The sequence below is a fragment of the Parabacteroides sp. AM17-47 genome, from assembly GCF_003434625.1.
Classification (GTDB): domain Bacteria; phylum Bacteroidota; class Bacteroidia; order Bacteroidales; family Tannerellaceae; genus Parabacteroides; species Parabacteroides distasonis.
Genome location: NZ_QTLI01000006.1, coordinates 1 through 57,671, shown reverse-complemented (window position 1 = coordinate 57,671; position 57,671 = coordinate 1). Strand labels below are relative to the sequence as shown.

The following is a 57,671-nucleotide window of genomic DNA, read 5'->3' as shown; positions in this document are numbered from 1 at the left end:
TCACATCCATATATATAACGTTTTATTCTTTTAATCAAAATCAAATAAACTCTGATGAAGCAAAGATAAAACAAATATTAGAAAGTAGACATAAAATTCAAGGAGATATGAGTATTCGGGGAAGTTCTTTTTCCACCCATGCTAGAAAGTTACGTCTATACCTCCCATAAATATCGCCTTCGGCATCGGGAATCCTTCGTTGATGGAATAACGGGTAGCCGTTAAATTCTCTCCTTTGACAAATAGATTCAAGCCTTTATCACGTGTACCGAAACGGTAGGCTGCCTTCGCATTCAAGGTTGTAAAATCTTCCTTCTCTGTACAACCTTCATTGGTATATAGATCAAAGATAGATTGTACATTTACATTTAAAGTAAAACGTCCCGGTTTATAAACAGCCCCTACATAAAATTTTTGACCGGGGGCACCAGGAATAGGCTTACTCATATGCAGATAACTGTAATTTAAGTTCATACTTAAATTCTCACAAATTTGATAACGAGTTTCAAACTCAATACCTTTATTTGTAAAGGTACCCGTATTTAGATTCTTGAAAGGAGGCCTATTATCCCCATTTACGCTCACCGAATAAATTATATCTTTCCCATCAATAAAAAATGCGGTTAACTCAGCATATAAATCACCACCCAAAAAAGATTGTCCGACAGCCACCTCATAATTCAACATACTCTCCGGTTTCAAATCTGGATTTGCAGCTCCCCACATATACATTTCACGAATATTGGGGCTACGAAAACCTTTAGAAACAGAAGCCCGAATCATATTTCCCTCAAAAGGACGAACAGTCACTCCCCCTTGAGGGACCCATTCTCCACCATAAGTACTGCTGTGCTCATAACGAACGCCGGCATTCAAACTTAACATATCAAACAAATCCTGTTGCATAATGACATATCCAGCCGTTTCATTCACAGTTTTGTCAACCAATTCTTTTTCAGAGCCATCGTTATTATCATTCCAAGCATGTCCACCCCAGTTTTTATAATCAATACCTACGGTAAAGTTATTCCCTTTAAACAAACGAAAAGACTCATATAATAAGACACCGACGTTGTGGTCATCAGATCGGAATAAATAAGTCAATGGTTTCTCTCCCGGATCGTAGCCATCATTAATCTTATGATTTCCCCAATTATAAAACAAACGTAAAGCCCCGCTCATTTTCCCATAATTATTTACCAAAGCCATAGATGCCGTACCACGCAGGATATCCATCTTATTATCTAATACAGGAGCCGAGGTCTTCCCTGGATTTTGAAATTTAGATTTAGCTAAGCTAACATCTCCTGTTATCTTATAATGTTCATTGAATGTATATCCCAAATTAGCAAAACCATTAGTAATATTAAAATCCGAATTCGGACGATGTCCGTCAGTACGATCATGGTTAATTGAGACAAAACTACTGAACTTCCCAACGTTAAAACCATTATTCACCATATATTTTTGTGTGTTATAGGAACCATACATCACACGGGCCTGCGTACGCCTTCCTTCTTGTTTATGATGACGAGTGATAATATTAACAACTCCTCCCATAGCGTTTGAGCCATATAATAAAGAACCCGGTCCACGGATAACTTCTACCCGCTCAACATCCGAAGCAACATATGTATCAGGTAATGCATGTCCGAACACACCTGCCCATTGCGGTTGTCCATCAAACAACATCAAAACCTTATTTCCACTCCCTACGCCACGAATATTTACGGTTCCAGCCGCTCCTTCCGAAACACCAAATCCTGTGATTCCTTTTTGTGTCACAAATAATCCCGGCACATACTCCGATAATACAGGAAGCAACGCCGATTCACTGCTAGCCTCAATCTCCTCCCGTTCGATGACCGAGATAGATAACGGCACACTGTTCCGGTTCACATGGATCTTGTTGGCGGAAACCACCACCCCTTTCAAATTGATCAGACTGTCAATCTCTGCCGGATCTATCGCAAATGCCATGGAGCCTATCAACAGTCCGAAAACCAGTAAAAGTTCTTTTCTCATATACTACTACATCTATAATATTTATCATTTTAAACATCCCTTAGTAGCACGTCTACTAAAAAACGTGTTACCAAACCCGCAAAAAAAAGCATTAATCCGCCCGGCTCATCACCAACTTACCATGCTTAATGCCTTTGATTGTCGTCAACTTATCCGACAATTCCGTCAAGCGGTGGGCCGTTCCCATCACCGTCACTATATGCAAGCAAAAATTCTGATTGATATAATACTGGGAAGACGACAAGATCACATCCTTATAATTTTGTTGGATACCCGTGATTTTCAAGGAGATCTCTTTCTTGACTTGGTCATACATGATCACGATCGTCCCGGCTACGATATGGTTGCATTGCCATTTACGTTCGGCTACATTCTTCTCTATCAGAAAACGAATCGCTTGCGAACGATTGGCGAAGCCATTCTCATTCACATATTGATCCAATGATTCCAACAGATTGTCTTCCAAAGAGACACCAAAACGTTTTAAAGACATAAACCCTTTTTTTATAATTTTCGATGTCAAAGGTAGTATTTTTTCAAGAATCTCGGTATTCTATCGGCAGGAAGAGGAAAAATTAGTCGTTAATCACGAAAATTCACTCCGGTATCCCACCATAAACGAGTACCTCCGGCATCCGGACCTCCCAGATACTCACACAAGGCGGAATACTGAGCCGGGTTACCAGAAATAATGCTAACCGGGAAATTCAAGCGACGAATCATCGTTCGCGTATCGATCTTTCCATTGCTTTTATTCACCAAAACCGGGAACAAACGGGGATAACCGGTACGTCTCTGCTCCGCCCAAGCCTCACAGCCCTCGGGGTAACAAGCGATCCATTTTTGGGTAATGATCTTCTCCAGCTTGGTCTCCCTAGAGGCTTCTTCATCCCATGCCGGAGACACCAAGCAAAGCGCCTTCGCCGAATAGTCGGGAGTAAACGTATCCACGAAATCGGCGGCTACATGATCACTTTGTAAATAAGCGTTCGCCTCTCCTACCCTCCATTGATTGAACGATGATCGTACGCCTTGCTCATAGCAAGTCCCGGCATCCTCCCCGGACCAGCCCCGCAAGGCTGCCTCCGCACGTAAGAACCAAACTTCCGCAGGCGTCATTAAGATAGCGTCCGTTTTCTGGGTAATCGTGCTTCTCGAATGCTCACTATAGCGGGAATGATTAAATCCTGTCCCTTGCCGGATTCCCCGGTACTCCCCGGAATATCCCTGTCCGGTAGCAGGCTCAAAATAACGGGATAATCGAGGGTCTTTATATCCTTTAAGGATCGATTCCATATTAGCGTTCATAAAAACCTCTCCCCACGCCTTATTGATCTCCCCCAGCGGATTCGAGTAGCCGGTTCCGGCGGTAGAAACCGCGACGACCTCATAAGCCTCCTCCAGCAAACCGGCTGGATGTGTCAGCGACTTATGCGCCTCATCCCTTGCCTTATCAGGGTCGGCCATAGCGATACGAATCGCCAAGCGCAAACGTAATGAGTTGGCGAAACGCATCCATTCCCCAAACGTCCTGTAATTCTCCGGCATAATCATATCGAAACGAGAAAAGGTTTCCTCTCCATCATATTCAGACAGCAGGTGAATAGCCTCCCCCAAATCTTGGAAAAAAGCATAATAAGCGTCTTTCTGGGAATCCGGCATTACCCCGGCATCCGACTCCCCAAACTTTGTATACACGATCGGGCCATAATAATCCGAGATCCGATGCATGATCTCAACTTTCAGTATTTTAGCGATCGCATAGAAAGCCGGATATTTATCACGGGAATGATCTTCCGTCTGCTTTATCTCCGTCATGATATATCCATACGTATTATCCCACATCGTACCATTCCAGCCATCCTGCAAATTATAGACCGTATTCCCCAATCCTGCGTTGAAAGGTTTAAAATCATGCATATAACCGGAAAACATATCCGCATTCAGATTTTGCATCGTCTGGAAATGCCAGTTCTTGCCACTCCCCCAATCATAATTAAAATAAATCCCCATCTGGACTACTTTTAGCCAGACACCGAACGTATTATAATCATACGTTTTCTGCTCATCGGTAAAACCCGTATTATCGGTATTATACTCCTCGAATTTACCCGTACAGGAAAAAAGGAGTAATACGGCCAACAGACCTGCCATCTTATTCAGAAATCTCGTCTTCATACGCTTAGAATGAAAGTTTCACATTAAAGCCGACACTTCTCGTAGTCGGTATCCCGAATATATCGATCCCTTGATTGCTATTGCTCGCCGAAAGCACGGCATCCGGATCAAATGGAGCCTTTTTATAAATAAAGAATAGATTCCGGGCGACAAAAGACAGTTCCGCCTTTTTAACAAATTGTTTCCTTCCCAACAATCTCTTCGGTAGCGTATATCCTAAAGATAACTCCCGCAAACGGATATTGGTAGCATCGTACATATAATATTCAGTCACACCGTTTCGTCCTCCCACCTGCTCATAAAATCCTTTTATGTTATAAATATGATGTCCTTCCAAATCCACATACCCCATCGTACGGGCCTCTCCGGAAACTTTACTCACTCCCGTTTGGTCAAGCACAGCCTGAGTCTGGGCCAGCACATCTCCCCCAAAATGCCCGTCAATCAAGAAATAGAACGAGAAATCCTTATACGTGAAACTATTTCCCCAACCCAATAAGAACGCCGGATTGCAATTCCCCACCTTAGCCGTATTCCCGCTGCCGATCTCTTGGGGCAAGCCGTCCCGACCATACACGATCGCACCATATTTATCCCGCTCAAAAGCTTTCCCATAGATATCACCAAACGAGCCACCTTCCACCAAACGCATCGTATAGCTAGAGGAGAATCCTTCATCTCCTTGAATAAAGCTAGCCAAATCATCATGTAGTTTCTTTACTTCATTTTTATTCCGGGAAAAGTTGAGTGTCGTATTCCATTTAAACTGATTCGTTAAGATAGGAACCGCACCGAACGTCAATTCCACTCCCATATTCTGTATATTTCCCGCATTCACAAAATAATACTTGTATGCGGCTCCAGCGGAAGAAGGTAAAGAGAAGAGTTGATTTTTCGTATTGGTCTTATAGAACGTAAAATCCACGTCCATACGATAATCAAAGAATTTCCATTCGGTACCTATTTCAAAAGAACTGCTCATCTCCGGCTTTAAGGTACCGAACGGAGCCGTATCATTCGGCTGGGGAATCCCGCCCGCAGCGATATGGCCTACCGTATTGCTAACGAATAAGGGTATATCATTACCCACCTTACTCCAAGAAGCCCGTACTTTCCCAAAAGATATCAAGGAAGGCATCGAGAAGGATTTAGGGATAATCCAAGAAAGACCGACTAAAGGATAGAAAAAACCTCTTGATTTACGTTCCGTAAACGCAAGGGTAGATGACCAGTCATTACGTGCGGTCACATCTAAGTAAAGGCTTTCCTTATATCCCAACTGCGCCATAGCAAAAAAGGATTGCATTTGCCGGCGTGCGTCATCCGACTCCTCGATGTAGGCACTGGACGACATGTTAATATTAGCGATCGTAAAGACATTCGGATAATACAAGGAAGCCGTTTTCGAATCCAGCCTCAACGCACTGGTGCGTGTGTCCGTTATGCTCGTACCGATAGCGGCGTTCAAGGAGAAATCATCCCAGCTCTTATTCAATTTAGCCATCAAATCCCCATAGAGCAACGTAGTCTGGTAGGTGTAATAAATGTAACGCCCGTTCTCACCGGCGATACCCGGAGAGGTAGAAGCGTATATTTCCTGCTGATACTTATCATTCACATAATCGATATTTCCACGGCCCTGTAATGTAAGCCAATCTGTCACCTTGAAACTAGCGGAAGCCAACGCCAACACACGGGCACGCTTGTCCTCGTTTTCCGTACGGTTGACCAACCAATAAGGATTTTGCTCAAAATCAGTAATCGTAGTATACCAGTTCTGGACGTTCATATTCCGTTTCTCGTTATATACCTCAAAGTTCTCCTTATAAGGCGCCATATCCATCCCTCTAGGAAACGTGTATAAACCTTGTAACGGGTTCATATAAAATCCCCCGGCCGTAGGTTTTCCTTTGATTGTTTGGAGTATCAAGTTTACCTGCCCCTCCAAGATCAAACGATCATCAAAGAAAGAAGAACTTTCACGGAGATTAAAATTATGCTTGCTTAAATTATTCTTAGGAACGATGCCCCGTGCGGTCGTATTGGCATACGAAAAATAATTTTGCACATGGCTATTCCCTGCCGTAAATATCAATGAGTTAATAGCGGTAATACCCGTCCGGAAGAAATCGCCGACAGGGTCATAGACCGGAAGAGAAGCCCGGTCTCCCCAACAAGTTTCCGCCCCTTCCATCCGTCCGAACTCATTCTGAAACTTGGGGAGACTGATCGCTTGATCAACAGTCAGCGACGAGGAGAAATGAATATTCCGTACCCCGGCCTTACCTTTTTTCGTTTTGATCAAGATCACACCGTTCGCCGCTTGTCCCCCATACAACGCAGAGGCCGAAGCCCCTTTCAAGACACTCAAACTCTCTATATCATCTGGATTTAGATTAGAGATACCATCGCCCGCATCCCGGTTACCGGCATCGGCCGTACCACCGATCGTTGTCAAGGCTTGCTCACTGCTAATGCTCAAGATCGGGACACCGTCTATCACATACAAAGGCTGGTTATTTCCGGATGCGGAACGACTACCTCGAATAATCACCCGGGACGAGCTACCCAGACCGGCGGAAGTCCGGTTAATCTGGAGTCCAGCCATCTTTCCGGAAAGCGTACTCATAAAATTAAAATCCTTGGCCCTTACCAATTCCCCACCTGTGATTAACTGGGTGGCATAAGGCAAGGAAGATTCTTTCTTCTCGATACCAAGAGCCGTAACAACTACCTCGTCCAAAATCTGGGCGTCATCATCCAACTGCACATTCAATGACAATTGCCCCTCATACTCAATTTCCCGTGAACGATAACCGATATAAGAAAAAACCAAAGTAGCCTCCTCGGGAAGCTCCAATACAAAGCTGCCATCCATATCCGTAATCGTACCGTTTCTCGTTCCTTTTTCCACCACATTCACGCAGGCAATAGGCTCTCCTTTGTGATCGGTCACGATGCCTTTTACCTTACCATCCAGCTTTTGTTGCATTTGGATTATCGCCTCTTTCTTATTCAAGATGATCTGGTCATTCATGACCGTATAGACGATCTCCGTGTTCTTAAATAATAAATTTAAAATCTCGAAAACCGTACGTCCGGATAAAGATTTACGCACTTTCTCAGATAAATTGATCACCTGAGCGTCATAAATAAAAGAATAATTGGTTTGACTCTCAATCTCATCCAGAGCGCCCGCCAAGCTAACCGGAGCGGAGATACGAATATAGGATTCCGAACGTTCCTGTTGGGCGCCCAGCGGGAATATACATAATAATAGTAGAATGAAGATATAAATATATAATCTCATAATTTACACACGCACAATTTATCATGGGTAAATGTAAGAATTATTATCTAATACTATTCAATTATAACAAAAAATTCTCGCTTGGAGTACTGTTCTTCACAGATAAGTATCTCCAAACGAGAATAACCATCAGCTTCTGTTAAAGCTCAATATAATCAATCTGTCTGTTTATTTATTTTGAAGATGTGCAATAGTTGGAATTCTTATCCCACCAAATCGGGGTCGAAACCACATCACCTTTCCCACCTAACATGGATTTGCCTTTCTCATATTCAGCAGCATTTACCAATTGCTCTTTCATCGGGTATTTCATACGTTTGATGAAATTTTGAGGATTCAAGATATTTGTATCACTATTATTATATACAGCTTGATCTCGATAAACAGCCACATCCAAACGAGGCAAGTTCAAACGACGCTTGTCATTCCAAGCTTCCTGCGCCAAATCTGGAAGTCCGGCGATATATTTCTGCGTGATGATCTTCTCTAAAGCCGTATTGCCTGCGCCTTGTTGATCGTCATATTTCGCGCTGGTACCAGCCTCATTCTTTTCCGTGGAAGCCAAATACTCCTCAACATCACCCGATACACCCCAAGTCTCGAAGGAAGCACGTACCCCTGCCTCATAAGCAGCTTTAGCATCACCGGCGACCAAATTACGGGCGAACAACTCAGCTTTCAAGAAATCAACTTCCTCAGAAAGGAACATATCATAAGGACGAGATTTATACGGAGCGCCATCTTTAATAATAAAGCCCATCTCTGCACATTGCTTAGACTGATAAATACCAGTATTCGCCTCCTCTGCTTTCGCACCGTATACCAAACCTTTCCAATCACCATTCTCAATACCCGGCTGGAACATCTTCGGGGCACGAGGGTCTACCTTAGCGGGATGTACATTCGATACGGCAACTCCGGATGTCTGGTTTACCACGCCGGCAGGCCAATCGATATTACCGATATTAGTCACTAATTTCTCAAATGACTTAGACATACAGATCGGACCGCTCCAAGTAATCTGGAACATCGTATAGTTATAGTCCTGTCCCCAAGAACCATCCGCTTTTGGAGGCATATAAGCATTATCAGCCTTGCTTGAGATCAAACCACAAGGAGATGTCAAAGCGGCATTTGCCTCAGCGACACATTTCTCTCGATCCACCTCAGATAGACGAACAGCGAAACGAAGACGCAAGGAGTTTCCAAATTTTTTCCAAAGAGAAACGTCATTCTTATAGACCAAGTCGATACCTGCATCCGAGAATATAGGCTCAGCGCTATCGCTAAAGCTATTCAACGCCTCATCCAATTCCGTGAAATATTCATAATAGATATCCTTCACTGATTTATAAGGAGGATTATCTTCTACGGTAGCATAGGCCGGGAAAGGCATCGGACCAAACTTATCCGCAGCCAGGCTATGGATATACACACGCCAGATACGAGCGAAAGCGATCGTATTAGCGTATAAGTCCTTATCTTTTTCCATCAAACTACGGATCACTATATTGATAGAAGAAATCTGTGTCAGATACGCTTGCCATGTTAAATTGTTCCACTCGTCATTTTGGATATAATTCTTAGTTGCCCAACCACCACCATCGACCAACATTTGAGAGTAAAAATCAATTTGCAAAGGTTTCAAGCGTTGTTCCACATCACCATCGATAATCATCCCACCACGTAGCGTAGAGGCCAATCGAGGTTCGCTCATATTGTAATTTACATCATCCGTCGGCTTATCCGGGTTATCATTTATACCTGTCAGGTCGCAACTGGCCATACTCGCCATCATAAACGAACAAGCTGCTAATATCTTTATATTACTTTTCATAATAATTCCATTTTTAGATTTATGTTTCATTAAAATGCCAGATTAATATTGAAACCTAAGCTTCTCATAGTAGGCATAGAACCGTACTCGATACCTTGGGCGTTACCAGATGTATAAGCAGCCTCCGGGTCGAATCCCTTTGTCTTACTATAAATCATGAACAAGTTACGAGCCACGAAACTCAAGCGAGCGGAAGTAAATGGAGTCTTCGCCAACATCGTTCTCGGGAAATTATAACCCAAACTCAACTCACGTAAACGGATGTTTGTCGCATCGTACATATAAGCCTCTGTCACATTATTGCTAGAAAGACCATTCCAATAAGCTTGAGCCGTAATACTCTTCGTATTGGGAGTACCATCGGCCAATACCCCCGGAACAACCATACCATCACGACCATCCAACGTCATCTCTAAATTACCGGATGAAGCACCCGCACGGATAGATCCCATATACACATCACCGCCATAACGCATATCGAACATGAAGTTCAACACGAAATTCTTATATGACAAGGTATTGCTCCAACCCATCATCCATTTCGGCTGGTTGTTACCCAACAATACCATATCGTCCGTTCTCAAAGGAACACCATCGGCACCGATAATAATGTTGCCGTTATCATCCCGTTGATAAGCGTAACCGTAAATATCTCCATAGGCTCCACCCTCGTGAGCGACGATCTTCAAGAAACTTACTGATGCATCACTAAGGATCTGCTCTTTCGTATCATCTGTCAATGAAATTACCTTGTTGATATTCTTTGACCAGTTCAACTGAGTATCCCATTGGAAACCACTCTCGGAGATATAAGGAGTAGCGTTAAACGCAACCTCTACACCTTTATTCTCAATATTACCGGCGTTGATCATCTTTTTCTTGAACCCTGTAGCGGAAGGAACATCGATCTTTAAGATCTGGTCTTTGGCGTTCTTCTTATAATACGCTACGTCGACACCAACCCTATTCTCAAACGCCTTCAACTCAAGGCCTAACTCCCAAGAGTTGATCGTCTCATTCTTTAAATTTGGATTTGCCATCCAATCCTCGTTGCTGGCATTAAAAATACCCCCTTTAATATCATAACTGATATTATAATAGTCACGCAACATATAAGCGTCCGTATCATTACCTACCTGAGCCCAAGACGCACGGATCTTACCGAAAGAAAGAATACCCGTGTTATGCCCCATCTTATTCAACATTTGGGTGAAAATCCAGCTAACACCTACCGACGGGTAGAAATAAGAGTCATTGTCTTTCGGAAGTGTTGAAGACCAGTCGTTACGAGCGGTTAAGTCCAAATACAAATAGTCGTCCCAAGACAATGATGCCGTAGCATATAGCGAGTTGATTTGTTTACGGTTGCGAGTATACTCACCACCATGTGTCTTACCGTTGGCGATCGCATGGAAATCGGGAATCACAAACTCACCGGATGATTCCTTGTACCATGTAGAATTACGGTACATCATATTACCACCTACCGTACCTACGATACCAAATCGATCCCAGTTGCCTTTAGCAGTCAATAAGAAATCAGAGTTGATCTCGGTGAATTTCTCCATATTGGCAGTCATGCTACCGTTGTTCTCCCAATACGGGTTACCTGTCGCACGAATCGTCTCATACTGGATGGTGTAATTATCCATACCAGAGCGAAGCTTCAAGCTCAACCAATCCGTAAACGTGAAATCCAAGGCCGCAAATCCGATAAAGCGGTCTTTCTTATCCTTGTTCGTATTGCGGTAAGCGGACCAATACGGGTTATTGGCGTTGGCTCCCGTGTCGATCAGATAACCAGCGGGCTTTCCGTCCGCACGTTTCCAATCATTATCTTTATAGGCGTCATAGTCAGAGAAGCCCACACTTCGGGGCATACTTAAATAGTTAAGGAAGATATTATCCGGGTCGCCCGCTAATTTCACACGGTTGTTCGTATGCTGGCTTACATAATTAACCTTCACGTCGGCCGATAACCATTTAGACAGTTTAGCCGTAGAACGCAAGTTGATAGACGTACGATCCATTCCGCTATTCGGAACAACACCCTTATTATCCAAGCGTGTCACGCCGGCACGGAAAGTGATATCCTCGGAACTCTTGCTCAAATCCACGCTGTTTGTCCAAGTGGTACCAGTGCGCAAGAAGTCCTTATATAAATCATTGTCTCTCGCCGCATACTGGTAAGAACCCATCGCCATATCCTTAGAAGAACCGTCCATAGCGGCACCCCAGCTCGTCGCTTTATTATTATCGAAAGCGCCGTCGATACCTTGTCCGTATACATCTTGGAACTTCGGGGTTTGCATCGGGTTCTCAGCCGTGAAATTCGAGTTGATACTTACGCCCCAACCTTTATTCTGGCTACCTTTCTTAGTCGTGATCATCACGACACCGTTACCTGCACGGCTACCATACAACGCTGCGGCTGCCGGGCCTTTCAATACGGACATACTCTCGATATCATCCGGGGAGATATCAGAGATACCGGAACCTTTATCCACGTTACCGTTACCCCAATAGTCATCCGTACCACCGCTAAAGTTATCGATAGGTACACCGTCCACAACGATCAACGGCTGGTTATTACCAGTAATAGAGTTATTACCACGAATCACGATACGAGAGGAACCACCGACACCGGTACCATTTTGCTTGATCTGCAAACCTGCTACCTTACCAGCCAAAGCGTTGGCCACGTTAGCATCACGGGTTTGCGTCAGGGACTCACCTTTCAATTCAGACATAGAATATCCCAAAGCCTTTTTCTCACGCTTGATACCCAAAGCGGTTACCACGACTTCATCCAAGGCTTGCGTATCATCGACCAATTGAACCTCGATAGAAGGTTGTCCGGTAAAGACGATCTCTTGCGTATTAAAACCGATATAGGAAACTTGTAAAGTCGCATTGTTAGGAACATCCAACTCGAAACGGCCATCCATATCCGTGATGGTACCGTTGGTAGTTCCTTTGACAATTACGTTAGCACCGATAATAGCCTCGCCCGTTTTGTCCGTAACGACACCGACTGCTTTTCGTGTCTGTTGTTGAGCGTTTAAGACTGTGACTTCATGCGTGTTCTCTGCGAAAACCATGGCCGGTACCAAACAGAATGCACATACCCCCATGTTAATCATTAACGGAATTTTTCGAAAAAGAGAATAACTATTCCCCCTTAAAGCATTTAAGGTTACAATTTTATTCATATTTTTGTAGTGTTACTATTTATAATAAAGTTATTTGTAGCTGCGCCAACAGCTCTTCTTGACTTTTCGTACGGGAGAATACGCCAATATTCTTCCGTATGTTTTTAATCCTTGTTTATTCTTTCTTCATGGGCAGACGTATTTTAGAAGGTTACACATTATTTCTCATTTTGATATTTCCACGACTGAGGTTCCCGATCCACTGTCCTTAACGGTAGGTTTATGTATCGCATACTGGATTCCCGACGCCAATTTCAGGTATTCCAATACTTGAGGCAATTGCTCGTCCTTGAAACGGGCTGTTATTATGGACTTGAGTATCTCGTTATCTTTTACCTCGAATACTACATGATAATGACGTTCCAGCGTTTTCAATACTTTATCCATCGGATGGTTCCTGAAGATAATCTCCCCGTTCTTCCAAGCCGTGTCATATTCGGTATTCACGCCGAACACCTTGATCTTGCCAGCGCCCTTTTGATACTCGGCTTTCTCGTTTGGCTTCAACATCTGTGTCATTCGCTTTCCTCCGGACACGACGTTCAGCTTTACCGATCCCTCTACCAAGGTGGTCTCTATCATACTCTCGTCTTTGTAAGCGGATACATTGAAAGAAGTTCCCAACACTTCTACCGAGTAATCTTTATCCGCTTTCACAATAAAAGGCTTATGGGCATTCTTCGTCACCTCGAAATATCCTTGTCCGGTTAATTCCACCGTACGGGTATCCGCATTGAAGTCCGAAGGATATCTCAATTCGCTATTGGCATTCAGCCAAACCTTAGAACCGTCAGGTAAATCGAACGCCGAAACCACCCCAGGATTCGTGCGTACGGCTAGCGTACGCACGTTCCCTTGACCCTGCTGTATGAACAAATAAGCGGATAAAAGAAAGACTGGAATGAATAACACGGCCGCAGCCCGTTGAATAACACCTAACACTTGTCTTAAAGCTAATCTTTTCTCTTTCTTATGGATTCTTGATTTAAAACGAGACAACGCCTCGTCCGGGTTCACGGTCCGCATGACTTTTAGGCGACTTGCCACTTGAGTCGTAAAATAGACCTGCTCCAACAGTTTCTCGTTTTCTAGAGAGGCAGCCCGCCAGTTTTTCACCTCCGCAGCTTCCTCCTCGGTCAACATCCCATCGATGTATCGGATCAATATGTCTTCGTTTATTTCCATTTTTTCTTGTTTCTATAATTAATACAGTTGAGACAAAAGATGTACTAAACAAAAAAACGATTTTTTTCAAGAAAATTGAATAATGACAAAAATACCGTTCCTAAAGAAAGGCTCAACAATATCCCTCTTTCTACTGTTTTACCACAAAATGAGACTTCTTATGGTAAAGATTCTTTTAAAACGGATTTATGAGGAGCCAAGTGAGGCGGATGGTTATCGCATTCTTCTCGACAGGCTATGGCCCAGAGGACTGAAGAAAGAGGATGCGAAGTTTGACGAATGGAGAAAAGACATCACTCCATCTAAGGAGTTACGCCAATGGTTCCACGAGGATAAAGACAGGCATTGGGAAGTATTCCAAGGTCGCTACGGGATGGAGATCAAGCAGAACCCGGATTTCATTCCTTTCTTACGAGAGATCGAGAAGCATCCGGTTGTCACATTCCTCACGGCAGCGAAGGATGTACAACATAGTCATCTACCTATATTAAAAGAAGTCATCGAGGATTTCGAGAAAAACAAATCATAAAAATAAAAAGACCTATGAAAAGTATCGTATTGCTTCGCCACGGCGAAAGTGTATGGAATAAAGAGAACCGGTTCACCGGTTGGACCGATGTGGATTTGACAGAAAAAGGCGTGGCCGAAGCTTATAGGGCCGGCAACCTATTGAAAGAAAAAGGATATGTGTTCAATAAAGCCTATACCTCTTATTTAAAACGGGCCGTCAAAACCTTGAATTGTGTATTGGATCGCATGGACCAAGACTGGATCCCGGTGGAGAAGAGCTGGAGGCTGAACGAGAAACATTACGGATCGCTACAAGGGTTGAACAAGAGCGAGACCGCCCAAAAGTATGGAGACGAGCAGGTCTTGATCTGGCGTCGCAGTTACGATATAGCCCCGCTTCCCCTATCGGAAGACGACCCTCGTAACCCTCGCTTCGATATCCGCTACAAAGACGTGCCGGATAAAGAGTTGCCCCGTACGGAATCCTTAAAAGATACGGTTGAGCGGATTCTCCCTTATTGGAAAGAGGTTATCTTCCCGACGCTCCGGACCGCCGACCAGATCCTTGTCGCCGCTCACGGAAACAGCTTGCGGGGAATCATCAAATATTTAAAAAACATCTCCGATGAAGAGATCGTTCATCTGAATCTCCCGACAGCCGTTCCATACGTGTTCGAGTTCGATGATGACTTAAAACTCGTGAATGATTATTTCCTTGGCGACCCGGAGGAAATCAAGAAACTCATGGAAGCCGTAGCCAACCAAGGAAAGAAAAAGTAGCGGGATTCATGCCTCTTATCCGGAATTATTCATTAAGTTTGCAACCAAACAAACTTAAACACTATTGTGGACGAGAACGCAGAACGAATTTCACTAGAACTTATCGCAGGAGACGAACAAGCGTTCGACACCGTGTACAAACAATATTACCGGGGATTGTGCGCCTTCGCCTCCCAATATGTAACAGTACCAGAATCAGAGGAGATCGTACAAGACGTGATGATGTGGCTGTGGGAAAACCGAAAATCCCTAGTAGCGGACATGTCCCTGAAATCACTCCTTTTCACGATTGTCCGCAATAAATGCCTCAATACGATCAGCCACATACAGGTTAAGCAACAAGTGCACGAGAGATTGTACGCCAAGTTCCAAGAGCAATTCGAGAATCCTGATTTTTATATAGGAGAACTGATGGCCTTGGCCTCCAAGGCCATCCGGGAGCTCCCGGATGAATACCGTAAGGCATTCGAGATGAACCGTTTCGAGGAAATGACTTACAACGAGATCGCCGAGCGGACAGGCGTATCCCCCAAAACAATCGCATACCGCATCTCTCAAGCGCTCAAGATATTACGGACGGAATTAAAGGACTATATCCCTTTATTGGTATGGCTGCTTTACGAACAAACACGCTCATAACGGAGGAAGCATCCTACCGCCATGAGCGTTTTTTTAATGAGTCAAAAGACTTATTTCACGAACGGTGCTTTCAATAAATAATCCACGCAGCCTTTCACGCCCTCAAACTGGGAACGTCCGTCAGGCATACCCTCCAACTCCACGAAATAATCCTTGATTCCATTCGCGTAAGCTTGCCGGAATATATTCTCGAAATTCATCATCCCGGACTCGCCTAGAATAGCACGGTCCTTGATATGCAATACCTTGATACGGTTCGGATATTTCTTCAACCACTCTATCGGATCTTGTTGTCCCATCACGGCCCAATAAACATCCATCTCGAAAAATACAAGCGAAGGATCAGTATTCTTCAAGAACAACTCATAGATGCAATCTCCTTTCACACGCCTTCCCAGCTTGGCCTCCGTACTGCCCGGATTTACCTTGGCGAACTCCATCTCATGGTTGTGATAGCCGAAAGGAATACCGGCCGCTTTCACGATCTTACCCGCCTCGTTAAAAATCTCGCAGACGAAAGCGGTTTCCTCGGTGCTACGGGTACTCGGTTGCCCGGGCTGGATCAAGTACTTCACGCCTAGTTTGGCATGGTCATCAGCCGTCTTCTTCCAATACTCGGAGATCTGGGAGCGATTGGCCTTCGTGTACTCACGTACCGGAGGATTCACGTGGGAACTGGTGATCTTCAATCCGGCATCATCCACCATCTTCTTGAATTCCATCATGTCTACACCGCCGATCTTGCCTTCCTTGTAACCGGCCAATTCCAGATTCGTGTACCCCATTTGCTTGATCTTTTTCAATCCACCGGGTACATCCGCATAAAGTTCCTTGCCTAAAGAATAGATTTGTAAACCAACTGTCTTAGCGGCCATCGTTTCAGAAGTGACAGGTTTAGCCGCATCTGCGCTCCCGACCTTTCCGGCCATCAGGCCACCCAAGGTGAAAAGGGACGCATTCTTTAAAAAATCTCGTCTATTTATCATGATTATTAGAATTAAGTCAGTCCAAAGATAGAGATTATAATCTAAAAAAAGACCGCATAGGATGGAAAAATCCACCTATACGGTCCACAAATGGTATACATTATATAATAGGACTCGATTAACGGCGAGGCTTGATATCCAACTTCACCGGCTTGATCATATTCTCCGGGCTTAAGATCGTATCCAATTCCTCCTTGGTCAAGATACCATGATCCAGTACCAATTGATAAACGCTAACGCCGGTCTCCAACGCCTCCTTCGCGATCTTGGTCGAGTTCTTATAGCCGATTACCGGATTCAAGGCCGTCACCACGCCGATGCTATGATGTACCTCCTCACGGCAACGATCCTCGTTAGCGATAATACCGTCCACGCAACGGGTACGCAAGGTATCGAAACCATTGATCAGCAAATCCACGGACTCGAAGCAGCATTGTGCCATCACCGGCTCCATGGCGTTCAGCTCCATCTGGGCGGCTTCCCCGGCCATGGTCACACATAATTCATTACCCATTACCTTATAAGCGATCTGGTTCATCACCTCCGGAATCACAGGATTCACCTTACCCGGCATGATAGAAGAACCCGGCTGCATAGCAGGCAAGTTAAACTCACCCAAACCGCAACGAGGGCCGCTTGCCAACAAGCGAAGGTCATTACATATCTTATTCATCTTCACGCAAACCCGCTTCATGGCGGAAGCATAGCCTACCAAGCAAGAAGTATCCGAGGTAGCTCCTACCAAATCGGAGGAGAGACGGATATCCCATCCGGTTATCTCACGTAAAGCCGCGATACATTTCTCCGCATATCCCGGCTCGGCACAAATACCCGTACCGATAGCGGTAGCTCCCATATTAACCACCAAGAAATCGGCGGCGGCCTCATTCAAGTGAGCGATCTCATCCTGCAAGATGCTGGCGAAGCCATTAAAGGTCTGCCCCAACGTCATAGGTACGGCATCCTCCAACTGCGTACGTCCCATCTTGATAATTTGCGAGAACTCCTCTCCTTTCTTACGGAAAGAGGCGATCAATTCCTCCAAATGGGGAAGCAATTGAAGATGCTTAAAATACATACCGATATGGATAGCGGTCGGATATGCGTCGTTCGTGGATTGCGAGCAGTTCACATGGTCGTTCGGTGAGCAGTATTGGTATTCACCCCGCTCATGCCCCATCAATTCCAAGGCACGGTTGGCGATCACCTCATTCGCGTTCATATTTGTAGTCGTACCCGCTCCGCCTTGGATCATATCCACCGGGAACTGGTCGTGATGTTTACCATCGAGAATCTCCCCGCAAGCGGCGATGATAGCGTCCTTTTGCTCTACGGTAAGCAAGCCTAGTTCAAAGTTAGCCATGGCAGCCGCCATTTTTGTTATAGCTAATCCTTTAATGAATAAAGGATATTCACTCAAACGGAATTTACTGATTGAGAAATTCTCGATTCCTCTCAAGGTTTGAACTCCGTATAATGCTTCGGCGGGGATTTCACGAGCGCCGATCAAATCGCTCTCTATGCGAGTTTTTCCAGTTAATTTAGTATCCATATTAGAAATATTAATCGTTTTTTATTGTTTCCGCAAAGGTAGAAACTATTATTTTGAAAGCAAATTATTCTTCGAAATAATAAAAACAAATACCAAAAACGTCAATACACGTCCATACAAGGCTCAATGAATTACAATTTGTCAATAGAGCAGTTTTAATAGACCTTCTGATCTTTTTTATCTCATTCATAAAAAAAGTACGATTTTATTTGCTGTTTGTCAAAGATTCCATATATTTGCTGCCGTAATAACAAAACAGAGTCATGAGAACATTCGTAGTAAATACATATTGGTGGTGGCGCTCCGTACAACTCAAAAGGTCGTAAGGAACGAAGACTCGTATGTATATATAAACACTACATAAAGATATAAAGAGGTCTGTCGCACTTGCGGCAGGCCTCTTTTCTTTTTATGGCAAATTCAAAAGGAAAATAACTAAAATAGATAAAAGATGAAAACGTATCAAGTTGACAAGAATGGTTACTATGGTGAGTTCGGCGGGGCTTATGTTCCCGAGATCCTTCATCAATGCGTGGAAAATTTACAGAATACCTATCTGCAAGTGTTGGAGAGCGATAGCTTCAAGGAAGAGTTCGATCAGTTATTGCGTGATTATGTAGGCCGCCCCTCCCCTCTTTACTTGGCCAAACGGTTGAGCGAGAAATACGGATGTAAGATCTATTTAAAACGGGAAGACTTGAACCATACCGGAGCACATAAGATCAACAATACGATCGGCCAGATCCTCCTAGCCCGCCGCATGGGGAAGACCCGTATCATCGCCGAGACGGGTGCCGGACAGCATGGAGTGGCTACGGCTACGGTATGTGCCTTGATGAATATGGAATGTATCGTTTATATGGGGAAGACAGACGTGGAACGCCAACATGCCAACGTACAGAAGATGGAAATGCTGGGAGCTACCGTCGTGCCCGTGACCTCGGGAAACATGACCTTGAAAGACGCCACGAACGAGGCGATCCGTGACTGGTGCTGTCATCCTTCGGATACGTATTATATTATCGGTTCTACGGTAGGCCCCCATCCTTATCCGGATATGGTAGCCCGGCTGCAATCCGTTATCAGCGAGGAGATCAAGAAGCAACTGCTGGAGAAGGAAGGAAGGGATCACCCGGATTACCTGATCGCCTGCGTAGGCGGGGGAAGTAACGCCGCCGGTACGATCTATCATTTCGTGGACGACGAGCGGGTGAAGATCGTCTTGGCCGAGGCCGGCGGCAAGGGCATCCACTCCGGCATGAGCGCCGCCACGATCCAATTGGGTAAAGAGGGCATCATCCACGGGGCACGTACCTTGGTCATGCAGAACGAGGACGGACAGATCGAGGAACCTTATTCTGTTTCCGCCGGCTTGGATTACCCGGGCATCGGCCCGATCCACGCGAACCTCTCCGTAAAGCACCGTGCGCAAATCCTAGCGGTAGATGATGACGAGGCGTTGGAGGCCGCTTTCGAGTTGACCCGTCTGGAAGGAATCATCCCGGCCTTGGAAAGCGCCCATGCCTTGGGGGCCTTGGCCAAGGTAAACTTCAAGCCGGAAGAGGTGGTGGTACTGACTGTCTCGGGCCGTGGCGATAAAGATATGGACACTTACATTAATTATAAATTGAGAATTGAAAATTGAAAATTATATGATGGATTATACCTTTAGGACAATAAGCAAGAAGGTGATGGGCGACCTTCACACTCCCGTAAGCATCTATCTGAAAGTGCGGGATATCTACCCGGAATCGGCCCTGTTGGAAAGCTCGGACTTCCACGGAAACGAGAATAGCCTTTCCTTTATAGCGCTCCGCCCCTTGGCGAGCATCGGTATCAACAACGGGGAATGCACGGCTACCTTCCCGGACGAGACCCGTGAGGTTACCCCGCTCACCGAAGACTATAACGTACCCGAGGCGATGAACGCTTTTCTCGGCCGCTTCAAGGTGGAGGGAGCGGACAAGAAGGTCTGCGGATTATTCGGCTACACGGCTTTCGATGCCGTCCGTTATTTCGAGAACATCCCGGTCATGGAAGTTCATCACGAGGAGAACGACGCCCCCGATATGCTATACATATTATATAAGTATATCCTTGTCTTCAATCATTTCAAGAATGAGCTTACTCTGGTGGAGATGGTTCAAGACGGCGAGGATAGCGGGTTGGAAGAGATCCTTACGCTGATCGAGAACCGTAACTTCGCCTCCTACAACTTCCAGACAGCGGGTCCCGAGACCTCCCCGATCACCGGCGAGGAATACAAGGCGATGGTCCGCCAAGGCATCAAGCACTGCCTCAGGGGGGATGTCTTCCAGATCGTATTGAGCCGTCGCTTCGAGCAACCGTTCAAGGGAGACGACTTCAAGGTGTACCGGGCTCTTCGCAGCATCAACCCCTCTCCTTATTTGTTCTATTTCGATTTCGGAGGTTTCCGTATCTTCGGCTCTTCCCCCGAGACGCATTGCAAGGTAACGGGCAGACACGCCAGCATCGACCCGATCGCCGGGACCGCTTTCCGTACCGGTAATATCGAGGTAGACAAACAACGTACCGAGGCCCTGCTAGCCGACCCCAAGGAGAACGCCGAGCACGTGATGCTGGTAGACCTCGCCCGCAACGACCTAAGCCGGAACGCCCACGACGTGCAAGTGGATTTCTATAAGGAGGTACAATACTACAGCCACGTCATCCACCTCGTATCCCGTGTGAGCGGCGAGATCAACACCGATAGCGACCCGGTAAAGACCTACGTCGATACCTTCCCCGCCGGCACATTGAGCGGAGCCCCCAAAGTACGGGCCATGCAACTGATCACCGACATCGAGCATCATAACCGGGGTGCTTACGGCGGCTGTATCGGCTTTATCGGTCTGGATGGTGATTTGAACCAAGCGATCACGATCCGTACCTTCGTCAGCCGTGGCAACGTACTTTACTATCAGGCGGGAGCCGGGATCGTGGCTAAAAGCAACGATGAGCGTGAATTGCAAGAGGTAAACAATAAGCTGGGAGCCTTGAAGAAAGCGATAGACCTAGCGGAGAAATTAATCAATTGATTATCCGGTTGTAGAGACGGGGCACGCCCCGTCTCTACAACAACAACAATATATATAAAATGAAGATATTATTATTTGATAATTACGATTCCTTCACCTACAATTTGCTACATATATTGAAGGAACTGGGTGCGGATGTAGAGGTACACCGCAACGACAAGATCTCCTTGGAAGAGATAGAGCGTTTCGATAAGATCTTACTATCCCCGGGACCGGGCATCCCCGAGGAAGCCGGCATCCTCCTCCCCTTGATCCGCCGGTACGCCCCGACAAAGAGCATCCTAGGTGTCTGCCTAGGCGAGCAGGCCATCGGCGAGGCATTCGGCGCCACATTGATAAACCTTACCGACGTGCATCACGGCGTTTGCTCCGATATACGGATTGTCGCTAAAGATCCTATCTTCGAGGGACTGGAACCGGGTATACGTGTTGGGCGTTATCATTCTTGGGCGGTCTCCAAGGAAAACTTCCCGGATTGTCTGGAAATTACGGCGGTCGATACGGAAGAAGGACAGATCATGGGCTTGCGCCATCGTGAGTACAATGTACGAGGTATCCAATTCCATCCGGAATCCGTGTTGACACCCAAAGGGAAGACAATTATAGAGAACTGGCTGAAACGCTAATTACCTCCTAAGGCACTTATAGTTTCTTCCTAACGAAACATCAGTTTCTCTATGGTGAAACTAATGTTTCTCAAGCAAGAAACAAGAGTTTTCCCCTAGAGAAACAAAAGTTTTTCGATAAAGAAATATCGCAAAACTGCAATATTTTATCATTCAACACATTACAGACATGAAGCAAATATTATACAGATTATTCGAGCACCAATATCTAGGCCGGGAAGAAGCCCGGAATATCCTCCAGAATATAGCGGAGGGACGCTACAACGATTCCCAGATCGCCAGTCTGATCACCGTATTCCTGATGCGCAGTATCTCCGTAGAGGAATTGACCGGATTCCGAGAAGCTTTGCTGGAGATGCGTGTACCGGTAGATCTAAGCGAATACAAGCCGATCGATATCGTAGGTACCGGAGGCGACGGGAAAAACACGTTCAACATCAGTACCTGTTCCTGTTTCGTAGTGGCCGGTGCCGGTTACAATGTCGTAAAGCACGGTAACTACGGGGCTACCTCGGTGAGCGGCGCCAGCAACGTGATGGAGCAACACGGCGTAAAATTCACGAACGATATCGGTAAACTACGTACCTCCATGGATACCTGTCATATCGCCTACCTCCACGCACCCTTGTTCAACCCGGCGCTGAAAGCGGTAGCTCCGGTACGGAAGAGCCTCGGCGTGCGCAGCTTCTTCAATATGCTCGGCCCGCTGGTCAACCCGGTCATGCCTACTTACCAATTGTTAGGCGTATATAACCTCCCGCTACTCCGCCTATATAATTATACGTATCAAGAGAGCGGTACCCGTTTCGCCGTGGTACATAGCTTGGACGGTTACGACGAGATCTCCCTCACGGCCGATTTCAAGGTAGCCATGCCGGAGAAAGAGAAACTTTATACCCCGGAGATGCTCGGATTCAAACGTTGCACGGAAGCGGACCTCGACGGCGGCGAGACCCCGGAGGAAGCGGCCCGTATCTTCGACGCCGTATTAGGGAACAAGGCTACAGAGGCCCAAAAGAGCTGCGTGATCGCCAACTCCGCTTTCGCCATCCAAGTGATCTGTCCAGAGAAGAAGATCGAGATGTGTATCGCCGAGGCACGTGAATCATTGGAAAGCGGAAAAGCATTGGCTACATTCCGTAAATTTATATCTTTGAACCAAAGATAAAGAAACATATCCTATGAAAAAGGACATCTTACAAGATATTATCGCCAATAAGCGCATCGAGGTAGCCCGGCAGAAACAGGCCGTAAGCTTACAGACCTTATTGGCTTTAGGTAGCGACCGTATGGAGCGTGACACACGTTCCATGCGTGCGGCGCTGGAATCATCCCCCTCCGGTATTATCTCCGAGTTCAAGCGTAAAAGCCCCTCCAAAGGTTGGCTGCATCCGGGTGCGAATATCGCCGACGTGGTGCCCGCTTACGAGGCCGGAGGAGCCTCCGCCTGCTCGATCCTTACGGACGGGGATTTCTTCGGAGGTTCCTTGGGCGACTTGCAAAAGGCCCGCAAGCTGGTGGATCTCCCGTTACTTCGCAAGGACTTCATCATCGATACCTACCAACTCTTCCAAGCCCGGGTGATGGGCGCCGACGCTGTCTTGTTGATCGCCGCCGCCCTTACGGAAGAAGAATGCCGGATACTCGCCGAGACCGCCCATAGCCTGCAATTGGAAGTCTTGCTGGAAGTCCATAGCGAGGACGAGCTCAAATACCTGAACGCGGATATCGATATGCTCGGCGTGAACAACCGTAATCTCGGCACCTTCCATACGGACGTAAACAACTCATTCAAGTTGGTCGATAAGATGCGAGGCTTCTCCCCTCTTTTAGTGTCCGAGAGCGGAATATCCGAGACCGATACCGTACGCCGATTGCGTGAGGCCGGTTTCCGTGGATTCCTGATCGGAGAGACCTTCATGAAAACCGAGAGGCCGGGCGATACCCTAGCCGATTTTATAGGAGGACTGGCATGATCATCAAAGTTTGCGGAATGCGGGAGCCTCAGAATATCCGGGAAGTAGCCGCCCTAGCCATCAACTGGATCGGCTTTATCTTCTACGAACGTTCCAAGCGCTTTGTCGAGCGATGCCCGACGGAGCAGCAGGCAACGGACAGTGAACAATTGTCCCCTAAGAAAGTGGGCGTTTTCGTCAACGCTACCATCGAGTCCATGATGGAGAAAGCCTCCGCCTACAAGCTAGACTATCTCCAACTTCACGGTAACGAATCGCCGGAAGATTGCCACACCTTGCAAAAAAGGGGCTATTCCTTGATCAAGGCTTTCCCCATCGCTACGAAAGAGGACTTCGAAAAAACAAGGGAATATGAGGGCCGGGTGGATTATTTCCTTTTCGATACGAGATGCGAGGGCTATGGAGGCTCGGGCAAACGTTTCGATTGGTCCATCCTAACCGAATATGAAGGAGAGACTCCCTTCTTGCTCAGCGGAGGCATCCGTCCGGAAAACGCGGAGGCGATCCGGAACTTCCGGCATCCCCGTTTCGCAGGTATCGACCTCAACAGTGGCTTCGAGATTGAGCCGGGATTGAAAGACGTCGACAAACTAAAGAATTTCATCCAACAAATTTTACATCCAGCTGTAGAGACAGGGCGTGCCCCGTCTCCCACCGTCTGATAGTATTTTTAAAATAGAATTCAAAATGAATCGCATCACAAACTTATTCCAGACCCAGAAAGACGGAATACTCTCCGTCTATTTCACCGCCGGTTATCCGAACTTAAACGATACGGCAAGCATCTTAAAAGCCTTACAGGCTAAAGGTATCCACATGGTAGAAGTAGGAATCCCTTTCTCCGACCCGATGGCAGACGGCCCCGTCATCCAAGAGGCCGCCACGCAAGCGTTGCGTAACGGGATGTCACTGCACCTCCTATTCGAGCAATTGAAAGAGATCCGGAGCGAAGTACAGATCCCGATCATCCTAATGGGCTACCTGAATCCCATCATGCAATACGGTTTCGAGAAATTCTGCGCCAGTTGCGTAGAGGCCGGCGTAGACGGAATGATCATCCCCGACCTGCCTTACGCCGATTATATCTCCGATTACAAGGAAATCGCCGATCGCCATGACCTAAAAATGATCATGCTGATCACCCCAGAGACCTCCGAGGAACGAATCCGGCTGATCGATGCCCATACCAGCGGATTTATCTATATGGTATCCAGCGCCGCCACGACCGGAGCCCAACAAGACTTCAACGAACAAAAGCAGGCCTATTTCCGTCGTATCAACGCCATGAACCTACAGAATCCCCGCTTGGTAGGTTTCGGCATCAGCAATAAAGCCACTTTCGAGGCGGCGACAGCCCATTCTTCCGGTGCCATCATCGGTAGCAAGTTCGTCCAGTTACTAAAGAGCGAAGCTACTCCCGCCAAGGCGGTCGATAAGTTACTGGAAGCCCTAAAACAATAGGAACCCTATTCATGTTTACATATAAAAACAGTAAATAGTCCTATGAATAACTTCACTTTTCACAACCCAACCCGTTTATTATTCGGTAAGGGCATGATTGAGAAACTGAGTACGGCCATCCCGATGGTGCATCGCATCATGATCACCTTCGGAGGAGGTAGCGTAAAGCAAAACGGTGTGTACGACCAAGTGATCAAGGCGCTAAAGGATCGTGACTATATCGAGTTCTGGGGCATCGAGCCTAATCCCACCATCGAGACCTTGCGAGAAGCCATCCAGATAGCGAAAGGCAAGCAGGTGGATTTCCTATTGGCGGTAGGCGGCGGCTCCGTCATAGACGGGACGAAGCTAATCTCCGCTGGCATCCAGTACGACGGCGATCCTTGGGAATTGGTACAGAAAGGGTATTACTATCATACCGTGCCCATGGGTACCGTACTGACCCTGCCCGCCACGGGTTCCGAGATGAATAGCGGGGCCGTGATCTCCCGGAAAGAGACGCAAGAGAAATTCCCGTTCTACAGCAATTTCCCCGTGTTCTCGATCTTGGACCCGGAGACGACCTTCAGCCTCCCCCCGTATCAAGTGTCTTGCGGTATCGCCGATACCTTCGTCCACGTGATGGAGCAATATATGACTACGACCGACCAATCCCGCTTGATGGATCATTGGGCGGAAAGTATTTTAAGTACCTTGGTTGAGATCGCCCCGAAGATCAAGGAAGATCCGAGGAATTACGACCTGATGGCAGATTTCATGCTATCCGCCACGATGGGCTTGAACGGCTTTATCGCTATGGGCGTAACGCAGGACTGGGCTACCCATATGATCGGACACGAGCTAACCGCCCTTCACGGATTGACGCATGGAGCGACCTTAGCGATCGTCTTCCCCGGAACCTTACGCACCCTTCGCAAGCAGAAAGAGGGCAAGATCCTGCAATACGGCGAACGGGTATGGGGTATCAATAGTGGAACGACAGAAGAACGGGTAAGCCAAGCCATCGAGAAGACTGAGCAATTTTTCCAAAGCCTCGGTTTATCTACCCGCCTCAGCCAAGAGAAGATCGGCGATACGACAATCACCGAGATCGAGAATCGCTTCAATGAACGAAACGCCGCCTTCGGGGAGGCGAAGAATGTAACGGGTAGCGTGGCACGGGAAATATTGGAGAGCTGTAAATAACGTACAACTTGTAGAGACGGGGCGTGCCCCGTCTCTACAAATGGGTATAGGTTTTATCTTAACAGGACTACTACCCGGATCGGGCCATGCGCCCCGAATACCAAGGCTTGTTCAATATCAGCAGTCTTTGAGGGACCGGACATGAAGACTCCGTAATCATAATCCATAGTGGCAGTACGGCGGTAAGCCTCATTCATCGTATGAACCAATTGAGTCTTGTCCAACAAGATCACCAAAGCGTTCGAGATAAAGTACAGACCTTTATAACGTACCTGACGGGGTAACCAGACAGCGGCATTCTCCGCCACGCCGAAACTACCCTCCACCACAGATACGTCCGTTCCGTTCAACTCCCGGGGATCGGTCAGCCCATCTGGGTTAAAGGTAGCGCAAGTAATCTCCTTCAAATTCGAGGCGATACGTTTCGCCTCCGGAAACTCACGGCGGATCACCTCATTCACATCCTCGCCGGGCTTTAACTCGATGGCCTTGCCACCCGCCCCGGCTAACACCTCCGAGAACGTAGCCAACTTATCCGCATAGGTAATCGCCTCCAACGTAAGCTCAGGCATCTCGTGGCGTGCACCCGTATGACGACGGATACTCGCCAATATAGAATCTTTACTACTCATTATCTCACCTTATTATTCTTCCACATATCATTAAACGACTCCTTGGCGAAAGCCGGAAGCTCACGTCCCTTGCCCCAAGCGTTCAAGCCATTGTAGACCATGAAACGGGGCAAATGATTCACTACCGGAGCAAACTTCAACGCCGTATTGAACAATCCCGGACGTTCCATCAAGAACTTCATGCCGAAAGACATCACTTTCTTCTCCTTGCTCGCCTTACCGATCTTATCCAAATCTTGCCGCCAACGGTAAATCTGCTCGCCCAAATCGATCTTTACCGGACAAACGTTCGAGCAAGAAAGACATAAGGAGCAAGCCGATACGTTATCCGAATATTCCTCCGGATTCCTCAGCATACCCAAGTTGATCCCGATCGGTCCCGGAATGAAATACGTATACGAATAGCCACCACTCCTGCGATATACCGGACAGGTATTCATGCACTCGCCACAACGGATGCAATTCAACGTACGAATATGATCCGGTTTCGCCAAGATATCACTACGCCCGTTATCCACGATAATGATATGGAACTCTTGTCCCTCGGGCGGACGGCGGTAATGAGAAGTATAAGACGTGATGGGTTGCCCCGTACCCGAACGAGCCAGCAAACGAGTGAATACGCCCAATGCCTCCAGATTCGGTACGATCTTCTCCATCCCCATCGTAGCGATATGCACCTTCGGGAAGGAGGTTCCCATATCGGCGTTTCCCTCATTGGTACAAACCACGATCTCGCCCGTAGAGGCGACGGCGAAGTTAGCGCCCGTCATCGCCACGTCGGCATGCAGGAATTTCTCACGCAGATTCTTACGGGCGGCATGCGTCAGGTAGGTAGGGTCGATATTCCCTTTCTCCGTTCCCATCTCACGCTCCATCATCTCGCTGATCTGCTCCCGTTTGATATGGATCGCCGGCATCACGATATGGCTCGGGGCCAAATGCATCAATTGCAAGATACGCTCACCCAAATCGCTCTCCACCACATCGATTCCTTTCGACATCAAGAACTCGTTCATATGGCATTCCTCCGTCAGCATCGATTTGCTCTTGATCAGGTTCCGGGCATCATGCTGGCGCAAGATCCGCAAGACGATCTCGTTATGCTCCTCGGCATCTTTCGCCCAATGCACGATAGCCCCGTTGGCGATCGCATTTTTCTCGAACTCCTCCAGAAGCGTGTCCAGATGGCTGTTGGAGTAAAGCTTGATCTCCGAGGCCAACTCTCTCAACCGCTCCCACTCGGGAAGCGAATGGCTCATCTTATCCCGTTTGGTACGTACCATCCAAAGCGTATGGTCGTGCCAAGCCTCATTCTCCTTATTCTCTAGGAAATGGGCCGCTGCTATAGCATGTTTCGTACTCATAATCCGGACGCTAATATTTGAACGATGTGAATAGTCTTGATCGGAAGTTTCTCTCGCTTGATAACCCCTTCCATATGCATCAGGCAAGAGCTATCCGCCCCGGTGATATACTCGGCGCCGGTACTCATATGATCCTTTACCTTGTCTTGTCCCATGCAAGTAGAGACCTCAGGCTCCTCGATGGCGAACATACCGCCGAAACCGCAACATTCGTCCACCCGCTTCGGTTCGAACACCTCGATACCCTTCACCAAGGAAAGGAGATCACGCAACTTGGAATAGTACGGGATATTACGCTCGCTGGGCGACGAGAGATGCAACTCACGCACCCCGTGGCAACTATTATGGATACTCACCTTATGCGGGAAAACGGCCGGCAGGGATTCCGGTCTCACCACGTCGTGCAAGAACTCGCAGATATCATAAATCTTCTTACTGTTCATACAAACGTGATCCCGCTTCTCCAAGATATGGGGATGGTTCTCTTTTACGAAGGCTACGCAACTGGCCGAGGGGCCTACCACGTAGTCATAGTTCTTAAACTGTTCCTCCATCCGGAGGGCCAAGCGAGCCGCCTCATCCTCGAAGCCGGCGTTCGCCATGGGTTGTCCGCAACAGGTCTGGTCCATCGGATAATCGACATCCACACCCACATGCCTCAACAATTTATACGAGGCGATACCCACTTCGGGGTACACCGCGTTAATGTAACATGGGATAAATAATCCTACCTTCATACTAATTTTATCTTATATATCATATACGACACCGTATATAATTAACACCTACAAGCCCCTCATAGCTGCATATTGGCCCTTACCCTGCTTAATGTCTCGGGAGTCATCAGCAAATAAGAGGCGATATGGGACAAGGGGGCACGCTGCACGATCTCAGGGTGTTCTTTCAATAAGCGGGCATAACGTTCATTAGCGGTCTCGAAACGAAGGAAATCCGCCTTCCGTTGAGACAGGATCAGCGAATTCTCCAACAGGCGGCGATACATGACCTCGATCTCGTAATCCTCGGCGCACAATGCCAATAAAGGATCATGAGGAATGCCATACAGCACCGTATTCTCCAAGGCCTCCACCAACAGATTAGCGGGACGCTGGCGCAAGAAGCTCTCGATGCAAATGAAGATGTTGTCCTCGCTGGCGAAATGCTCGGTCAGCTCTTTCTTATTCTTGAAGTAAAACTGGCGAACCATTCCCTTATAGACATAACCGAGTTGCGTACAAACCTCTCCTTCGCTCAAAAACAGGGCGCCTTTTTTCAATTCTGTCCGGATTAAGATAGAGGCCAGTTTCTGGGCGGCTTCCTCACTGAGTAGAATCGATTGCGCCGCGATCCTGCGAGCTATAAATATCGCTGTATCCATATTCATGGTTGTTTTTGTTTGTTTCCGCAAACTTACGAAATAAATACCACTTGATTTACATCAAGCCCCCATTTATTTATATTCCTGCCAACTCTTGATGCAGATATCATCTACGCTCAAGGTACAGAAGGCTTGAATGAAAGCGCTCGCCAGACGGGCATTCGTAATCAACGGGATATTCAGGTCGATGGCGGCACGGCGGATCTTATAGCCGTTGTCAAGCTCGCCGGCGGAAAGGTCACGAGGGATATTCACGACCATATCGATCTGCTTCTCATGAAGCATCTTAAGCGCCTGCGGTTCTCCCTTCTCGCTCGGCCAGTACACCTTCGTACTCGGAATGCCATTCTCCGCCAAGAAACGGTGCGTACCTCCCGTAGCGAATAGGTTGTAGCCTTTCGTCGCCAACATCTTAGCGGCATCCAGCATGGCTACCTTCTGCTTCGGCGTACCGGTGGACAGGAGGATATTCTTCTCCGGAACCCGTTGCCCGACAGCGAGCATACTCGTCAACACCGCCTCGGATACATCGTCGCCCAGACAACCCACCTCGCCCGTGGAAGCCATATCGACCCCTAATACCGGATCGGCTTTCTGCAAGCGATTGAACGAGAATTGAGAGGCCTTGATACCCACATAATCCAAATCGAACTCATTCTTATTCGGTTTCTCTACCGGCAAGCCCAGCATGACACGGGTAGCCAACTCGATGAAGTTTATCTTCAGCACCTTGCTCACGAACGGGAAAGAACGGCTGGCACGAAGGTTACACTCGATCACCTTGATCTCATTGCCCTTCGCCAGATATTGGATATTGAACGGGCCGGAGATATTCAGCTCCTTAGCGATCTGCTTACTGATACGCTTGATACGACGAACCGTCTCTACATATAATTTCTGGGCCGGGAACTGAATCGTAGCGTCGCCGGAATGAACCCCGGCAAACTCGATATGCTCGCTAATGGCATACATCACGATCTCACCATGATCGGCCACGGCATCCATCTCCACCTCTTTCGCATGCTCGATGAACTGACTTACCACCACCGGATGCTTTTGGCTGACGTTGGCGGCCAATTTCAAGAAACGCTCCAACTCCTCTTGATTCGAGCAGACATTCATGGCGGCGCCACTCAGCACGTAACTCGGGCGAACCAATACGGGGAAGCCTACCTCCGCCACGAAGCCATTGATATCCTCCATGGAAGAAAGCTCTTTCCAGCGGGGTTGATCCACGCCAATACGATCCAACATGGCGGAGAACTTCTCACGGTCCTCGGCATTATCGATGCTCTTGGCGGAAGTCCCCAAGATATTCACATGCTGCTCGTCCAGACGCATCGCCAAGTTATTCGGGATCTGGCCGCCGGTGGAGACGATCACGCCGTGCGGGTTCTCCAGCTCGAGGATATCCATCACACGCTCGAAGGTAAGCTCATCGAAATAAAGACGATCGCACATATCATAGTCGGTAGACACCGTCTCGGGATTGTAGTTGATCATCACGGAACGATAGCCCTCCTTACGGATCGTATTCAAGGCCTGCACGCCACACCAGTCGAACTCCACCGAGCTACCGATGCGGTAAGCGCCGGAACCCAGCACGACAATCGAGCGATGATCGCCCAAGTACGTCACGTCGTTTTCCGTACCGCTATACGTCAGGTACAAGTAATTCGTCTGCGCCGGATACTCGGCGGCCAAGGTATCGATCTGTTTCACCACCGGAAGAATGCCATGCTCCTTACGGAACTGGCGAACCAACATCATACCCTTCTCCACATCCCCGTCGAGACCGATCGCCCGTGCGATCTGGAAATCAGAGAACCCTTGTATCTTCGCCCGGCGGATCAACTCCGGATTGATGCGCCAACGTTGGATCCCCTTCATATCGAAAGCGTGAAGCTCCTTGGAGGTCTGCATGATTCCATATAGTTTCTGTAGGAACCATCGGTCTATCTTGGTAAGCTCATGAATCTGGTCTACCGTATAACCGGCCCGGAATGCCTTCGAGATAACGAAGATACGGCGATCGGTAGGCTCATGCAAAGCCTTATCGATATCCTCGATCACCAACTCCTTATTCTCCACGAAACCGTGCATACCCTGCCCGATCATACGCAAGCCCTTCTGGATAGCCTCCTCGAAAGTACGTCCGATCGCCATCACCTCGCCAACCGACTTCATGCTGGAACCCAACTCACGAGCCACGCCATGGAACTTACCCAAGTCCCAGCGAGGGATCTTACATACCACGTAATCGAGAGCCGGCTCAAAGAAAGCGCTAGTCGTTTTCGTCACGGAGTTTTTCAAGTCGAACAAACCGTAGCCCAAGCCTAATTTAGCGGCCACGAAAGCCAACGGATAACCGGTCGCCTTAGAAGCCAAGGCCGAAGAACGGCTCAAGCGGGCGTTCACCTCGATCACCCGGTAATCCTCACTCTCCGGATCGTAAGCGTATTGCACGTTACACTCGCCCACGATACCGATATGGCGGATGATACGGATCGCCAACTCACGTAATTTATGATAATCCGTATTACTCAAGGTCTGCGAGGGGGCAATCACGATAGACTCTCCCGTATGGATTCCCAGCGGGTCGAAATTCTCCATGTTACATACCGTGATGCAGTTATCGAAGCGGTCGCGCACCACCTCGTACTCTACCTCTTTCCAGCCCTTCAAGCTTTTCTCCACCAATACTTGCGGAGAGAAAGAGAAAGCCTTCTCTACCAACACGTCCAATTCTTCCTCATTGTCGCAGAAACCGGAACCCAAGCCCCCCAGCGCATAAGCGGCACGGACGATGACCGGATACCCCAGCTCAGCGGCCGCACGACGAGCGTCAGCGGCGTTCTCCACGGCCTCGCTCTTGATCGTCTTCACGTCGATCTCATCCAACTTGCGTACGAACAACTCCCGATCCTCGGTATCCATGATAGCCTGCACCGGGGTACCCAATACCTTCACGCCATACTTCTCCAGCACGCCGCTTTGGTAAAGAGCCACGCCACAATTCAACGCCGTCTGCCCGCCGAAAGCGAGCAAGATACCTTCCGGACGTTCCTTCTCGATCACCTTTTCCACAAAAAAAGGAGTAACGGGCAGGAAATAAACCGTGTCCGCGACTCCTTCCGAGGTCTGTACCGTAGCGATATTCGGATTGATCAATACCGTTTGAATCCCCTCTTCCTTAATCGCCTTCAGGGCTTGGCTGCCTGAATAATCGAACTCGCCCGCCTCACCAATCTTCAAGGCTCCGGAACCGAGTATCAGGACTTTCTTTATATCTTCTTTCATTGCTTTACTTTTTTTAATGTTCTCTTTTAGGGTAGACCTAAACACTCATTTAGGGTTGCCCTAATCCCTCGTTTAGGGTGGGCGTAAATCCCCGGCTACAACAATTCCGTGAATTTATCAAACATGAACTCCGTATCCAGCGGCCCGCTGCAAGCCTCGGGATGGAACTGAGAGGAGAAGAAAGGCTTCGTCTTATGCTTGATACCCTCGTTCGTCCCGTCATTCATATTGACGAACAGCGGTTCCCACTCCTCACCCAGCGTATCGTTATCCACGGCGTAACCATGGTTCTGCGAGGTGATGAAGCATTTCTCCGTGCCTACCATACGTACCGGCTGGTTATGGCTACGATGACCGTACTTCAATTTATAGATAGAAGCACCGCCGGCTTTCGCCAACAACTGGTTACCCATGCAAATACCGCAAATCGGCTTATCCCCGGAAAGCGCCTTACGGATATTCCGCACGGCGGCATCGCAAGTATCCGGATCGCCCGGACCGTTGCTGATAAACAAGCCATCGTATTCCAGCTGATTGAAGTCGTAGTCCCAAGGCACACGGATCACCGCCACGTTACGCCTCAACAGGCAACGGATGATGTTATGTTTCACGCCGCAGTCCAAAAGCACGACGCGCTTTAGGAATTGAGAATTGAGAATCGAGAATCGGGAATCGGAGGCTTCCAATAAAGAACAGGTCTGGCTCGTACCATCGGGCAGGTAACAAATAATCTCCTTGCACGATACCCGATCCACATAGTTCACATGCTCATAATCCTCGATCTTCAATTCTCCATTTCCAATTTCGTTATCGGCATCGCCGATAACGATACGTCCCATCATCACGCCATGCTCACGCAATTTCTTAGTCAACGCACGCGTATCGATACCGTATATGCCCGGGATCTTCTCCTCCTTCAACCACTCGCCCAAGCTGCACTCGGCGTTCCAGTGGCTATACTCATGGCTGTAATCGCTAACGATAATCGCCTCGGCGTGGATCTTCTCGCTCTCCATAAACGTAGCGATCCCGTTCGGCTCGAATGTACGAGGCGGGACACCGTAGTTACCAACGAGCGGATAAGTCAACACCATCAACTGGCCTGCGTACGAAGGGTCCGTCAAGCTCTCCGGATATCCGGTCATAGCGGTATTGAACACGACCTCGCCAGCCACCGGTCTCTCATAGCCGAAAGAGTAGCCACGGAAGACGGTACCGTCGTCTAACATCAAAGTTGCTGTTCTGTTTGTCTGCATAGAATCTGTATGTTGTGTCATTTCACTAAATATTCTTCTTCCATATAGTGAATAAAAGCCTCGTTCACTAACCGAGTCCCGCCCGGTGTCGGGTAATCGCCGGAGAAATACCAGTCACCCGGATGCTCCGGACAAGAGGCATGCAAGCCCTCCAAAGTCTGGTAGACGATCTCTACTTTCGCCTGTGTCCCGGCCGGTGTAAGCAACTCCACCATCTTAACGGATATCTCCTCGTCCGTAAACGGGGCGTATATCTCCTTTACGTAATTCACCAACGGACCATCCGCCGCTGTTTGTTGTCGCTTCGCCTTCTGATAAGCGTCCAAGATCACGTATTCCATCCCCCGGTCACGTAACAGGGCCACCGCAGCCTTAAAAGCGATAAACTCGTTCATCCGGGACATATCGATACCGTAATAATCCGGGTAACGTACCTGCGGAGAAGAACTTACGATCACGATTTTCTTCGGATGCAGGCGATCCAAGATACCGATAATACTCTGGCGTAAGGTAGTACCCCGCACGATGCTATCATCTATCACAACCAGATTATCGATAAAAGGTTCAATACTTCCGTAAGTAATATCATATACGTGCGCCGCCAGATCATTGCGGCTATTGCCCTCAGCGATAAATGTACGTAATTTTATATCTTTTATAGCTACTTTCTCCGAGCGGACTCGCATGGAAAGGATTTGCTCCAGTTCCTCTTCCCTGAGCAGGTGACTACGATCGGCGATCCATTCTTTTTTCAGCTTATTCAAATAGTTGTTCAACCCCTCCTGCATCCCGAAATAAGCGACCTCGGCCGTATTCGGGATAAAAGAGAAGACGGTATGATTCAAGTCGTAATCCACCGCTTTCAAGATCGGATGCACGAGATTATCTCCCAAACGCTTCCTTTCCCTGTAAATATCCACGTCGCTACCCCGTGAGAAGTAGATACGCTCGAAGGAACAAGCCTTATTCTCTTTCGGCTCCACGATCTGGGAGATATGCCACTCGCCTTTCTTGTTGACGAGTATCGCCTCTCCCCGATTCAACTCCCGGATATCCTCTACCTGCACGTTCATCACGGTTTGTATAACCGGACGCTCGGAAGCCAACACGATAATCTCATCATCCGCATAATAGAAGGCCGGACGGATTCCCCACGGGTCCCGCACGCTGAACGACTCGCCACTACCGGTGATACCGCAAATCACGAAACCACCATCCCAGCCCGGGGTACAGCGTTTCAGCACGTTCGACAAATCAATTTGATCCTCGATGGCATGCGTGATATCCATCCCTCTCAATCCTTCCGCCTCACACTTTTGGTACAGGCGCTCCACTTCCCGGTCCAGCCGGTGTCCCAGCTGCTCCAGCATGATATACGTATCGGAATATTTCCGGGGATGCTGACCGATCGCCGTGATCTCCTCGAATACTTCATGAACATTTGTCAGGTTGAAATTTCCGCAAACGGCAAGGTTCTTTGCACGCCAGTTATTGCGTCGTAAAAAAGGATGGATATAAGAGATTCCGGATTTTCCGGTGGTACTGTAACGGAGGTGGCCCATATAAAGCTCTCCGGCGAAAGGTAGGTTGGCTTTGGCGAATAGCGGATCGTTGAGTTGCTCGGGGGTTAAATCCTTGTAGTGTTCGTGAACTGCGGCAAATATCTCGGTAATAGCTCCGGTCCCGACGGCCCGTTCACGGAACATATATTCCTCTCCGGCATTTGCCTCTAACTTCACGCAGGCTAAGCCCGCTCCTTCCTGCCCCCTGTTATGCTGCTTTTCCATCAGCAAATAGAGCTTGTTCAGTCCATACATCCAACTACCGTACTTCTCGTGATAATACTCCAAGGGTTTCAGTAACCGGACCATGGCAACACCACACTCGTGCTTCAATACTTCCATTGTCGAATCAACTTTTTGATTTTGCCGCAAAGATACAGACAATACCTAACATATTGTTTAAACAAACATAAAATAATTGACACTTTCACGGAAAAAATGTTTTTATCGGACGTTTGGTTAACAAAGCTTACATTTTATAAGCAAAAGGGAGGGTTTGTTTTCAATCCATAATAAGATATAACAAAGAAGGGAGGCATAATGTTTCAGGCAATACATTCCATTCTTAGCCGACTGGAAATTTACAATATGCATGAAGTAAACTCTCCATACATTTTTATAATGTAACCTTACAAAGTTACAGACAAATCATTACGATATTAAAATAGAAAGATTACCTTTGCCATGAACTCTTAGTAAAATGATTTATGGAATATATTAACGAATTTCACAAACAATGGATAGAGCGTACTCGCCAATCAATAACCTCTTGGAGCAAGCAGCCTGCATCGCCAGAAGAAGTAAAGAAACAGCAGGAGAGATTGAACCAACAGAGGGCTATAAGAGAAGGCAAATCAATGAGCTAATAAAATTTACTAATAATAGAAATCTATGGGTTAACTTATCCTGCCTCACTCTCACCTATATGGACAAAGGTGGTGAGAATGAAGTATTTCATGATGGTAAGGTCTCTGTAATCAAGCTAAATAACTTTGAGTACGCTGGTGATGACTTGGAGAACTTTTTCATTCGCATTACTGTACATAACAAGTTTTTCAGTAATGTACCTTATCAGATGATTGGCTTCGCATATAACAGCGAGCAAAAATTCTGTGCAGTCCTCATACAACCTTATATATTAGCGGAACGAGAAGCTACAGAAGATGAAATAGCCGCCTATATGCAAGCTCTTGGCTTTAAAATGGACTATTACGACGAATACCACAATGAAGATTATGAAGTGTTTGACGCAGCCCCTAACAATGTGCTTTATGGTATAGATGGGAATTTGTATTTTATTGATACACAGATAAGATTAAAATCATAGATGACAACAAAGCCGGAAGTCATAATGCGATGTTTCCGGAAACAAAAAAGCCTCCTTTTAGGGGAGGCCTTACCATGGGATCTCTAACACAAAAAAGCTTTGGGAAATCACCGTACGGATATACGAAATAAAGCGAAAGAATAATTTAATTTCGTATAAATCTCTTATAAAGTAAAGAGCGAAAGTCATTGGGGAGAAGACGAGTCACCAAACGAATACAGATATTTCTTATTAAGGAGAAAAAATCGATAAAACCTATCCTATAAAACAGAGTCTGTAATTTCACCTCCGTTACGGCATACCTCCATCCCCCCCTCCGCTTAAACATATCTGGAGAAAAACGGAAAAAAAGTAAACTCTCTTGAATATTATAGAATCGAGCACCATCCATCAACATCCGTACCCATAAATAATAATCCTCGAACAAAGGAAAATGCTTATATCCCCCAGCTTTCAATACAGCCGACTTTCGGAACATCACCACAGGATGATTCACCGGACATCTTCCTTTTGCAAATCTCAAGATATCTTCCTGATCCTTTGGCACTTTACGCACAGAAAGGACATTGGATACCGCTCCCTCAAACTCATCGATCCAAGCTCCCACTACATCCACTTCCGGATGTTCCTGAAATATCGCCAACTGCTTTTCAAAACGGTCTGGCTTCGCCACATCATCCGTATCCATGCGAGCCACGATATCATACGAGCAATGTTTCAAACCCTCGTTCAAAGCTTTCCCCAAACCTTGATTTTCTACCAAAGGAATCACCTTTAATTCAAGATACCGATCCATGAACTCTTTTACAACCGCATGCAACTCTTCGGACAAAGGTCCATCCTCCACCAAAATCACCTCGGTAGGCAATAGTGTTTGTGCAAAGACACTCTCCAGACTTTGGTGCAGGAATAATGCACTCTCCTTGTGATATAAGGAAAGCAATACAGAAAATGATTGCATAAAATATAGGGAAAATTGATTAACCATTAGTGTTCCAATCAGAACACATCTTGAATTAAAATAAAAAAAGATTTTAATCACTCGTTAAAAACAAGGAAACAAGCTACAATACAAACTATCGTATGTCTCATCATTTAGAAAAATGAACGCTTAAACAAACAATAACAAATTTGCAGTCTATACAATATTTTATAGTAAAACCTATTCCTTGTACCTATTGATACATTTTTTCCATGAACTCTATAATCTATCAGTTCATCATTTATCGAGACATAACTACCCAACAAATAACCCCAACAGCCAATCCAAGCATCATGGACAATCACTGGCTTTGGAACAGGCAATACTTTTTGTAACAATTCTCGTCGAAAAGCTATGCAACATCCTTTGAACGATAAATCAAACAAATTCAAAAAAAATAATTTATGGATGCTTTTCACATGCAAAGGATAGCCATACGAATTTCCTATAAGTGTTCGGTCATGTTGAATCAACATATATTATCTAAATAAGAAAAACAAACACTCACCTTATTTTTATGCCATACATCATCTTGATCTGCTAAAAATATAATCACCATGCGCATGCAATAAAGCATTCTCAAAATTTCTCGTAGCTTTCACAAATGAAGAACCAGGGGAAGAAATATGATGTAATACTTTTACCCTATTATCATGATAAGACATAATAATATCTATTGTCCCATCAGTAGAACCATCATCTGATACAATAATCTCATCATCTTCCGACAACTGGCACAAGATTGATTCCAATTGTTCCCTAATATACTTCGCCTCATTATAGGTAGCCATACAAACCGAAATCTTACCCATCACGCATACGATGAATAAGATGAGACAATTAAATTCTTACTATTTTGTATTCTGTTTACTATCAAGTATTCATCCCTCCTTAAACATTCTTAACAAACTACTCAGCATCAAGAAAATAGGCCAATTAGGTTTGACTGGATTCAACCCGGTTATCACCCCACGTACAATGCGCCGTAAATACATCGTTCTCGGAGCAACACAAATCGGGAAATAAAACAATTTCACAAAATACTTCATACCATTTTTCCTTTTCCAATACCTTGGCACATAATCCCTTCGACAAAGCCACAAATAATTTCGAAACTGATAATACACCCTAAACGGAGAAGCAATAGCCACCTTTTTAAGGAAAAAAAATCTATCTCCTTCACCTAGCATATGACCAATCTCAGCATCTTCCACTATAAAAGATCTCAAACCACACTTATGCCAAGCTCTCCAACACCACTCATTATCTACACCATCAATAAAAAGAGATTCATCAAAACCTCCTACAATATTAAATACTTTACAAGGAATCAATGAGATTGATGACATAATAGAATAACACTCCGTAATATTTGAAGTATTACTCAATACTCTTTTATCTATAATTCTAATCTCATTAGACTTTTCAACATATGGTAGTCCTGTTTGACGATTAATTGCCCGAGTTCCTACTGCACCGACTTTTATACTGGCCTCTTTAAGCGCTTGATGATTCTCTAATAGTTTGTCCACTACTTTCTCTGACGCAATCGAATCCTGATCCGCAAAAAGTACGAAGTCATAACCTAAATCAATGAAATAACGGATGCCTATATTCTGTGCCGCAGCTATACCTATATTCTTCAGCAATGGTTTATACTCCACCGACTCATAACCGCTCAGCACCTCAGAGTGGTCAGATGGAGAATTATCCACCACGCATATTTGATCTACCTGGCTAGCCAATGATGACAATGTTTTCTTTGTCACGTCAAAATTCGGGTTATACAATACCACTACCGCTCCTACTTTTACCATACCTTTTATTTAATAATCCATCCTTTAAACCTCTAAACATTTGCACATAAATCGCTCGCCAACACCTAACCTTGAAAGGGAAAGAAATCGGATATATCATTAACTTTATTCCATGATTGATTTTCCATTGCCTTGGCACATAACTACGCCGAAGCAACCATAAATAATTCCGTGTTTGATAATAATATCGTATCGGGGCTGAAATGATAACAAGCTGGTTGAATATCCGGTACTCCTGTTGCCCTACAAAATGAGCAAGTTTAATCTTTAGGGTGATGCCATTGACAAACCCTTTACTCTCCGCTCTCCAACACCATTCATGATCCACATAATCAATAAACAAAGAATCATCATTCAATCCCACCTCCTCTATTTTCCGCAGGGAAACACAACTTCCAGAACTTATAATCTCCCGTCTCCGTATAAAATCTTCCGTCATCCATATATCCTTATGGATAGTTGATTTATACTCCTCTTCTGTACGGCCATTTATTATGGTTGGTCCCAACAAAAACAGATTAGGAATCAATTGTTCGATCCGCTTATATTCTTCTATTATACCTTCCGAATACCTTTCGGGAATCTTACTATCTTGATCGAAAAAAATAATATAGTCACATCCTAAACACTCAGCTTGCCGGATTCCCTCATTCTGTGCAGTAGCTATACCCATATTTCTCTGTAGAGGAACATATATCAACCGATCCTTCTTTAATGCCAAATCCCGATCAGGCGTATTATCTACTACGACCAATGTAACCATCTCATCCTCCAATAAACGTTCATGATAAACGCTCATCTCCGCCTTATACAACACGACAACTATCGCCACTGATTCTCTCATAAGCCCTCACGCACTACAAATGGCGTAAGCGCCCGATGAGAAAATAGAGGAAGCCCTACACCTCCCTTGATAATTTTTAACACATAAAAGAGATTGGATTCAAAGCCGTTATATTTAATCTTTCCATCGAGCAATAAGAGTAATCTGGTAAGCCAATTCTTTCTTGAAAAAACAAAACGAGAAATAAGCCACACAGCCTCTTCGGAAAGCAAATCCTTATAAGCGATCAATAAATCCCATGTACTATCCGAGGAACCATCATCCCTCACCAACACCTTCAACTCCACACCCTCTTGGATCAACAAGCTATCCAGCTGGGCACACAAAAAACGCTCTCCATTATAGGTGGAGAGAAGCACAACTATTTTTTTCATTGAAAGAATATAAACAATCGAATCAATTAATTGATATACAGAACTACTAGCGAAATCGTTCAAATCCAGCCAGTGCGTTATCCGCAAATCGCTCATAATTATCAAGCCCCAGCACTTCCTTAATCTTTTCCGCAACGACCTTAGCATCAGTCACATCCACACAGAAGCCATTATACCCATCTTCTATCAATTCTATTGGCCCTCCGATGTTAGGCGCAATGGATGGAACGCCATAAGCCATCGCCTCTAAAATGGTCATACCAAAAGTCTCTACGCACAAAAATGGGTTTGATAAATTGAGCATCAAGTCCGCCTCTCGTAAATAAGGATGGATATTCGATTGTGCTGGAATTAATTCCACATTTTTAGGTATTGACTGTTCTAAATAAGCCTGTATAGATTCCATATCCGCACTAAGCATCAAGCGGAAATGGAGATCGGGTAAAAGTTCGGCCACCGCCATGAAGGTAGATAAGCCCTTTACTTTCGAGAGAGAGGCAATCATCAAGACCGTATTCCGCTTTCGCTCACCAATAGGCTTTATATCGACCCTGTCCAAAAATTGTTTGCCTAGATGATTGTAGCACACCGTACTCGTGCACGATGGATTATCTGGATAGCTATCTCTCGTATACCTCGACACGAAAATACGGTGTGCCTTTGTATGGGCAAATATCCACTCCATTATCCGAACAGATAGCGTTTGCTGGACAAATTTCTCATGAATATGATAGATTACTTTCTTTCCATACAACCGTCCTAACAGAGCTGCCAAGTAAGGAGTGATCGTATTGATATAAAATGTATTGTAACGCCAACCTAAACATAACGTAAGCAACACAAAATGTATGCGCCATACCAATGGCGCAACAACAGGGATACGCTTTCCATGCCAAGTAGGTACACAATACCCTATCAATTGCACATTTGGCAATTCACTCAAGAATCCTTTGCCATGATTCCGGTTAACAATGATATCAACAGATTGCCCCGCATAATCACGAGCAATCACATCAGCTAACACACGAGTACTCCCGGTGTAGTCGTTCTTAGGATGAAAGAAGAGAATGGATTTCATCTAGATATTTGAAATTGATTAGTTTGATTTAAATGGTATATGGCAAGTATGGAGGCAAAAAACGTCCAATGAAACGATTTTAAGTACCCTTCATCGACAATTGTCAATATTGGCCAGCAAAGAATTAGGATAACACCTATTAAATGCAACAAACGATTAGAATCCAAATAGCACTTAATAGCTAATCTAGCAACACCATAAATAAGAGCAATCGTAAATACTAACCCATATTCGACCAATGCTTGAATCCACAAATTATGAGCATAGGTAATCCAAATATCCGCTTTCTCATATTCATAAATTTGACTTCCAGGCCCACTTCCTATATATAACCAATCCTCTGCGATTTTCAATCCTCCAGCCCATAAAATCCAACGAGGATCTTGAGCTGCTCCAGTTCTCGCATCAGTCTTTCGTTCTATTAAAAAAAGAATAGTATCCGAATACTCATACCACAGATAGACACATAATATAGACAATACAAAGATCAAAATATATTTATCTCTCTTATTACTATTCATCCCCATAAAAAATGGGATAAAAGAAAGAAACAGAGCTATCAAACAACCACGAGATGTATTAATAAATTCTATCGCAACAATAAATAATAAAAGAAGAAGCAATAATAGTTTTTCACGAATCACATTTGTATATACCCAATAAAGTATCAACATAAACAAGCATAAAATCAGCACAATAGACAAAGAGTTGTAATTACCATAAGTTACAGCGGCATAAGTTCTCAATCCCACCGTACCATCTAAAGATGTCGCATACTCTGTTGCTTGAAATTGTCCTTCTGCCGTATGTTGACCGGTAAAGACTTCCCAAATAGCTACCACCAAATTAGCTATTGTAAAAAACAACCATCCTTTTAATATTGAATCAATAGGTTTACTAGCCCTAAACGAAGAATAATAAATAAGAAAGAAAGCACCTATATAACATAATAAACTCAAAAAAGAGGTTGTATACATATACCAATCCGATATCCAAAATACAGCTAAAAACGAATAAAAGATAACTCCATATAAGCAATAGGTTAATTTCTTGATCCGATAATTAACCTTAATTTTAATAATATAATAGAGCAAAAACAAAAAACCTATTATTCGTGTCGGAATAAATGCACCAAACAATGGACCCGCAAATATAACCGACACAATCGTCATCATTATCAAATAATCATAACGATTATTTTTTAAATCATATTTAATCGTTATGTTCATCAAATTTTAAATAATCGACAGATTCCATCCTATAATTCTCTAACAAAAACTCCACCCTCTCATAGTCAATCTTTCCATCAAGGAAATCCGTCACTTCTCCCAATATCCGATCAGACAAATTCAACTTAGCCAATAAAGAAGCGGAACGCCCTCCAAGACTACCCATCCCAACCACATAAAAGGGCTTTTGGAAAACAACAGAGAACACTGTACCATGAAAAGATGATGTCACAACAAATGCAGCCTCTTTGAAATAAGAGATAAACGAAATAGGGTCAAGTGTCTGTAAATAACGCCGCCCCGATTTGAACGGAAGTAAACAAGCGGTAATATTTATCAGCTCATACCCTAACTCTCGACTAACTTTACGAGCTTGTTCCGCACACTTCTCTGATTGCAACAAATTATAACAAAGCACATAAGGGCGTTTCGTTGAAATTGGCACACACCTTTTCTCCCACTCCTTTTTCCTCAATAGCAATACTGGATCGCACACCACATGCACCTCCTTGCCTGTAAAGGGATGGAGTGTCTTTGCCAATTCAGCTTCACGCACAGATATAGCATTAAAATCTCTCAATAAGGAGGGCAATACCTTCTTCTCTGCCGCATCCAAACATATAGGAGACATACTCGCCGCATAGGTAGCTTTACGGCAATTAACACCTTGTCCAAAAAATACCGGATCGAACCGACCTCCCGTGAGACGAGAACTCCAAATCTGATCACTACCAAACAACAGCCAATCAAAATTGGAATAATCCGAACTCATATCGTAGGGGTACAGGTTAAGCTTCATCCGCATGAAGTTATCGAATCCATCCCAACGTTTGCCTCTTTTTTTCAATAAGAATGGCTCGGACAGCAAACGCTTGAGTGTACGCAACGGATCCTTGGAAAGCCAATGAGACAATTTATGTTTTTTATATGGATGTGTCAAATAGTCCGGCCGATAATCGATCACATACACCTCATCTCCCCGACCTTTCAAATATTCCTGCAAGGCATAACATTGTAACATCGCCCCATAGTTATGGGCACAATGAAAGGTTAGTATTCCTATTCTCATTTGCTGAACTTACGAATTGTATTTATAAGATTTTTTCCCAATACTGATTTGGCTGTTTCTTTCAGTTTATGGGTTGCTAAAGTTTTAGCATCATAATCAAGAGTAGTCATAATTTCAAGTGCCTCTCTTTCTAGTTCGGCATCAGTGAACACCTCAAATATAATAGGTTTATCAGACAAGCTAGGATTTGTAAACTTATCCAACGCTTGCATGAATTCGTTTTTTGTACTAGCGGTCAAGTATTCAAATCCCAAATCTTCAGCAAAATGTTTAACCAAGCAAGGAGATTTTCTTCCAAAGTGACCTTCTGCCGCCATATACTCATTCACATCTTCCTTAAAAGCCATATAAGAATTATGCGAATTCATTTTAAACTCAGTTCCTACCCCATTGTTAATCAAAAGGATTCTAACATTGTTACCCACATGCCGATTACCAAGCACATTGATATCGTAAAAGAAAGCCAAATCACCGGTCACTAAATAACACAAGCGTTTGGGATTCACCAGCGATGCCCCTATCAATGTACTGGTACAACCATCAATGCCACAACAACCCACATTGCAAGAAGACTCTACCGTTTCCGGCAATGGAAAGATATTCCAACATCGACGAGTATTTGAGGCACTGATATGTAACAATGATTTTTCAGGCAAACGTGAAGATAGCTGCATGGCTGTCCAAATATTACTGAATGGCAATTCCGGTATTTGTTCATAGATAGCATAACATTTCTCACGACAAGCATCTATAAAATCATGTTTATCGGCTCCCCTTTTACTGTATGCCGTGAAGAACATCTCTTCAGACATTTGGAAGATTTTTGACAATTTCTTGAATGGATTACGGACTTCTCCATCCTCGCTTACACGCCAAATATTTTTTGTTTGAATAGTGCCGGCAAAAGTAGCTGCAGAAGTTTCGCCTATATGTATCATCAAATCCAAAACATCCAAGGGTGATTCAGCATTCTTTTGTAATTGAACCAAGGTTGGTTGTAATCGATACTCGCCATAATAACCGCTTGTATGGTCGCAAATAACAACGGCATCATGAGTCGCACAGAAACGTTCGATTGCAGATACTTGACTCTCCGTAAACTTGCGATGAACACCAACAAAAACACCGACCTTTCCTTGAGGGATCTCAGGCAACTGATCCCATGCTTGGTAACGACGAATAGTTTGAACCAAGGGCAATTCTTTGATGGTAAAATCTTGATTGCAAGTTGTTATTAAATTGATATGAACAGGACCAGAGCCAAAATTCTTTAATGCAAGAATAGCTCTATTCACTTCCATCTCAACAAAAAAATCTTCGCTTTCATCTTTTGGAATTGGTAGCTCTACAGACATTTGAGCTACATCATTCGGGATTATACGTCGGTCTATCACTTGAGAACGTAGATTACCAATATGATTAGATCCTATATGTGAAGTTATCGCTAAGACGGGGAGTTTTCGATAATAAGCCTCTGTCATTCCCGGATAATAATTTCTTGAAGCAGTAGACATTGTACATGAAAGAACCACAGGCTCTCCACTTTCAGCAGCTAACCCACAGGCCATATAAGCAGCTGATCGTTCATCTACGGAAGAATATATCTCGAAGAAAGGATCGTTCTGTATGCTCCCAACAAAACAGATATTTGTACCACCAGGTGAAACTATCACCTTCTTTATTCCATTCCTCTTCAATAAAGCCAACAGAATTTGTACATTTCTCTCCGAAGAATAATACTTGTTATTCATTTTAATAGCTATAATTAATTGTTATCTTTCTGTCGTTAAGTACACTAAGTGAATATTTCTTTTATCACAGAATTTCCTCATATCTGGATGTGGGCATTCTTTCAGATAGTATTTGTTGTTTGTGGAAACAAAATATAACAAGCTCCGCAAAGGCTCAAAGAATAAAGGATAATGCGATCTGCGTAGCAGAGTCTCTACCTTTAATTCCTTCCGTGTCGTCAAACTTAAATAAGGTACATCAAACAAGCTGATCCCCTTATCATATTTAGATCCTATGATAATACATGTTCCATTCTCATGCAAGGCAGAGACTGAGTGAAGCAAGATTTGATAATCCGCCTCCAGACTTCTTCTTGGGGCTGTCAGCATTAAAGTTTTACCATTGTCGCTCAAATACTCCTTATAAACACTCTCGGCACATAAATCACCGATTAATAGAGTTGAATAAAGAGGGATCGTCCGCTTAGGCGACAAGGCTTTATGAGCTTCGTAAAGCTTTAGGACCAAGCGATTGTTTACCGCCAAAATCAAGAAGAAGAGTGCTATCAATATGGAGAACAACCACAAAGGTGTAAAAGCAAACAGAACCAACATGCTCCATAGCAACGTCATGATTATTTTCCTTTTATTTCTTAAAATCCAGGACATACCAATGATTCCAAATAGAGTTTATAATTATCGTTTAGTGAGGATATGACAAACAATTCAGATTCCTCCAAATCAAAATCATCCAAATGAGCATAAAGGGAAATTCGCTGCGGTTTGGTTGATGTGAAGATAGGAATCGCACCTGTATTGATATGCCATTTCAAAATAATTTGACCCATATCTTTCTGGTATTTATCAGCCAGCGCACGGAGCAGTGTCGACTCCTTCAATTTAGGATGCATCTTACATAAAGGTGAATAATCCTGAAGAACGATATCATTTTCTTTACAGAATAACACCTCTTTATCGAAGATATTCAAGGGGTGCCTTTCTATTTGAAGAATCTCCGGTATGATATGCGCAACTTTCAACTCTTGCAAATGATTGATCCGCAAATTACATATACCAATCTTTCGAGTCAATCCCTGTTCTTTCAGCATGACCAGCTCTTCCCATGTAGGGTTCAAATACTTCAATACCGGCCAATGAATCAACAAAGAATCGATATAATCCAATCGCATAGTCTCCAGTTTTCTCTTGAAATACTCCACTACTTTCCCATTATACATCTGAATAGGATCTATTTTTGTTTGAATTTGATAGTCGGATCTTTTCAGCCCCAACTCGTTTGCCGACCGTTGGACTGCTTGACTCAAAACTTCTTCTGTAGCATAACTGGGAGCAGTATCAAAATGGGTAATTCCATTAGTCAACGCCGCATGACAGTTGATATACAAACTTTTAAAATCCTTGCTTGATGAAGCGCCAGATCCAAATATGACAGGTTTACTCTCTTTCATTTTTTTAATCGATTAACCACACTATTGACTTTCTCCAGAATCACTTCCCTTTCCCTTTGGGTCATGCCTATATAAAGAGCGGATAAACCGACAGAAATAATGGCAACAATCACCGAAATACATAAACGAACAAATGATGACGGAAAAAAGCTTATTATTAGTAAAGAAGGAATTATCGCTATGAGTGTAGTGAGCAGAATAGGAATTAACACTTCTATTATATACATTTGGGGTGGCAAACCGACCATATCACGCAACAGTATCACTCTAGCTATAAGCACTAAGATCTTTACAAATATGTATAAGTAATAGGTAGAGACAACTGGAGCACCATAAGTAAAAAATATCCATGTTAAAGGGAATTCCAATGCTCCAATAATGGCTAAGGTTATGGAATATAAGCGTATTCTACCAGTCGCCATACAAGCCGTGTAAGAAGAAAAACCTATACAATCGAAAATACCCAATATTAAAGATAACTGCACAAATATCACGGTATGTGGAGGTACGATAGTCAGCCATACACTTAGCATATATGGTGTCTCACATACCAAAGGTAACACCATGATGAACATGGCAAAATAAGCGAATTTAGCCCCCCGGCATATCAATGTATATAATCCTTGAATATCGCCAGCCGCATAGCTTTTGATAATTTGAGGATTCACAGCCATTGTAAAGTTGTTAACAAACTGCAATACTGCACTTTCTACCTGAGAAGATATACCTCTCGATGCATTCACTGTCACACCAAAGAACACATTGATAAGCATATTCACACCTTGCGTATTTAAAATACCATTTGCGTTTGTCAAGAAACTCCAACCAGAGAATCCTAACATCTCCTTGAATATGCACCAGTCAAACGCAACAGATCCCCTAGTTTCCTCAAAATGCTTTTTACAATAAAGCCAATAGAGTATTCTTATGGAAATAGAGATGACTGCTAAAAATATGGAGTAAGAGATTAATTTATCTATTGGAATGCACATCACTCCCAAACACGCAATCAATTTCAAAACAACATCAACAACGCTCATATAAGCAAAAGCTTTCATGTGCTCATGAGCAATGATACACGCATTATAAGGAATGCTTATCAGATTCACGCAAAAAGTGAACAGTGAGCAATGCAATACACACTTAGCGGCAAACTCTCTACCTTTAGGAAGCTGCATCTCTGTCTCCATAAACCATATCGCAACAACCTCTGCGATGATAAAGACTATGCCCGCCAATACATATTGTACAACCACGCTGGTAGAGAATAACCTCTTTAATCTTTCTGCTTTACCACTTCCTAACTCAAAAGTTATAAACCGACTGATAGCGGCAGACAATGCATTGGACAAAATACCAAACATAGTCACCATACCTCCGACTACTTGATAAATACCATAGTCATCCACACCAAGCACCTTCAACACGAGACGACTTGTGTACAATGATACCGCCAAGACAAAGATGGTACGCAGATATAATAAAAAAGTATTTTTTGCTATTCGTTGGTTGTTAATTACATTCTCAGTAGACATAAACGTAGGCAGGTATTTATAAGCGGGCAATTTATCCCTAGTCAAAAACCAAGTAAGGATAAACTGTGATTTTTAAAGATTATTAAACCTCTGATACTCCCCACTCGTGATATTATCCATCCACTCCTGATTATCCAAATACCAGCGCACAGTCTTCTCGATCCCCTCCTCGAATTGCAAACTCGGTTCCCAACCGAGTTCTTTTTGCAACTTGGTGGAATCAATAGCATAGCGTGCGTCATGGCCGAGGCGATCGGTCACGTAGGTAATCAAATCCAAGTCCTCCCCTTCTTTTCTACCTAACAGGCGATCCACCGTGTTGATCAGCACTTTGATGATGTCGATATTCTTCCACTCGTTGAAACCGCCGATATTGTAGGTCTCAGCGATTTTTCCGTGATGGAAGATCGTATCGATCGCACGGGCATGATCCTCCACAAACAGCCAGTCACGCACGTTCTCGCCCTTGCCATAGACTGGCAACGGCTTACGATGACAGATGTTGTTGATGAAAAGCGGGATCAGTTTCTCCGGGAATTGATAGGGGCCATAGTTATTTGAGCAGTTTGTCACGATGGTCGGCATACCATAAGTATCGTGATAGGCACGTACAAAATGGTCTGAACTTGCCTTACTCGCTGAATAGGGCGAATGTGGATTATACTTTGTCGTCTCATAGAAGAAATCATCCCCGTATGCCAAATGATGTTCACTGGACGACGCTGTTGTCGTGAACGGTGGCTCAATGCCCTCCGGATAATTCATGGTCAACGCTCCATACACCTCATCCGTAGAGATATGATAAAAGCGTTTGCCCTCGTACCTCTCCGGTAGACTCTCCCAATACAGCTTAGCTGCCTGCAATAGCGCCAGCGTACCCATCACATTAGTTTGGGCGAAGGTGAACGGATCTTTAATGGAACGATCAACATGGCTCTCGGCCGCCAAATGAATGATGCCATCGATCTGCTTATCCTGCATCAATTGATAGAATGCCTTGAAGTCGCAGATGTCCATCCTTATGAACCTATAGTTAGGCTTATCCTCGACATCCTTCAAGTTAGCCAAGTTGCCAGCATAGGTCAACTTATCCAAATTGAAGATGTTATACTCCGGATATTTATTCACGAGCAAGCGTACAACATGACTGCCAATGAAGCCTGCTCCACCAGTGATTACTATATTTCGTTTTGACATGATTCTGTTTATTTGTTTTTTATGTTAGCAATACATTGTCTCAGCGATTCTGTCCAATAAGGGATCCGAATACCGAATGTCTCCTTGATTTTAGATTTATCCAATACCGAATAAAATGGACGTTTTACAGGGCTGGGAAACTCGTCGCTATGACAGGGCTGCACATCGCAAGCGGTCGTGCCATTGTATTCAGCGATCGATTTCGTGAAGTCAAACCATGAGCATACCCCCTCGTTGGAGTAATGATAGATACCGGTCTTGTCATAATCATGTTCGTTTTTTTTATCCGCATAATCTTTCAACACCGTCTCAATGGCTTTCGCCAAATCCAAGGCGTATGTGGGTGTTCCCACCTGGTCGAACACGACCTTAAGATGTGGTTTGGTAGCCGTAAGGTTCATCATCGTCTTACAGAAGTTCTTGCCAAACTCACTGTACAACCAAGCCGTACGGATAATCACATGCTTGCAACCGATAGCTTGAATCTTCTGCTCACCATGCAATTTGCTCATACCATAAACTCCGGTGGGGGTTCCTTGTTGATCCTCTTGACAAGGCACATTGCACGGTTCTTTACCAAACACATAGTCTGTCGAGATTTGCACTAAAAAACCATTGGTCTCTTTCATTACCTTGGCTAAGTTTTCCGGAGCCTCAGCGTTCAACTTCTCCACCAATTCCTCATTACTTTCAGCCATATCCACATTGGTATAGGCGGCGCAATTCACGATAACATCTACACGCTGCGCCGCGACCATCTTCCTCACCGCCTCCAAATCCGTAATATCCAAAAAGCCGGTCTCTACGCCTTCCACTTGATTCACATCCGTGAATACATAGTGGTCGTCACTTTCCCGAGCGATGATACGCATCTCGTTTCCCAACTGCCCGTTGGCACCAGTCACCAATATATTCATCTTATTCAAATTCAGGGTATAAATTTACATGATAATCAAACGGTGAATCAAAATCCTCCAAACAAGGATGTTTTATGTCCTTCTCCGAAAGAAGGACCTTGTCCATCGGTATCCGCCAATCTATGCCTAGGCTCTCATCCTTTATACGGATGCCCCCATCCGCTTGCGGAGCATAGAAATTATCGCATTTGTATTGGAAAACAGCTATCTCACTCAATACCGCAAATCCATGAGCGAACCCTCTAGGCACGAAAAACTGGCGATGATTCTCTTCGCTCAACTCAACAGCCACATGCTTACCATACGTTGGGCTTCCTTTGCGAATATCCACGGCTACATCAAGGACGCATCCTTTCACGCAACGCACTAACTTGCTTTGAGTAAAGGGAGGTTTCTGGAAATGCAAGCCACGCATCACTCCGTATGAGGACATACTCTCATTATCTTGTACAAAATTTATCTTACGAACCTTCTCCTCAAACTCACGTTGCGAGAAACTCTCGAAAAAGTATCCCCGAGCGTCATCGAACACCTTCGGCTCAATGATCACTACACCCTCTATATCTGTCTTTATTACCTCCATCTTAACCTAAATTCGGATCTCCTGTCTCCTTTAATTCCTCAATTACTTTCAGTAAGTATTGACCATACTGATTCTTTAACATCGGCTGCGCCAATTCTCTCATACGCTCCTCCGTGATCCATCCTTGACGATAAGCGATGCCCTCCAAGCAGGCCACTTTCAATCCCTGACGCTTCTCCAACACCTCGATATAAGTAGAAGCCTCGCTCAGAGAGTCGTGCGTACCGGTATCCAGCCAAGCGAAACCCCGGCCTAAAGTTTGGACTCTCAGCTCTCCATCCTCCAAGAATCGTTGGTTGACCGTAGTAATCTCATACTCGCCGCGAGCGGACGGTTGAATGCTGCTAGCTACATCAACAACCTTGTTCGGGTAGAAATACAATCCGACCACGGCATAGTTGCTCTTAGGGCATTCCGGCTTCTCCTCAATACTCAGGCAATTGCCGGCCTGATCGAACTCGGCTACGCCATAACGCTCCGGATCACTCACCCAATAGCCAAAAACAGTAGCCCTATTCTCCTTCTCAGCCGTACGAACCGCCTCCTTTAGCATCGATGTAAATCCATTACCATGGAAGATATTATCACCTAGCACCAAGCAAACGCTGTCATCACCGATGAACTCAGCACCAATAGTAAATGCCTGCGCCAATCCATTCGGCGATGGCTGCTCCGCATACTCGAAACACACACCATAATCAGAGCCATCCCCAAGCAGACGCTTGAATCCGGGCAAATCGTATGGCGTTGATATGATCAAGATTTCCCGGATACCCGCCAGCATTAACACACTGATAGGATAATACACCATCGGCTTATCAAAAATAGGAAGCAACTGCTTGCTCACTCCCTTAGTGATCGGGTATAATCGGGTACCCGAGCCACCAGCTAAAACGATTCCTTTCATACGAATATTCTCTATATCATTCACACACTTTTTTATCTCACCCTTCCCCCAGCACATACTTCCTGATCCCATACCGAATGCTCGGTACATTCGCCCCGTTCACGAACGTGAGGTGAGGCAAGAGGGCGCTGATGAAGGCACGGCTCTTGACCAGCTTGAGGGGAGACGAGTAGTCGGCTAGGATCTCGTTGTAAAGGTCCGTCAATACCGTTTGGCAAAGGGTGACCGTGTCCGGGCAGGCGCATAGGCGGGCCTCGTAGACAAGACGGGTCGCCTCGTCCGGGATGAACAACGCCAACGAGGAGGGTTCAGCCGTCACCGGAGGGGCAGGAGAGTTTATCGGAGGAGACGGAGACTCATGAAGTCCCGATTCCGCGGGCGTAATCCAGCGTTCCGTCCGTGTCACCGTCCCGTCACCCCAATGGATGTTCTGGATAGCGATGGTGGCATTGGGCAGGATCTGCACGTTACCTCCATTGACCGTAAAGGCAGAACGTGCCTGTTCCGCCCGCTCTTGATTTTCTGTCATATCCGTTTTTAATTTAAGTGTTAACAATAATCACCCTTTTCACGGGGGATATTTATTTCTATCCTCATTTCATCCACCATACGTCCGTTTCCGTACCCGTCCCGTCCATCGCTATTCCGGGAACGGGCAGGAACGCATTCCTTTACCGGCAGTAACCGAATAATCAATTTATTTTATCCGATCATGAAAGAGTCTATCTTTTCCTTTTTCAACGCCCCCATCACCAATCAAGTACCGAACGGGGTCGTCTGTGTCAGTCAATTGTACGCCTATATCACCACCAGCGAGTGGCTGCGTGAGCGTACCGATCAGGTACGTGCCGCATCGAGCGACGAGAAACGGTTCAGGCGGCTGAAACAGAGTTTGCTACCCTATGTCACGCCCGCCGGTATCTTCTCCTACCGCAAGGAAGATCACTTGCTCGTGCCCTCGGGCGAGTTCGTCATCGACATCGATCACCTCTCCTCACCCGAAGAGGCGATCTGTTGGAGGGACACGCTCTTCGCCGATGAGCGGCTACGCCCCGATCTCTCCTTCGTGAGTCCCAGTACCACGGGAATCAAGCTCCTCGTACCCTATCGCCTGTCGATCAAGAAAACCGTAGAGGAGTCTTTCGACGAGGCGGTACGATTCGCTTGGGAATACCTTGAGTGGAAATACGGGCTGAAAGCTGATGCCACGAACGCAGACCTCTCACGGGCTTGCTTCCTTTGCCACGATCCCTCAGCGAGGCTAGGAGACCGGAATTGTTGACAGAGGACAAGTGACAGTTGGTAGTTATAAATCATTATTCACCATTCATTATTCATTCATCATGAACCCATTATCAGATCTGGAGCGGCTCGTTGCCGCCATCGAGAAACAGGGGGCGAACATCGCTCCCACCTATCAAGAGTATATGCCGATCGCCTTCGCCATCGCCAACGATTGCGGAGAGGCCGGCCGGACATTCTTTCATCGTATCTGCCGGATGTCGGAGAAATATGTCTCTACCGAGGCGGATAAGCTATACGACCATGCCCTCAAAGGAGGCAATGGACGGAATGGCTTGGGATCCGTATTCCACTTGGCGGACCTAGCCGGCGTGAAACTGGACAAATCCATGGCCGAGGCCGGGAAACTTTCAAACTTTCAAACATTCACGCCTCCTTCACACACGCACACGTGTACGCACGAGGAACAGTCCGTGAAAAATGTCCCGCCCGCCTTTCCGGAGTATCCTTGGCCCGCTTTCCTCAAACGGATGATCGACCGGGGCGATACCCCCGCCCAAAAGGATATCCTCCTGCTGGGAGGTATCACCGTGTTGGGAGCGACACTCAACAAATCGATCCGGATATCGTACGGGCGAAAATTCTACTACCCTTGCCTGCAAACGTTCATCGTCGCCCCTCCCGCCTCGGGAAAGGGAGCCCTCGCTTGGACACGCCGGCTTGCCGAGCCGATACATGAGGCGATGATGGCGAACTACCGGCAGAGGCATAAAGCTTACCGGGAGGAGAAGAGCCGTTGGGACTCGCTGGGCAAGAAAAAATCCGATACGCCGGAGCCCGAGATGCCTCCCCTCAAGATGTTCCTTATCGCCGGTAACAATTCCGGCACCGGCGTGCTGGAGAACCTCATCGAGGCCGACGGCATAGGGCTGATCTGCGAGACCGAGGCCGATACCGTGAGCACGGCCATCGGCACCGAGCACGGGCACTGGAGCGATACCTTGCGTAAATGCCACGACCACGAGCGACTGGCTTTCAACCGACGCACGAACCGGGAATACCGGGAGTGCCCGGCCTCTTACCTCAGTGTCTTGTTAAGCGGGACCCCGGCGCAGGTACGGCCACTCATTCCCTCGGCCGAGAACGGGTTGTTCTCACGCCAATTGTTCTACCGGATGCCACCCATCGACGAGTGGGCGGATCAGTTCGAGCAGGGCGACGAGGACATGGATAGCCTCTTCTCCGATTGGGGGAAGCAGTGGAAAATGCTCGTGGACTACCTGCGTGAGAGGGTCAATATCATACAATTCCATCTCTCCGACACGCAAAAGGAGCGATTCAACAGCTGCTTCGCACGCATATTCGGGCACGCCGGCCTTTCCTACGGATATCCGATGCGAAGCTCCGTGGCCCGTATCGCTATCAATATCTGCCGGATCGCTTCCGTGGTGGCCTTCCTACGATCGGTGGAGAGTCTCCTCATCCCACAAGCCATTCTCGATTCTCAGTTTTCAATCCTCAATTGTCCCGGTCTCTCGCCTGCCCTCGAGATCCCGGAGGAGAACGTACGGGACGGTATCGTTCCTTCCCTAGAGTTACGTATCAACGATGACGATTTTAAGGCTGTCCTCTCGCTCGTGGAGCCGCTCTACCGTCATTCGGCGGGCATACTCTCCCTGCTTCCGTCTGACGAGGTGCCACGCTCTCGCACGCCCACGCCCCAAGAGGCTCTCTTCGCGGCCCTTCCACTCTCTTTCAACCGACAACAGGCCTTGGAGGAAGCAGAGAGGAACAACATCCCCACCGCCACCCTAGATACCTGTCTCAAGCGAATGCAGGAACGAGGCACGCTGGAGAAGAACGGCCGGGGCGAGTACAGCTTCGGCGGCCGTGTCACCCATAAGTAATCCCGGCCTCCCTCACACCCCTATATAACGTACCCCACGGGCGTGTGTGTGTGAGGGGGGGACGAATGTTTGAAAGTTTGAAAGTTTCATTCTCCCAAATCTATAAATCATAAATCAAATGTTCTTGCCATTAAGAAAGTCCGCACTAGCGGCATCCTATTTCCCGGAGCTGGCCTCCCATCAAGCTTGCAACCGCTTACGTCGTTGGATCATTCGATGCACGGAATTGCACGACAAGCTGCTGGAGACGGGCTACCGCCCCGAGCAACGTATATTCACGCCCCGACAGATCAGATTAATCATCCACTACCTAGGAGAACCGTAAATTAGTTGACAGTTGCGCACAGAGGTAAATAAAAACAGCCTACTGTCACTAGTCAACTGTCAACTTGGATGGGTATTCTAAGATCTTTACAATGCCCATCCAAGGCTTCTTATAATGCCTATTCAAAGGGGCTTACGATAGGCAGCGTAAGAAACCGGCGGTTATCACTGCGTCCCATGTTAATTAATCGTTATTCCCTACCCCGGGCATCAATCGGCATCACCGCCCCTTACGGCGGAACCTATCTTTGTAACATTGATCAGCAAGCAATTAATTTTCTATTATTAATCTTTAATTATCAAACTATGCCACAAGCATTTCAAGCACGAAAGTTTTTTATCCCCAAGACGGATCCCAAGCAGGAGGTGTACAAGCCGGTTCCCTATTATTTCGGTACCCTGTCCACACAAGATGCGGCCGACCAGATCGCCGAGGAGTCTTCGCTCACGAAGGGTGACGTATTGAACGTATTGGATCGTTATCAGCGGTATGTCATCAAGAACCTACAGAAAGGTTACAAGGTGGAGCTGCTAGGGTTCGGAACCGTCTATAACCGCTTCGTCACGGAGAAGGGGGTAGCGACCGCCCCCGAGGTCAAGGCTACGCATATACGGACTATCGTGCCGGGATTCTCGCCTTCCTATACCATACTGAACGGGGCACGACGCTACTCGCTGCTGGGCGAGAAGACTTCGTTGCTCAAGGTGACGATACTCGGGACGCCGGTAGAGGAAGGGGGCGGTTCCGATTCTGAGTCGCCTGATGAGATCTGATATGTCACTTTTGGCTTGACCCAAAAGTAACCAAAAGGTCAAGGCTGACGCTGACGGGCTACTTCGAGACCTACGCTCGCTGTCGCATCCCAACTCGCTTCGCTCAGACAGGGATGCTCCGGGCGCTCGCTGCGGTCTCTTCGCTTGACGCCCGTCCGCTGAGGCCGTCCAAAGGAAAGCCAAGCTTTCCTCTTATATCAGCCGGGATTCCTAATTCATAATTCATAATTTAAAATTCATAATTCATGAAAAAGTCCGTATGGAGTACCATTATCAAAGTGATCATCGCCGTAGCTACCGCCATCGCGGGAGCACTTGGCATCCAATCCTGTATTCTCTAATTTTCAATT

The 57,671-nt window shown here is 45.9% G+C and carries 53 protein-coding genes (1 of these 53 running past the window's edge); 18 read left to right on the top strand and 35 right to left on the bottom strand.

Annotation, left to right across the window (positions count from 1 at the left end; all coding sequences use genetic code 11):
- From DW205_RS05850 to DW205_RS05815, 8 genes are all read right to left on the bottom strand, one after another.
- A protein-coding gene (locus tag DW205_RS05850; RefSeq protein WP_005863076.1) for a response regulator crosses the window boundary here: on the bottom strand, positions 1-10 show its 5' end (the start). 386 nt of this gene lie to the left of the window's left edge; the window shows 10 of its 396 coding nt (coding positions 1-10); it begins with the start codon at positions 8-10; the stop codon falls past the left edge of the window.
- 131 nt (positions 11-141) lie between these two features.
- Positions 142-2,025, bottom strand: coding sequence for a TonB-dependent siderophore receptor (locus tag DW205_RS05845; protein ID WP_005863079.1), 1,884 nt, complete (start codon positions 2,023-2,025; stop codon positions 142-144).
- 91 nt (positions 2,026-2,116) lie between these two features.
- Positions 2,117-2,518 carry a nickel-responsive transcriptional regulator NikR gene (gene nikR / locus DW205_RS05840; RefSeq protein ID WP_005857797.1) on the bottom strand — a complete coding sequence of 134 codons (402 nt, stop codon included), beginning with the start codon at positions 2,516-2,518 and terminating at the stop codon, positions 2,117-2,119.
- Positions 2,519-2,607: 89 nt separating this feature from the next.
- A complete protein-coding gene (locus DW205_RS05835) occupies positions 2,608-4,203 on the bottom strand; it encodes a SusD/RagB family nutrient-binding outer membrane lipoprotein (protein ID WP_005863081.1) in 1,596 nt (531 codons plus the stop codon).
- 4 nt (positions 4,204-4,207) lie between these two features.
- Positions 4,208-7,513 carry a SusC/RagA family TonB-linked outer membrane protein gene (locus DW205_RS05830; protein ID WP_008778422.1) on the bottom strand — a complete coding sequence of 1,102 codons (3,306 nt, stop codon included), beginning with the start codon at positions 7,511-7,513 and terminating at the stop codon, positions 4,208-4,210.
- 172 nt (positions 7,514-7,685) lie between these two features.
- Positions 7,686-9,350, bottom strand: a complete 1,665-nt coding sequence (locus tag DW205_RS05825) for a SusD/RagB family nutrient-binding outer membrane lipoprotein (protein ID WP_005863085.1) — start codon at positions 9,348-9,350, stop codon at positions 7,686-7,688.
- 29 nt (positions 9,351-9,379) lie between these two features.
- Positions 9,380-12,562, bottom strand: coding sequence for a TonB-dependent receptor (locus DW205_RS05820; protein ID WP_005863087.1), 3,183 nt, complete (start codon positions 12,560-12,562; stop codon positions 9,380-9,382).
- Positions 12,563-12,727: 165 nt separating this feature from the next.
- Positions 12,728-13,747, bottom strand: coding sequence for a FecR family protein (locus DW205_RS05815; RefSeq protein ID WP_005863089.1), 1,020 nt, complete (start codon positions 13,745-13,747; stop codon positions 12,728-12,730).
- Positions 13,748-13,907: 160 nt separating this feature from the next.
- Between DW205_RS05815 and DW205_RS05810 the strand changes: the two genes are divergently transcribed.
- From DW205_RS05810 to DW205_RS05800, 3 genes are all read left to right on the top strand, one after another.
- Entirely contained in the window at positions 13,908-14,276 is a 369-nt protein-coding gene (locus DW205_RS05810) for a DUF488 domain-containing protein (protein WP_005857809.1), read from the top strand.
- A gap of 14 nt (positions 14,277-14,290) precedes the next feature.
- Entirely contained in the window at positions 14,291-15,037 is a 747-nt protein-coding gene (gpmA, locus tag DW205_RS05805; RefSeq protein ID WP_005863091.1) for a 2,3-diphosphoglycerate-dependent phosphoglycerate mutase, read from the top strand.
- Positions 15,038-15,103: 66 nt separating this feature from the next.
- Complete coding sequence (locus tag DW205_RS05800) at positions 15,104-15,676, top strand: RNA polymerase sigma-70 factor (RefSeq protein ID WP_005863093.1); 573 nt, start codon at positions 15,104-15,106, stop codon at positions 15,674-15,676.
- A gap of 50 nt (positions 15,677-15,726) precedes the next feature.
- Here the strand turns inward: DW205_RS05800 and DW205_RS05795 are convergent, their stop codons facing one another.
- On the bottom strand, positions 15,727-16,662 hold the full coding sequence (locus DW205_RS05795; RefSeq protein ID WP_005857832.1) for a sugar phosphate isomerase/epimerase: 936 nt from the start codon (positions 16,660-16,662) through the stop codon (positions 15,727-15,729).
- 118 nt (positions 16,663-16,780) lie between these two features.
- A complete protein-coding gene (locus tag DW205_RS05790; RefSeq protein ID WP_005863095.1) occupies positions 16,781-18,214 on the bottom strand; it encodes an aspartate ammonia-lyase in 1,434 nt (477 codons plus the stop codon).
- Between the two features lie 451 nt (positions 18,215-18,665).
- On the opposite strand from DW205_RS05790, the gene trpB reads away from it, so the two are divergent.
- From trpB to DW205_RS05745, 8 genes are all read left to right on the top strand, one after another.
- A complete protein-coding gene (gene trpB / locus DW205_RS05780) occupies positions 18,666-19,859 on the top strand; it encodes a tryptophan synthase subunit beta (protein WP_005863097.1) in 1,194 nt (397 codons plus the stop codon).
- Between the two features lie 10 nt (positions 19,860-19,869).
- Entirely contained in the window at positions 19,870-21,273 is a 1,404-nt protein-coding gene (locus DW205_RS05775; protein ID WP_008778424.1) for an anthranilate synthase component I family protein, read from the top strand.
- Positions 21,274-21,332: 59 nt separating this feature from the next.
- On the top strand, positions 21,333-21,899 hold the full coding sequence (locus DW205_RS05770; RefSeq protein ID WP_005857839.1) for an aminodeoxychorismate/anthranilate synthase component II: 567 nt from the start codon (positions 21,333-21,335) through the stop codon (positions 21,897-21,899).
- A gap of 169 nt (positions 21,900-22,068) precedes the next feature.
- The gene (trpD, locus tag DW205_RS05765; protein ID WP_005863101.1) at positions 22,069-23,067 is read left to right on the top strand and encodes an anthranilate phosphoribosyltransferase; all 999 of its coding nucleotides are present in this window, start codon (positions 22,069-22,071) and stop codon (positions 23,065-23,067) included.
- A gap of 13 nt (positions 23,068-23,080) precedes the next feature.
- Positions 23,081-23,875 (top strand): indole-3-glycerol phosphate synthase TrpC, encoded by a 795-nt coding sequence (gene trpC / locus DW205_RS05760; RefSeq protein WP_005863103.1) that lies wholly within the window; start codon positions 23,081-23,083, stop codon positions 23,873-23,875.
- Positions 23,872-24,537 carry a phosphoribosylanthranilate isomerase gene (locus tag DW205_RS05755; RefSeq protein ID WP_005863105.1) on the top strand — a complete coding sequence of 222 codons (666 nt, stop codon included), beginning with the start codon at positions 23,872-23,874 and terminating at the stop codon, positions 24,535-24,537. The genes trpC and DW205_RS05755 overlap by 4 nt, the downstream gene beginning before the upstream one ends.
- Positions 24,538-24,562: 25 nt before the next feature.
- Entirely contained in the window at positions 24,563-25,336 is a 774-nt protein-coding gene (gene trpA / locus DW205_RS05750; RefSeq protein WP_005863107.1) for a tryptophan synthase subunit alpha, read from the top strand.
- 42 nt (positions 25,337-25,378) lie between these two features.
- Positions 25,379-26,521 (top strand): iron-containing alcohol dehydrogenase, encoded by a 1,143-nt coding sequence (locus DW205_RS05745; RefSeq protein WP_005863109.1) that lies wholly within the window; start codon positions 25,379-25,381, stop codon positions 26,519-26,521.
- A gap of 53 nt (positions 26,522-26,574) precedes the next feature.
- Here the strand turns inward: DW205_RS05745 and DW205_RS05740 are convergent, their stop codons facing one another.
- The 7 genes from DW205_RS05740 to DW205_RS05710 form a co-directional block, all read right to left on the bottom strand.
- The gene (locus DW205_RS05740; protein ID WP_005863111.1) at positions 26,575-27,153 is read right to left on the bottom strand and encodes an LUD domain-containing protein; all 579 of its coding nucleotides are present in this window, start codon (positions 27,151-27,153) and stop codon (positions 26,575-26,577) included.
- Positions 27,153-28,520: a lactate utilization protein B gene (locus tag DW205_RS05735; RefSeq protein WP_121963067.1), complete on the bottom strand. Its 1,368-nt coding sequence runs from the start codon at positions 28,518-28,520 to the stop codon at positions 27,153-27,155. The genes DW205_RS05740 and DW205_RS05735 overlap by 1 nt, the downstream gene beginning before the upstream one ends.
- Entirely contained in the window at positions 28,517-29,257 is a 741-nt protein-coding gene (locus tag DW205_RS05730) for a (Fe-S)-binding protein (protein ID WP_005863115.1), read from the bottom strand. The genes DW205_RS05735 and DW205_RS05730 overlap by 4 nt, the downstream gene beginning before the upstream one ends.
- A gap of 59 nt (positions 29,258-29,316) precedes the next feature.
- Positions 29,317-29,898 (bottom strand): Crp/Fnr family transcriptional regulator, encoded by a 582-nt coding sequence (locus tag DW205_RS05725; protein WP_005857857.1) that lies wholly within the window; start codon positions 29,896-29,898, stop codon positions 29,317-29,319.
- Between the two features lie 72 nt (positions 29,899-29,970).
- The gene (carB, locus tag DW205_RS05720; RefSeq protein ID WP_005863118.1) at positions 29,971-33,198 is read right to left on the bottom strand and encodes a carbamoyl-phosphate synthase (glutamine-hydrolyzing) large subunit; all 3,228 of its coding nucleotides are present in this window, start codon (positions 33,196-33,198) and stop codon (positions 29,971-29,973) included.
- 95 nt (positions 33,199-33,293) lie between these two features.
- The gene (gene carA / locus DW205_RS05715; protein WP_005863120.1) at positions 33,294-34,475 is read right to left on the bottom strand and encodes a glutamine-hydrolyzing carbamoyl-phosphate synthase small subunit; all 1,182 of its coding nucleotides are present in this window, start codon (positions 34,473-34,475) and stop codon (positions 33,294-33,296) included.
- Entirely contained in the window at positions 34,472-36,358 is a 1,887-nt protein-coding gene (locus tag DW205_RS05710) for an amidophosphoribosyltransferase (protein WP_005857863.1), read from the bottom strand. The genes carA and DW205_RS05710 overlap by 4 nt, the downstream gene beginning before the upstream one ends.
- Positions 36,359-36,752: 394 nt before the next feature.
- Here DW205_RS05710 and DW205_RS05705 point away from each other — a divergent pair, with 394 nt between their 5' ends.
- On the top strand, positions 36,753-37,343 hold the full coding sequence (locus DW205_RS05705; RefSeq protein ID WP_005863122.1) for a hypothetical protein: 591 nt from the start codon (positions 36,753-36,755) through the stop codon (positions 37,341-37,343).
- Between the two features lie 145 nt (positions 37,344-37,488).
- On the opposite strand, the gene DW205_RS05700 is transcribed toward DW205_RS05705, so the two are convergent.
- The 17 genes from DW205_RS05700 to DW205_RS05620 all read right to left on the bottom strand — a co-directional run bounded on the left by DW205_RS05700 (position 37,489) and on the right by DW205_RS05620 (position 53,603).
- The gene (locus tag DW205_RS05700; RefSeq protein ID WP_005863124.1) at positions 37,489-38,304 is read right to left on the bottom strand and encodes a glycosyltransferase; all 816 of its coding nucleotides are present in this window, start codon (positions 38,302-38,304) and stop codon (positions 37,489-37,491) included.
- Positions 38,305-38,852: 548 nt separating this feature from the next.
- A complete protein-coding gene (locus tag DW205_RS05695) occupies positions 38,853-39,116 on the bottom strand; it encodes a glycosyltransferase (protein ID WP_005863126.1) in 264 nt (87 codons plus the stop codon).
- A gap of 90 nt (positions 39,117-39,206) precedes the next feature.
- Positions 39,207-40,142 (bottom strand): glycosyltransferase family 2 protein, encoded by a 936-nt coding sequence (locus DW205_RS05690; RefSeq protein ID WP_005863128.1) that lies wholly within the window; start codon positions 40,140-40,142, stop codon positions 39,207-39,209.
- Complete coding sequence (locus tag DW205_RS05685; protein ID WP_005863130.1) at positions 40,108-40,986, bottom strand: glycosyltransferase; 879 nt, start codon at positions 40,984-40,986, stop codon at positions 40,108-40,110. Before DW205_RS05685 ends, DW205_RS05690 begins: the two co-directional genes overlap by 35 nt.
- Positions 40,983-41,360 (bottom strand): glycosyltransferase, encoded by a 378-nt coding sequence (locus tag DW205_RS05680; RefSeq protein ID WP_224202221.1) that lies wholly within the window; start codon positions 41,358-41,360, stop codon positions 40,983-40,985. The genes DW205_RS05685 and DW205_RS05680 overlap by 4 nt, the downstream gene beginning before the upstream one ends.
- A 46-nt stretch (positions 41,361-41,406) precedes the next feature.
- Positions 41,407-42,438 (bottom strand): glycosyltransferase, encoded by a 1,032-nt coding sequence (locus tag DW205_RS05675; RefSeq protein WP_005863134.1) that lies wholly within the window; start codon positions 42,436-42,438, stop codon positions 41,407-41,409.
- Positions 42,435-43,667, bottom strand: a complete 1,233-nt coding sequence (locus DW205_RS05670) for an O-antigen ligase (protein WP_005863136.1) — start codon at positions 43,665-43,667, stop codon at positions 42,435-42,437. The genes DW205_RS05675 and DW205_RS05670 overlap by 4 nt, the downstream gene beginning before the upstream one ends.
- On the bottom strand, positions 43,651-44,736 hold the full coding sequence (locus DW205_RS05665; protein ID WP_005863138.1) for a polysaccharide pyruvyl transferase family protein: 1,086 nt from the start codon (positions 44,734-44,736) through the stop codon (positions 43,651-43,653). Before DW205_RS05665 ends, DW205_RS05670 begins: the two co-directional genes overlap by 17 nt.
- Entirely contained in the window at positions 44,733-46,487 is a 1,755-nt protein-coding gene (locus tag DW205_RS05660; RefSeq protein WP_005863140.1) for a thiamine pyrophosphate-binding protein, read from the bottom strand. The genes DW205_RS05665 and DW205_RS05660 overlap by 4 nt, the downstream gene beginning before the upstream one ends.
- Positions 46,488-46,508: 21 nt before the next feature.
- Positions 46,509-47,099 (bottom strand): hypothetical protein, encoded by a 591-nt coding sequence (locus tag DW205_RS05655; protein WP_005863142.1) that lies wholly within the window; start codon positions 47,097-47,099, stop codon positions 46,509-46,511.
- A 20-nt stretch (positions 47,100-47,119) separates the two neighbouring features.
- Positions 47,120-47,935: an aldo/keto reductase gene (locus DW205_RS05650; RefSeq protein ID WP_005863144.1), complete on the bottom strand. Its 816-nt coding sequence runs from the start codon at positions 47,933-47,935 to the stop codon at positions 47,120-47,122.
- Positions 47,932-49,470 (bottom strand): lipopolysaccharide biosynthesis protein, encoded by a 1,539-nt coding sequence (locus DW205_RS05645; RefSeq protein ID WP_005863146.1) that lies wholly within the window; start codon positions 49,468-49,470, stop codon positions 47,932-47,934. The genes DW205_RS05650 and DW205_RS05645 overlap by 4 nt, the downstream gene beginning before the upstream one ends.
- Positions 49,471-49,542: 72 nt before the next feature.
- Entirely contained in the window at positions 49,543-50,667 is a 1,125-nt protein-coding gene (locus DW205_RS05640; protein ID WP_005863147.1) for a dTDP-glucose 4,6-dehydratase, read from the bottom strand.
- Positions 50,668-50,675: 8 nt separating this feature from the next.
- Positions 50,676-51,584, bottom strand: coding sequence for a dTDP-4-dehydrorhamnose reductase (gene rfbD, locus DW205_RS05635; protein ID WP_005863149.1), 909 nt, complete (start codon positions 51,582-51,584; stop codon positions 50,676-50,678).
- Between the two features lies 1 nt (position 51,585).
- Positions 51,586-52,167, bottom strand: coding sequence for a dTDP-4-dehydrorhamnose 3,5-epimerase (gene rfbC / locus DW205_RS05630; RefSeq protein ID WP_005863152.1), 582 nt, complete (start codon positions 52,165-52,167; stop codon positions 51,586-51,588).
- A gap of 1 nt (position 52,168) precedes the next feature.
- The gene (rfbA, locus tag DW205_RS05625; protein WP_008779659.1) at positions 52,169-53,074 is read right to left on the bottom strand and encodes a glucose-1-phosphate thymidylyltransferase RfbA; all 906 of its coding nucleotides are present in this window, start codon (positions 53,072-53,074) and stop codon (positions 52,169-52,171) included.
- Between the two features lie 37 nt (positions 53,075-53,111).
- Positions 53,112-53,603, bottom strand: coding sequence for a hypothetical protein (locus DW205_RS05620; protein ID WP_005857907.1), 492 nt, complete (start codon positions 53,601-53,603; stop codon positions 53,112-53,114).
- Between the two features lie 17 nt (positions 53,604-53,620).
- Here DW205_RS05620 and DW205_RS22105 point away from each other — a divergent pair, with 17 nt between their 5' ends.
- The 5 genes from DW205_RS22105 (at position 53,621) to DW205_RS05600 (ending at position 57,321) form a co-directional block, all read left to right on the top strand.
- Positions 53,621-53,758, top strand: a complete 138-nt coding sequence (locus tag DW205_RS22105; RefSeq protein ID WP_154396230.1) for a hypothetical protein — start codon at positions 53,621-53,623, stop codon at positions 53,756-53,758.
- A 28-nt stretch (positions 53,759-53,786) separates the two neighbouring features.
- Positions 53,787-54,356: a BT4734/BF3469 family protein gene (locus tag DW205_RS05615; protein ID WP_005863156.1), complete on the top strand. Its 570-nt coding sequence runs from the start codon at positions 53,787-53,789 to the stop codon at positions 54,354-54,356.
- A gap of 61 nt (positions 54,357-54,417) precedes the next feature.
- Complete coding sequence (locus tag DW205_RS05610; RefSeq protein WP_005863158.1) at positions 54,418-56,223, top strand: DUF3987 domain-containing protein; 1,806 nt, start codon at positions 54,418-54,420, stop codon at positions 56,221-56,223.
- 118 nt (positions 56,224-56,341) lie between these two features.
- Complete coding sequence (locus DW205_RS05605; protein WP_005857913.1) at positions 56,342-56,548, top strand: DUF4248 domain-containing protein; 207 nt, start codon at positions 56,342-56,344, stop codon at positions 56,546-56,548.
- A gap of 305 nt (positions 56,549-56,853) precedes the next feature.
- A complete protein-coding gene (locus DW205_RS05600) occupies positions 56,854-57,321 on the top strand; it encodes an HU family DNA-binding protein (RefSeq protein WP_005857915.1) in 468 nt (155 codons plus the stop codon).
- A 103-nt stretch (positions 57,322-57,424) separates the two neighbouring features.
- Here DW205_RS05600 and DW205_RS22730 read toward each other — a convergent pair whose 3' ends face one another.
- Entirely contained in the window at positions 57,425-57,547 is a 123-nt protein-coding gene (locus DW205_RS22730) for a hypothetical protein (RefSeq protein ID WP_009274984.1), read from the bottom strand.
- Positions 57,548-57,566: 19 nt separating this feature from the next.
- On the opposite strand from DW205_RS22730, the gene DW205_RS22100 reads away from it, so the two are divergent.
- Positions 57,567-57,662: a smalltalk protein gene (locus DW205_RS22100; protein WP_005855736.1), complete on the top strand. Its 96-nt coding sequence runs from the start codon at positions 57,567-57,569 to the stop codon at positions 57,660-57,662.
- The last annotated feature ends 9 nt before the right edge of the window (positions 57,663-57,671 follow it).

Bases quoted from the DNA above. Each gene is read 5' to 3' on its own strand.
- DW205_RS05845 (WP_005863079.1), bottom strand. From the start codon at position 2,025: ATGAGAAAAGAACTTTTACTGGTTTTCGGACTGTTGATAGGCTCCATG.
- nikR (WP_005857797.1), bottom strand. From the start codon at position 2,518: ATGTCTTTAAAACGTTTTGGTGTCTCTTTGGAAGACAATCTGTTGGAA.
- DW205_RS05835 (WP_005863081.1), bottom strand. From the start codon at position 4,203: ATGAAGACGAGATTTCTGAATAAGATGGCAGGTCTGTTGGCCGTATTA.
- DW205_RS05830 (WP_008778422.1), bottom strand. From the start codon at position 7,513: ATGAGATTATATATTTATATCTTCATTCTACTATTATTATGTATATTC.
- DW205_RS05825 (WP_005863085.1), bottom strand. From the start codon at position 9,350: ATGAAAAGTAATATAAAGATATTAGCAGCTTGTTCGTTTATGATGGCG.
- DW205_RS05820 (WP_005863087.1), bottom strand. From the start codon at position 12,562: ATGAATAAAATTGTAACCTTAAATGCTTTAAGGGGGAATAGTTATTCT.
- DW205_RS05815 (WP_005863089.1), bottom strand. From the start codon at position 13,747: ATGGAAATAAACGAAGACATATTGATCCGATACATCGATGGGATGTTG.
- DW205_RS05810 (WP_005857809.1), top strand. From the start codon at position 13,908: ATGGTAAAGATTCTTTTAAAACGGATTTATGAGGAGCCAAGTGAGGCG.
- gpmA (WP_005863091.1), top strand. From the start codon at position 14,291: ATGAAAAGTATCGTATTGCTTCGCCACGGCGAAAGTGTATGGAATAAA.
- DW205_RS05795 (WP_005857832.1), bottom strand. From the start codon at position 16,662: ATGATAAATAGACGAGATTTTTTAAAGAATGCGTCCCTTTTCACCTTG.
- DW205_RS05790 (WP_005863095.1), bottom strand. From the start codon at position 18,214: ATGGATACTAAATTAACTGGAAAAACTCGCATAGAGAGCGATTTGATC.
- trpB (WP_005863097.1), top strand. From the start codon at position 18,666: ATGAAAACGTATCAAGTTGACAAGAATGGTTACTATGGTGAGTTCGGC.
- DW205_RS05775 (WP_008778424.1), top strand. From the start codon at position 19,870: ATGGATTATACCTTTAGGACAATAAGCAAGAAGGTGATGGGCGACCTT.
- DW205_RS05770 (WP_005857839.1), top strand. From the start codon at position 21,333: ATGAAGATATTATTATTTGATAATTACGATTCCTTCACCTACAATTTG.
- trpD (WP_005863101.1), top strand. From the start codon at position 22,069: ATGAAGCAAATATTATACAGATTATTCGAGCACCAATATCTAGGCCGG.
- trpC (WP_005863103.1), top strand. From the start codon at position 23,081: ATGAAAAAGGACATCTTACAAGATATTATCGCCAATAAGCGCATCGAG.
- DW205_RS05755 (WP_005863105.1), top strand. From the start codon at position 23,872: ATGATCATCAAAGTTTGCGGAATGCGGGAGCCTCAGAATATCCGGGAA.
- trpA (WP_005863107.1), top strand. From the start codon at position 24,563: ATGAATCGCATCACAAACTTATTCCAGACCCAGAAAGACGGAATACTC.
- DW205_RS05745 (WP_005863109.1), top strand. From the start codon at position 25,379: ATGAATAACTTCACTTTTCACAACCCAACCCGTTTATTATTCGGTAAG.
- DW205_RS05740 (WP_005863111.1), bottom strand. From the start codon at position 27,153: ATGAGTAGTAAAGATTCTATATTGGCGAGTATCCGTCGTCATACGGGT.
- DW205_RS05735 (WP_121963067.1), bottom strand. From the start codon at position 28,520: ATGAGTACGAAACATGCTATAGCAGCGGCCCATTTCCTAGAGAATAAG.
- DW205_RS05730 (WP_005863115.1), bottom strand. From the start codon at position 29,257: ATGAAGGTAGGATTATTTATCCCATGTTACATTAACGCGGTGTACCCC.
- DW205_RS05725 (WP_005857857.1), bottom strand. From the start codon at position 29,898: ATGGATACAGCGATATTTATAGCTCGCAGGATCGCGGCGCAATCGATT.
- carB (WP_005863118.1), bottom strand. From the start codon at position 33,198: ATGAAAGAAGATATAAAGAAAGTCCTGATACTCGGTTCCGGAGCCTTG.
- carA (WP_005863120.1), bottom strand. From the start codon at position 34,475: ATGACACAACATACAGATTCTATGCAGACAAACAGAACAGCAACTTTG.
- DW205_RS05710 (WP_005857863.1), bottom strand. From the start codon at position 36,358: ATGGAAGTATTGAAGCACGAGTGTGGTGTTGCCATGGTCCGGTTACTG.
- DW205_RS05705 (WP_005863122.1), top strand. From the start codon at position 36,753: ATGGATAGAGCGTACTCGCCAATCAATAACCTCTTGGAGCAAGCAGCC.
- DW205_RS05700 (WP_005863124.1), bottom strand. From the start codon at position 38,304: ATGCAATCATTTTCTGTATTGCTTTCCTTATATCACAAGGAGAGTGCA.
- DW205_RS05695 (WP_005863126.1), bottom strand. From the start codon at position 39,116: ATGGCTACCTATAATGAGGCGAAGTATATTAGGGAACAATTGGAATCA.
- DW205_RS05690 (WP_005863128.1), bottom strand. From the start codon at position 40,142: ATGGTAAAAGTAGGAGCGGTAGTGGTATTGTATAACCCGAATTTTGAC.
- DW205_RS05685 (WP_005863130.1), bottom strand. From the start codon at position 40,986: ATGAGAGAATCAGTGGCGATAGTTGTCGTGTTGTATAAGGCGGAGATG.
- DW205_RS05680 (WP_224202221.1), bottom strand. From the start codon at position 41,360: ATGAAAAAAATAGTTGTGCTTCTCTCCACCTATAATGGAGAGCGTTTT.
- DW205_RS05675 (WP_005863134.1), bottom strand. From the start codon at position 42,438: ATGAAATCCATTCTCTTCTTTCATCCTAAGAACGACTACACCGGGAGT.
- DW205_RS05670 (WP_005863136.1), bottom strand. From the start codon at position 43,667: ATGAACATAACGATTAAATATGATTTAAAAAATAATCGTTATGATTAT.
- DW205_RS05665 (WP_005863138.1), bottom strand. From the start codon at position 44,736: ATGAGAATAGGAATACTAACCTTTCATTGTGCCCATAACTATGGGGCG.
- DW205_RS05660 (WP_005863140.1), bottom strand. From the start codon at position 46,487: ATGAATAACAAGTATTATTCTTCGGAGAGAAATGTACAAATTCTGTTG.
- DW205_RS05655 (WP_005863142.1), bottom strand. From the start codon at position 47,099: ATGACGTTGCTATGGAGCATGTTGGTTCTGTTTGCTTTTACACCTTTG.
- DW205_RS05650 (WP_005863144.1), bottom strand. From the start codon at position 47,935: ATGAAAGAGAGTAAACCTGTCATATTTGGATCTGGCGCTTCATCAAGC.
- DW205_RS05645 (WP_005863146.1), bottom strand. From the start codon at position 49,470: ATGTCTACTGAGAATGTAATTAACAACCAACGAATAGCAAAAAATACT.
- DW205_RS05640 (WP_005863147.1), bottom strand. From the start codon at position 50,667: ATGTCAAAACGAAATATAGTAATCACTGGTGGAGCAGGCTTCATTGGC.
- rfbD (WP_005863149.1), bottom strand. From the start codon at position 51,584: ATGAATATATTGGTGACTGGTGCCAACGGGCAGTTGGGAAACGAGATG.
- rfbC (WP_005863152.1), bottom strand. From the start codon at position 52,167: ATGGAGGTAATAAAGACAGATATAGAGGGTGTAGTGATCATTGAGCCG.
- rfbA (WP_008779659.1), bottom strand. From the start codon at position 53,074: ATGAAAGGAATCGTTTTAGCTGGTGGCTCGGGTACCCGATTATACCCG.
- DW205_RS05620 (WP_005857907.1), bottom strand. From the start codon at position 53,603: ATGACAGAAAATCAAGAGCGGGCGGAACAGGCACGTTCTGCCTTTACG.
- DW205_RS05615 (WP_005863156.1), top strand. From the start codon at position 53,787: ATGAAAGAGTCTATCTTTTCCTTTTTCAACGCCCCCATCACCAATCAA.
- DW205_RS05610 (WP_005863158.1), top strand. From the start codon at position 54,418: ATGAACCCATTATCAGATCTGGAGCGGCTCGTTGCCGCCATCGAGAAA.
- DW205_RS05605 (WP_005857913.1), top strand. From the start codon at position 56,342: ATGTTCTTGCCATTAAGAAAGTCCGCACTAGCGGCATCCTATTTCCCG.
- DW205_RS05600 (WP_005857915.1), top strand. From the start codon at position 56,854: ATGCCACAAGCATTTCAAGCACGAAAGTTTTTTATCCCCAAGACGGAT.
- DW205_RS22730 (WP_009274984.1), bottom strand. From the start codon at position 57,547: ATGAATTATGAATTAGGAATCCCGGCTGATATAAGAGGAAAGCTTGGC.
- DW205_RS22100 (WP_005855736.1), top strand. From the start codon at position 57,567: ATGAAAAAGTCCGTATGGAGTACCATTATCAAAGTGATCATCGCCGTA.